Genomic DNA, 56,849 nt, shown 5'->3' with positions numbered 1-56,849 from the left:
GCGCTTTGCGCTTGCTGGTGCAGCAGCTGGCTGTGCGCTAACGCATTGAGTACTGCCGACAGCGCTGCAGCAGTGCTGTCTTCACCTTCGGCGTAGCCGTAGTAGTCTTTTGCGGCAACCTTGATCGCCATGTAGACCACGGCACGGGCATCACTGCCTTTGCCTAAGGCATGTTCGTCAAACTGTTGAATCACCACGCTTTGGCCGATGTGTTGCCCCAGCGCTTGGCTGAAGGCATCCAGCGGGCCATTGCCTTTGCCGTGTAGCAGCAGGTCTTGGCCGTCGCTGTGCAAGGTGGCTTGCAAGCCCTGTTGGTCATCCCAGCGCAGGTGCTTGATGCTGTGCGCATTGGTGGCGCCAAACGAGGCTTGTAAACAGGCGTGAATATGCTCGCCACGCAGCTCGCCGCCGGCGCGCTCGGCCGCTTGCTGCACCAGCGGGCTTAACGCCAGTTGCAGATAACGCGGCAGATGCAGGTCGTATTCACGCTGCAGAATAAACGCCGCGCCGCCTTTGCCCGACTGGCTGTTAACGCGAATCACCGCTTGGTAATCGCGGCCCAAGTCGGTGGGGTCGATCGGCAGGTAAGCTACTTGCCACAGCTCGTCGTCACTCTGGCGGCGCTGCAAGCACTTGTTAATGGCATCTTGGTGGCTGCCCGAGAAGGCGGTAAACACCAATTCGCCGACCCACGGATGACGCGGGTGCACCGGCAATTGGGTGCAGGCCTCGACGGTGCGGATAATCTCGTCGGCATCGGCCAAGTTCAGCTCAGGGTCAATGCCTTGGCTGTACAGATTCATCGCCATGGTGACCAAATCCATATTGCCGGTGCGCTCGCCATTGCCCAGCAAGGTGCCTTCAATGCGGTCGGCACCGGCCAACAGGGCCAGCTCAGCCGCCGCTACGGCGCAGCCACGGTCATTATGGGTATGGATGGAAATATCGATGTGCTCGCGGTAGCGAATGTGCCGGCAAACGTATTCCACCTGATCGGCGAACACGTTGGGCGTGGTCATTTCTACCGTGGCAGGCAAGTTGATAATGCAGCGCTGGCTGGCAGAGGGCTGCCACTCATCCAGCACGGCATTGCACACTTCAACCGCGTAATCCGGTTCGGTGCCGCTAAAGCTTTCTGGGCTGTATTGGAAAATCCACTCGGTAGCCGGGTTTTGTGCGGCGTATTCACGCACCCAGCGCGCGCCTTGCACGGCCATATCGCGGATGCCGGCTTTATCTTGCTGAAAGACTTGCTCGCGTTGCACCGTGCTGGTGGAGTTGTACACATGCACCACCGCACGCTTAACGCCATGCAGGGCTTCGTAGGTGCGGGCAATCAAATGCTCGCGGGCCTGGGTCAGCACCTGAATGGTTACGTCATCGGGGATGCGGTTCTGTTCGATCAGCTGGCGAACAAAATCAAAATCCGGCTGGCTGGCTGACGGAAAACCCACCTCGATTTCTTTGAAACCGAGCTTAACCAGCAGGTCGAACAGGCGTTGTTTTTGCGCCACGTCCATGGGCTCCAGCAGCGCCTGATTACCATCGCGTAGGTCAACGGCACACCAGATCGGCGCACGGCTGATACGTTGATTCGGCCACGTGCGGTCGCTCAACTGAATGGGATGGTAGCGGGGGTACTTGCAGGCATTGAACATGGCTAGGCTCTCGTGGTGGTGCGCTTTGCGGTTGGCCTTAAGCGGATGACAAGGCAGCGGATAGCTGCGGAGCATCAAGGTCGGGGCCGCTTGTGGCGGCCCCTAGTACCAAAGCGGTGTGAGCTTCGATGGGTTGAAAGTCTATGCTTTTGGCTGGGCTTTATTGTTGCGAATGTTGTTGGTGTTGGTGCTGCTGTTTTTTGTTTATTGCGTATTTTTTCTATTTTGTAAAATTTTATGCTTTTACATCTGTTGGCGGCTAAGCGCAGCGGCTTGTGCGACAATAACCGCGCTGTTTTTTGCGCAGGATGTTGTCGTGGATAACCCGGATATGATTTTTGATGCCAGCGGCTTGATGTGTCCTGAGCCGGTGATGCTGCTGCATGGCAAAGTGCGTGAGTTACCCGCTGGCGGTTTGCTGAAAGTGATCGCTACCGACCCGTCGACACGCCGGGACATTCCCAAGTTTTGTCATTTCCTCGGTTACGAGTTGCTTGAGCAGCGCGAGGATAAAGGCAGCTACCTGTATTGGATTCGTAAATCCGCTTCGGCTTAAAGGCCACGTTGGCACTGTCGTCCAGCCTCTCGACGACTATTCTCCACGGGGTAACCATCGCGAGGCATAAGCATGGCTCCTTTATCCGGGCAAGGCGTGTTGTGGTCGGTGCTGGCGTCGTGCCTGTTTGCCTTGATTCCCGCGTATGTGTTTTGGCTGGCGCCGTTAGACGGGCAAGCCATTTTGGCTTGGCGCGTGGTCGGAACATTGCCTGCGGTGTTGCTCTTGGTGGTGTGGTGCCAGCGAGTAGCTGAGCTGCTCGGCGAGCTACGCCGCGTGCTGCGCGAGCCCTGGCGCCTGCTGTTGATTGCGCTGGCAACCGCTTTGATGGCGGTGCAGTGGTGGCTGTTTTTGTGGGCGCCGCTACAGGGGCAAACGCTGGAAATGTCGCTGGGTTATTTCTTGTTGCCGCTGACCATGGTGCTGGCCGGGCGGGTGTTTTATGGCGAGCGCTTACGGCCTTTGCAGCGTATTGCGGTGTGGGTGGCCTTGGTTGGCGTAGTGCATGAACTCTGGCTGACGCAGGCGTTTTCTTGGGTGACCTTGCTGGTGGCCTTGGGTTATCCGCCGTATTTCATGCTGCGTCGCCACTTGCAGTTACAGCCTTTGGTGGGCCTGACCTTGGAAATGCTGTTGCTCATTCCGCTAGCACTGGCTTACTTGCTGTGGCTGCCGGATATGGCGCAGGTTTTGTTGAGTAAGCCTGCGTTGTGGCTCTTGCTACCAGGGTTGGGCGTGCTCAGTGCCGCCGCGTTTGTGCTTTACCTGAGCGCCAGCCGCTTACTGCCGTTTGGCCTGTTTGGCATCTTGAGTTATGTCGAGCCAGTGTTGCTGTTTTTGTTGGCGTGGCTGTGGTTGGGCGAGAGCCTGAGCTGGCAAAGCTTGTTGACCTACGGGCCGATTTGGTTAGCGGTGCTCATCAGTGTTGCCGACAGCTTGTTTGTGTTGCGCCGTCAGCGGCAGATCAATCCAGCAGCGCCCGTCTAAGCAGGCGGGCGCTGCTGATGTGCTTAGTGAGGGGTGACGAGGATTTTTCCCTCACGCTCACCCGCCGCCGCTGCGGCCACCGCGTCTTTGATCTGCTCCAGCGGGTAGCAGGCATGAATGCGGCTGACCAGCTTACCGCTGGCAATCAGCCCGGTTAGCTCGCCAAACACTTTCATCTGCTCGGCTTGGCTGGCCTTTTGGAACCACTGTGCCAACCAGAAGCCTTTTAAGGTCACATCGCGGAACACAAACGACGCTGGCGACACTTGGCAGGGCTCGCCACTCATCATGCCGTAGTTAACCAATACACCGCCTTGTGTGAGTGACGCTGCCAAATGGTCGGTAGCGGCACCACCCACGGCATCAATACCCAGCTTGATCGCTGCCTTGCCGGTGGCTTGGGCTACGCGCTTGGGCAGGTCTGGGCCATCGACCAACACCACGTCGGCGCCTTGCGCTTCTACCGCAGCCACAGCGCTGTCGCGGCGCACGACGTTGACGGTTTTCAGTCCTTTGATTTTCGCCAGTTGGATCAGGTAACCACCGACGGCAGAGTTCGCCGCGTTCTGGATCACCCAGTCGCCGGGCTGTAAGTCGACAAACTCATTGAGCATCAGTAGCGCGGTGGGCGGGTTGATGGTCATCATCGCCAGCTGTTTGGCATCGCCAGCGGGCAGGGGGATCAACTGCTTAGCCTCGGCCTGCAACTGGCTCACCCAAGTACCGGAACCCACCGGCAGCAGGACGGTTTGCCCGACTTTCAGGTGTGTTACTTCGCTGCCCAGCTCGGTCACTTCGCCGACCCCTTCGTTGCCGCCAATCGCCGGCAGCGGCGGCAGCATGCCGTATTGCCCGGTGAGGGTTAGCACATCAGAAGGGTTGATCGGGCTGGCCAAGACTTTGACCCGTGCCTGCGTGGCGCCTAAGGCTGGCAGTTGCAGGGGCACGGCGCTGATAACGTCTTGTGGTACGGGCCCGCGCTGTTGGTATTCGGCTTTCAACATGACAGTGATTCCTTGCAGTGAACAGCAAAGCACTGAGTGTAGGTGCAGACGGGCAAAGGCGGGCGGCAGGGTGATTATTTGTCTGGGTGATAATGTGTTTGTCACCCAAAGGGGTGAGTTCAGGCAAAAAAGATCTCAGAGAAATCAGATGCTTAGCCAAAGCGCAGGGATTTTGGTCATTATTTGGCCGATATAGCCGTTGTTGCGGCTGGCGCTTCGTGGAATATTGACCAAGCACTTGCTTGGTTAATAACAACAATACGGAGCGGATCATGTCTGATCAGCCTTTACTTCCCTTGCAGGCTTTTGCACAGCGTTTGGCGGAGATGCCTGAGCAGGTTTATCTCACCCAGCCGCACCCGGGGGGGCGCTTAGAAACCCTGACGTGGCGTCAGGTCGATGACCAAGTCAGGCGCGCTGCCGCCTGGCTAAACAGCTTGGCGCTGCCGCAGGGCAGCCGCATCGCCATCATCTCGAAAAACTGCGCGCACTGGCTGATCGCTGACTTGGCGATCTGGATGGCCGGGCATGTTTCGGTGCCGCTGTATCCCAACCTCACCGCCGACTCGGTGCGCCAAGTGTTGGAGCACGCTGAGGTGCAGCTGGCGTTTGTCGGCAAGCTGGATGCGTGGCCCAGCATGGCTCCGGGCGTGCCGGAAGGGGTGACCACAGTGGCCTTGCCGCTATGCCCGGAAGGCGCGTTCGACCGCACCTGGCAAGACCTGCAAAGCACGCCACCGTTCACCGGAGTGGCGCCGTGTCAGGCCGAGCACTTGGCTACGCTGATTTACACCTCCGGCACCACCGGCACGCCCAAAGGGGTGATGCATAACTTCGCCAACTTTGCCTTCACCGGCACGCACGCGGTGGCGTTGTTCGACGTGAATCCGGCGGATCGGGTGTTGTCGTATCTGCCCTTGTCGCACGTGGCTGAGCGGGTGTTTGTCGAGCTGGCGTCGCTGTATTCCGGCCAGCAAGTGTTTTTTGCCGAGAGCTTGGAAACCTTCCTAAGTGATTTGCAGCGCGCGCGGCCGACGGTGTTTTTCGGCGTGCCGCGGATCTGGACCAAGTTTCAGATGGGCGTGTTCGACAAGTTGCCGGCGCGCAAGCTCAATGTGCTGCTCAGCGTGCCTCTGCTGGGCGGTGTGCTGAAACGCAAAATTTTGGCCGGCCTTGGTCTGGACAGCGTGCGCTATGCGGTGTCTGGCGCCGCGCCATTACCCGAGCCGCTGCAACAGTGGTACGCCAAGCTGGGCCTGAATGTGATTGAGGCGTACGGTATGACCGAGAACTGCGGCTATTCGCATATCGGCCGCCCAGAAAGCCTGCAACAAGGCTGGATTGGCCCGGCTAACCCCGGCGTGACGGTACGCATCAGCGAGCTGGGTGAGGTGCAGGTACACAGTGGCGCCACCATGCTGGGCTACTACAAAGACCCCGAGCGCACGGCAGAAACCCTCACCGAGGACGGCTACCTGCGCACCGGCGACAAAGGCGAGCAGAACGCACAGGGCTGGCTACGGCTGACCGGGCGCATCAAAGACATCTTCAAAACCAGCAAAGGTAAATATGTCGCGCCAGCGCCAATCGAAAACCGCTTAGCCGCGCACGAGCGCTTAGAGCAAGTGTGCGTTGCTGGTGACAACCTGCCCTCGGCATTGGGCTTGTGCGTGCTGTCCGACAGCGGCCGCGAACAAGCGCGCAGCGAAGAGGGCCGCAAATCCCTTGCCCAGAGCCTTGAGCAACTGCTGCATGCCACCAACGCCCAGCTGGATAAACACGAACAACTGCATGCGCTGGTGGTGGTGGGCGATGCCTGGGCGGTAGAAAACGGCTTTCTCACCCCCACGTTAAAGATTAAACGCAACGTGGTGGAAGAGGCCTACCGCAAGCACTTCGAACACTGGATGGCGCAGCCGCACAAAGTGCAATGGCATATGCCGTGAGGTGGTGAGTCGCTCGGGTGGGCCTAGCGGCCAGCCTGCCGGGTTACGCCGTTGGCTAACCCGGCCTACAGGCTCTACGCAGCTAGCCAGCTGTTAGCGCGGCAACTCAATCTGTATCAACAACCCACCCCCTGAGTAGTTCGACAAACTCAGTGTGCCGCCGTGGGCGTGGATGATTTGTCGGGCGATGCCCAGGCCTAAGCCGTCACCGGGTTTGTTGCGGCTGGCGGGTAGGCGGAAGTAGGGCTCGAACACTTGGTCGCGGTAGGTGTGGGGAATGCCGGGGCCTTCGTCGCGCAGGGATAAATGCAGGCCGGTTTGCCCTTCGAGCAGGGTGATATGCACGTGCTCGCCGTATTTGATGCCGTTGTCGATCAGGTTGGTGAGACAGCGCTTAAGGGCGAACGGTTTGCCGGGGTACACGCCTTGGGCGAGGCAGCGCAGGCTCAAGCGGTGTGGCTCGGGCAGCTCGACCTGAATGTTTTGCAGCAGGGCGGAGATATCCACCGCTTCGGTGTTTTCGTGGATGTCGGTGTCTTTCATGCACTGCAAAGCGCCTTTGACCAGCAGCTCTAGCTCATCGAGGTTGCGCAGCAGGGCGTTGCGTTGGCTGTCATCGTCGATCAGTTCGGCGCGCAGGCGCAGGCGGGTGATGGGCGTTTTTAGGTCGTGCGAGATGCTCGAGAAGGTTTGCGCACGGTCGCGGATATAACGCTGCACTTGGCGCTGCATGGCGTTCAGCGCGCGAGCGGCTTCGCGGATTTCCCGTGGGCCGTCTTCGTTGAGCGGCGGTTGTTCGATCTCTTGCCCGAGCCGGCGGGCGTGGCGGGCCAGTTGTTTCAGCGGGCGGGTCAGTGAGCGGGCTAGGGCAATACTGGTCAGTAGCAGTAGCACCGTGAGCAGTGCCAAGAGCATCCATTCACGCGGCGGTAAATACGGGGTTTCCAGCGGCCAGAGCGGCATGGGCATGGCGGCGGCGAGATACAGCCATTCATCGTCTTGCAGGCGGATTTGCACCACTAAAATCGGCGGGTCGAGCGGCTCTAGGGTGAGGGAATACTCCACCCACGAAGGCGGTAAATCGCGCAGGCGCGTGGTGGGGTTAAGAATGCGCAGGTCGTCTTGGCTGGTGAAGTTGACGTGAATTTTTGGCTCGCTGCCAAGCTGTTGGCGCAGGGTGGCGAGCACGGTGTCTTGCACCAGTGCGCGGCGTTCCAGGCCTTTAAGGTCGTCCATGGCCAAGAACTCGCGGTTCAGCGAAACAAAAAAACGCGTGCCGCCCATGCTGCGCAGTTGGTTAAGGGTTAGGTGGCGGTATTCGCTGGGCAGCGAGGTAAAAAAACGCGCCGTGCTGGCTAGGCTCAGCGCCAGTGACTCGGTGCCTTCGCGCAGTAGGCGCTCGTCGCGTTCGGCGGCTTGGCTGCGCCATAGGCCGGTGAGCACCAGTTCGGCGAGCAGAATGCTGCCGAGCAGCACCAAGGCCATGCGCCCCCACAGGCTGTCGGGCAGGTAGCGCTCAACTGGCCGCATGCACATCACACGCGAGCAGATAGCCTTTGTTGCGCAGGGTGCGAATTAACTGCCCGCCGCCGTCGATGCCACCTAAGCGCTGGCGTAAGCGGCTGACTTGGATATCCACACTGCGGTCATAAGGCGCGCAGTCGCGGCCATGCAGGGCTTGGCTGATGTCGTCGCGGCTGAGCACGTGATTTGCTTTGCTCAAGAACAAATGCAGCAGGGCAAATTCCGCGCCGGACAAACTCAGGTGCTGGCCGCTGTGGTGTTTGAGTTGGTGGCTGACTACATCGAGCGTCCAATCGGCAAACTTCAGCTGCCGTTGTGCCGCCCCAAGGCTGCCTTGGCTGCGCCGCAGCAGGGCGCGGATCCGGGCCAGTAACTCGCGGGGGCTAAAGGGTTTGCCCAGATAGTCATCGGCACCGAGTTCTAGGCCGATCACGCGGTCGGCTTCGTCGGCGCTGGCGGTGAGCATTATGATCGGTACGGCGCTGTGTTCGCGCACTTTGCGGCACAGGCTAAAGCCATCTTCGCCGGGTAGCATGACATCCAGAATCAGCAGCCCCACGGCCTCGCGGCGCAGGGTCGGGAGCAGGCTTACGCCATCGGCTAGGGTGGTCACGCGATAACCGCCGCGCTGCAAGTGTTCGGCGAGCAGTTCGCGGATTTCTTCGTCGTCATCGACCACCAGGATGTGCACAGGCTGGGCAGAATCCATGGTTTTTTTATTGTTGTTGTCGAGTGAACAGTGTGGCGAGCCAAGGCAGGGCGCTCAAGGCTCGCTCTGTATCAGAGTGGATACGTTAGTGGTCTTTCGGATAGTCGTGGCCGCCCCAACCACTGGCGCCGGGCAGAATCAGGTTGAGCACGATGGCTGCTAGGGCGCACAGGCTGATGCCTTTAAGTGTCCACTCGCCATCCACGCCAAACACCATGCCGCCGATGCCAAACACTAAGGTGACGGAGACAATCACTAAGTTACGCGCTTCGGACAAGTCCACCTGATGACGAATCAGGGTGTTCATGCCCACCGCGGCAATGGTGCCGAACAACAAACACAGAATCCCGCCCATCACCGGTACCGGAATGCTTTGCAGCAGCGCGCCGAACTTGCCGATAAAGGCTAAGGCAATGGCGATGCCGGCGGCCCAGAGCATGATTTTTGGGTTGAAGTTACGGGTCAGCATCACCGCGCCAGTCACTTCGGAATAGGTGGTGTTTGGCGGCCCGCCGAGCAGCGCGGCGGCCGAGGTAGCCACGCCATCACCCAGCAAGGTGCGGTGCAGGCCAGGCTTTTGCAGGTAATTGCGCCCGGTAACATTGCCGATTGCCAGCACATCGCCGACGTGTTCAATAGCGGGTGCAATGGCCACGGGCAGCATGAACAGAATCGCGCCCCAGTGCAGCTCGGGGGCAACAAAGTTCGGCACTGCTAACCAGGGGGCTTGGGCGGCTGCGGATAAATCCAACACGCCGAAGAAGGCCGACAGCACGAGGCCCACGGTAATGCCGCAGAGAATCGGGATCAAACGCAGAATGCCCTTGGCCGCGACGGCCACCACTAAGGTGGTTAGCAACGCGGGCATGCTGATCGCCAGCGCGGTGGTGTAGGGCACCAGTTGCGCGCTGGCATCGCCGGTTTTGCCCATCGCCAAGTTGACCGCCACCGGCGCTAAGGCCAAGCCAATCACCATGATTACCGGGGCGATGACTACCGGCGGCAGGATGTGGTCGAGAAAGCCGGTGCCCTTGATGCGCACCAGTGCCGAGAGCAGCACGTAAACCATACCGGCGGCGAGTAAGCCGCCGAGGGTGGCCGGCAAGCCAAAGTCCGCTTTAGCGGCCATGATCGGTGCGATAAAGGCAAACGAGGAGGCGAGGAAGATCGGTACTTGCCCGCCGGTGATGAAGTAAAACAGCACAGTGCCGAGGCCGGCGGTAAACAGCGCGACGTTCGGGTCCATGCCGGTAATCAGCGGCATCAGTACCAGTGCGCCAAAGGCGACAAACAGCATCTGCGCGCCGGTTAGGGCTTGCTTCCACAGCGGGTCGCGGGGCAGTTCGTGGTTCATGCTTAAACGTCCTTCTGCTGGGTGCCGAAGATGCGGTCACCGGCATCGCCAAGGCCCGGCAAAATGTAGCCGTGCTCGTTCAGGCGCTGGTCAACAGAGGCGGTGAAAATCTGTACATCAGGGTGCGCGGCTTCCACTTTGGCGATGCCTTCGGGCGCGGCGACCAGCACCAGCGCGCGGATTTCTTTACAGCCGGCTTTTTTCAGCAGATCCAGTGTGGCGATCATCGAGCCGCCGGTGGCCAGCATAGGGTCGATGACCAGTGCCATGCGCTGATCCAGCTCGCCTACTAACTTCTCAAGATAGGTGTGGGCTTCGAGGGTTTCTTCGTTACGAGCCAAGCCCACCACGCTGACTTTGGCACTCGGCAGCAGGCTCAGTACGCCATCGAGCATGCCTAAACCGGCACGCAGAATCGGCACCACGGTGACTTTCTTGCCGGCGATACGCTCGGCTTTGATCGGCCCGCACCAGCCAGCCACGGTGTAATCCTCAAGAGGCAGGTCTTGGGTGGCTTCGTAGGTCAGCAGGGTGCCGACTTCTTGGGCTAGCTCACGAAAACTTTTCGTTGATAAGTCGCCACGGCGCATCAGGCCGAGTTTATGGCGGACGAGGGGGTGGCGAATCTCACGAACAGGCATGCAAAACTCCAACAAGCGGCAGGCAAACGGCCAAAGGCTATCTGATCATCGCGGCAGATGACACCTAAACTGCGACATCTTGTTGCGATCGGCTTGCTGCTGCGCTGATCTGCCGCTAGCCTTGGCGGTTTTTTCCGGCCCCATGCCGCTAATTTTGGAGGACACCTATGTCTGCCGATCTCGCCCACATTCGTCAGGTGATGGAAGAAGCTGACTGCCTGTTTGATGAAGCCACCGTAGAAGCGGCGATTAGCCAAATGGCGGCCAAGATCAATGCCGAACTGGCCGAGCGTAACCCTGTGGTGTTCTGTGTGATGAACGGCGGCTTGATTATCTCGGGCAAGCTGGTCTCGCAGCTGAACTTCCCGCTGGAGTTGTCGTATTTGCACGCCACCCGTTACCGCAACGAAACCACTGGCGGCGAATTGTTTTGGAAGGCCAAACCGGAGATTTCTTTTATCGACCGCGAAGTGCTGATCATCGACGACATCCTCGACGAAGGGCACACCTTGGCGGCGATTATCGAGTTCTGCAAACACGCTGGCGCCAGTGCCGTGCACACCGCAGTGCTGGTCGATAAACAGCACGACCGCAAAGCCCGCCCAGATCTGAAGGCCGACTACGTGGGTCTGGAGTGCGAAGACCGCTACATCTTCGGTTACGGCATGGATTACAAAGGCTACTGGCGTAACGCCGCGGGCATCTTCGCCCTGAAAGGTCACTGATGCCGGTGCAGCTGCTTGAGCCGGCCTTGCTCGCTGAGCTACAAGCGCAGGCAGCGAGCAACCCGCGCGGCCGCCAACACCACAACCTGCATGCGATGGACGAGCCGTGCCATCGCCTGTTGGTGGTGCTCACTAGCGACACCTACATAGCCCCGCATGCGCACTTTTCTGCCAGCAAAGCCGAAACCCTACTGGCCCTGCGTGGCCGGGTAGGGTTGACCCTGTGGAGTGCCGATGGCCAAGTGCAGCAACGTGTGCTGCTAAGCCCTGAAGGCACCTTGGGTGTGGATGTGCCGCCAGAGCAGTTTCACTCGTTGATTGCGCTCGATGCGCAGTGCCTGATTTTTGAATGCAAAGCCGGGCCTTATGTGCCGCTGGCAGAACACGAGTTTGCCCACTGGGCGCCGCGTGAAGGCGAGGCCGGCGTGGGCGAGTTTTTGGCTGCCGAGTGCGCAGCCTTTGCCGAGGTATTAGATGCGTAAGTGGTTGCTGCTATGTGCGTTGGTTGTCAGTGGCGCCGCTTGGGCGGTTGAGCCCATGCACGGGCAGTTTTTGCCCGACGATAAAGACGCTTTACGCAGCGGCGAGCCGCTGGAGCAGCAATTGCTACAAGTCACCCACTACCATGTGGCGACCTCGATTCAGCGTCCCTCGGATGTGCAGCCGATTCCCATCACGGCGCACACTCTATTGCTGCTCAAAGGGCAGCCGCTTAATCGCGGTGCCAGCGTGATGCAGGTGCGCATTAGCTTTGACGGCGAAGGCAAAAGCCTGAAGAAGCCGGCGTTTAACGCCGCAACGCGCACACTGAGCTTGCAGTACCCCGCCAGCCAGTACGCCGTGCTGCTCGACCTGCTGCGCCACGAGCGTTTGTATGTGCAGTTTATTCGTTACGCCAATGGGCATATCTGGGCCGATTTGCACACCGGCATGGTCAAGGCACGCTGACTTTGCGTTCCGCGCTGTGCGGGATAAACTTGCCGCCCCCAATACCCCTCAACGAGCGGAGGCCCTATGGCTAAAGAGAAGCGCCAAATCATCGGCGAGCCGATGACCGATGACCAAGTGAAAGTGTTCTTGGATGTACAGGCGCCGGCCGATGGTACTTCGCGTGATCTGCATGTGCTGGTCACCGCTTACCGTGGTCTGCGTGAGCACGACTTCGAGCGTTTTCTGGGTTACTTCAAAGCCGCCGGTTTGGACCTGAATGCCACCGATCTGCAAGGCCGCGACTTTGTTGCCCTTATTGCCGATCAGCGTAATGCCGAGGCGTATATCGAGGCGATTAATAGCGCCCGCGCTTAACGCGCTGCTGGCTGAATGAAGTCCAGCGGATAAAAAATGCCGGTCAAATGACCGGCATTTTTGTGTGTAGGGCTAACGTATTAGCCGCGACGGCGGAACAACGGCTGTGGCTGATCCACGGCGCTTTGATACACCTCGCTGAAGTCCTTCAGGCTGCCTAAGGCATCTTCCGCGTCGCGGTCGGCGCGCACCGCAAAGCTGTTAAAGCCGCAGCGCAGGTAGAAGAACAACTGATCGCGCAGCACATCGCCAATCGCGCGCAGCTCGCCGGTGTAGCCGAAGCGTTCACGCAGCAGGCGAGCGTTGGAGTAGTTGCGGCCATCGGCAAAGCTGGGGAAGTTCAGCGCGATGAGCTGGAAGTTGGCCAGATCATCGGCGATGTCTTCGGCTTGCTCGTCGCTGTCCAGCCAGATACCGAGCTTGCCATCGCGCGCTTTCAGCGCATGGGCGTGCTCGGCCCACAGCTTAAAGGGCACGATCAGGTTGTCGCTGTTGGGCAGGGCGTCGAGGGTGGTGTCTTTATCCAGCAGGTGCCAGTTATCCAGCACCACCGCGCCGTCTTTAATGATTCGCTGCATATACGCGCTCCTTGAAGGGGGCCATGCCGATGCGGCGGAAGGTGTCGATAAAGCGCTCGTCGGCGTGACGCTGCTCAACGAACACGTTAATGATTTTGCTGATCACATCAGGCATGTCGTCTTGGGCGAACGAGGGGCCGAGGATCTGGCCCAAGCTCGCGTCACGGCTGGCAGAGCCGCCGAGCGAGACCTGATAGAACTCTTCGCCTTTCTTATCCACGCCCAGAATGCCGATATGGCCAACATGGTGATGACCACAGGCGTTCATGCAGCCGGAGATGTTCAGGTCGATGTCGCCCAGATCGAACAGGTAGTCCAGATCATCGAAGCGACGCTGAATGGCCTCGGCCACCGGAATCGACTTGGCGTTGGCCAGCGAGCAGAAATCGCCGCCCGGACAGCAGATGATGTCGGTCAGCAGGCCAATGTTCGGTGTGGCAAAGCCCAGTTCGCGCAGCTCGTTCCAAAGGGCCAGCAGTTGCGTTTGCTCAACATCGGCGAGAATCAGGTTTTGCTCGTGGCTGGAACGCACTTCTCCAAAGCTGAAGCGGTCGGCCAGCTCGGCCACGGCATCCAGTTGCTTGTCGGTGATATCGCCCGGCGCGTAGCCAGTGGCTTTCAGCGACAGCGTCACAGCGGCGTAGCCCGGCTTTTTGTGGCCGTTCACGTTGCGCGCCATCCAGCGGGCAAAGCCGGGGTGCTCGGCTTGCTGCTCGGCCAGCAGGGCGCTTTGATCTTGCAGGGCTTGGTAAGCTGGATCGACGAAATGATCCGCCACGCGGTGCACTTCATCGACGGTCAGGGTGCTGGGGCCATCTTTGAGGTGTGCCCACTCGGCGTTGACCTTCTCGGCAAACACTGCCGGCGTCAGCGCTTTGACCAGAATCTTGATGCGCGCCTTGTACTTGTTGTCCCGGCGGCCATAGCGGTTGTACACACGCAGGATGGCTTCTAGGTAAGTCAGCAGATGCTGCCAAGGCAGGTATTCATTAATAAAGGCACCGACGATCGGCGTACGGCCCAAGCCGCCACCGACCAGCACGCGGAAGCCCAGTTCGCCGGCGGCGTTTTGTACCGGCTCCAGACCAATGTCGTGTACTTCGATCGCCGCGCGGTCGCTCTGCGCACCGTTGATGGCAATCTTGAACTTACGCGGCAGGTAGGCAAATTCCGGGTGGAAAGTAGCCCACTGACGAACGATTTCACACCACGGACGCGGGTCGATCACTTCGTCTGGTGCAACACCAGCAAACTGGTCGGTGGTGACGTTACGAATACAGTTGCCGCTGGTTTGGATGGCGTGCATCTGCACTTCAGCCAGCTCGGCGAGAATGTCCGGCACTTCTTCCAGTGCTGGCCAGTTGAACTGCACGTTCTGACGGGTACTGATGTGCGCGTAGCCTTTGTCATACTGGCGGGCAATGTGCGCCATTTTGCGCAGTTGGCGCGACGACATCAGACCGTACGGCACACAGACACGCAGCATGGGCGCGTAACGTTGAACGTACAGGCCGTTTTGCAGGCGCAGCGGGCGGAATTCTTCCTCGCTGAGCTCGCCGGCTAGGTAGCGGCGGGTCTGATCGCGGTACTGCTTGACGCGGTCCTCGATGATCCGTTGATCGTACTCGTCGTAAACGTACATTTAGGGTCCTGTCTCGGGCTAATCAAAGACTGCGCCCACGGCGGCGCACTCCCTTTTAGAGTGGGTGGGGAAGATAGCAGGTCATGTTTATGCGCAAAAGTAATGTTTGCTCATATATTGATAAGTTTTTGATCTAAAAAGAGGGGCTTCCATAACCCCGGTTGGCGTTTCGTGCTGTGGTTGTCTTTACTGAAGTGTGCCAGAGCTTGGCGAAACCCTTGTTGTGAACGGATCAATGGTGCAGAGAGCAAAATGGGGGGACTATGAGCGACATGAGTGATAGCGACAGCCGCGCCGATGCATGGGCTGCTGTGGCGCTGATTCTCTTGGTGGTGGCTACGGCTGTTTTTTGGGTCAGTAGCCAGTAACCTACAGGCCCGCCGGATGAACGCTTTGGCAGTCACCGGCGGGTTTTCATTAAAGATGCCGTTAAGCCAAGTAGTTGCGCAGATATGATGTGGCGTAGAGCTTTCTTACTGGTGGTACTGCTATTGCCCGGCTGGGCAATGGCCAGCGCACCGCGAGTGACCTTTCTTAATCCGGGCTATAGCAATGAGCTGTTCTGGCTGAGTGTCAGCGAGTTCATGCAGGCGGCGGCTGATGACTTAGACATGCAGCTGACGGTGCTTTACGCCGAACGCGATCATCAGCGCATGGTGCAGCAAGCGCGCGAGGTGCTGAACAGTGCCGAGCCGCCAGACTACTTGGTGGTCGTCAACGAAACATTCGTGGGCCCGGAGTTGCTGCGCTTAACCCAAGGCAAGCCGGTTAAGCTGTTTATGCTGCTGAACAACCTTACGCTGGCGCAGCAGGCGCAGACGGGGCGGCCTCGGGAAAAACATCCGCAATGGATCGGTGCACTTGTGCCGGACAACATCGCTGCCGGCCGCCTGATGGCCCAGCGTTTGATCGAGCAAGCCCGTCGCCAAGGCTTTACTGAGCCCTTACAGCTGTTGGCGCTGGCCGGCGATAACGTGACGCCGGCCGCCCTAGAGCGCGAGCAAGGTTTGCGTGAAGCGCTGGCGAGTGAACCCAATGTGCAATTGCAGCAGCTGGTGTATGCCCGCTGGCGGCGGGATAAAGCGCTGAGTAAAAGCCTGTTTTTGCTCAAGCGTTATCCGCAAGCGCAGCTGATTTGGGCTGCCAATGACCAGATGGCTTTTGGCGCCTTAGATGCGTTACGCAGCCAGGAAAAAGTGCCGGGGCAAGATGTACTGGTTGCGGCGCTGAATAATTCTGATGCGGCTTTTAATGCGCGCATCAATAACGAATTTGCCGTGCTGATGGCTGGGCACTTCACCGCCGGCGGTTGGGCGATGGTGCTGCTCTACGATTATGCCAATGGCCATGACTTTGCCCCGCGCGCAGGTGTTGAGCTGCGCTACCCCTTATTTGAAGAAGTTACCCCGGCGATGGCTAAGCAACTGCGTGGTCATTTAAACGCAGCGGACTACGCCCAGTTGAACTTTAAAGCGCTCAGCGCGACCCATAACCCTAGCCTTAAGCGCTATGACTTTGGCCTTAAGCATCTGTTGAGCAATCCATAACAAGAAAAAGGTTGGCAGTTATGACGATTAAGCGTGCGGCACCGTGGGTGCTGTTTTTTGCCTTTGTGGCGCTGGCGATGGTGTTTCATCAGGGCGAGCCGCTGTTTGTCAGTCAAGGTGCTTATCCGCTGGGCAAGCCGCTGCTGTGGCTGATATTTTTTGGTTTTGTTGGCTACTCGTATTACTGCAGCACGCAAGAAAATATCTTCAAAACCATTAAACGGATCTTTCCGCTGCACTGGGCGCGACAGATCGGCCTAGACCTCTATCTTGGCCTGATCTTGATGATGTTCATCATCTATTTAAACGAGGGCTCGTTGCTGGTGTTGGCGCTTTGGTTGGTGCCGATTGTGTTATTCGCCAACCTCGCCACGCTGCTGTATGTGGCGCTGAATTACGACAGCTTAGTCGCGCGCTTTATCGGCGTTTAGACGCCGGCAAAGTGCAGCACAAGTTGCACCACAGCAAACAGCACTAAGACAAAAACGCCGGTAAACAAAAGGCCAATCAGAATAAATTGGCTGGGTTTGCCGTGGCGAAAGTCGCGCTGCCGGGCTTTATCACTCTGCACGCCAAACGCGGCAGCCAGCACGCTGAGTAGTACCTGCCAGAAGCTCAGTGGCTCGTCATCCTGCGGCATGTTGTGCTCCTTTATAAACGTATGCTGGCCCAGTGGCGGCGCTGCCAGAGCGCACTGAACACGGCTGAGGCGACCACGCGCTGAGCAATTTGCATGCACCAAATAGCCAGCAGGCCGCCGCCTAGCAGCGGGCCTACTAAGTAGGCGCTAGGGAGAAAGAATAGCCATTGATTGGCTAACGTGACGGCCATGACGGTGCGACTCGCACCGGCCCCCAGCAGCGCTTGTGTGAGCACTATAGCTGTGGCATCCAATGCCATGCCGAGGCCGGTTAAGCGTAGCGGCAGCTCGCCAAGCTCAAGCAGCGCTTGCTCGTGAATAAACAAACCGAGCACAAACTGGGGCGCTAGCCAAAACGGCGTGCCGAGGAGGAATAAGCCCAGTGCCGCCACGCGCACCACTTCCCAGCCCCAGCGATGGGCTTCTTCGGGCTTGTCTTGACCAAGGCTTTGGCTGACCAGCGTGGTGGCCGCCATACCCATGCCCACGCCGGGCAGAATCAAAAACAGCGCGAGGTTAATCAGCACATGCGCCACCGCGAGCTCCGCAGTGCCGACCTGCGCGATGATCCAGAACAGGGTGGTAATCCCCAGGGCAAAGAAGAATTGCTGCAGCGAGTTGGCCATCGACAGGCGCAGTAAGGGGCGCAAACCTTGCGCGATATTCAGGCGGGTAAGAAATCCTTCCCCACGCGCTACACGCCAGGTTTGTACGAGGTAAATCAGGCTGCCCAACCACAGAGCCAGTGAAGTGCCTAACCCCGTACCGGCAGCGCCCATCTGCGGCAGGCCGAACAGGCCGTGAATCAGGCAATAACTGAGCGGCACGTTGATCACATGCATGATGATCAGCGTGCGCATATACACGCCGGATTGGTGCGTGCCGTTCCAATAACCACGAAAAGAGAAGTTGGCGCCTACCGCTACCACCGCCAAGCAGCGCCAGACAAAGTATTCGCTGCCGACCTCTTGTACGGCAGCGTCTTCGCTGAGCAAGGCAATAATCGGTTCGGCCAGCCACCAGCACAGCAAGGTGATCGGTATGCCGAGTGCGAATGACAGCAAGAGCCCGGCATTCAGCGGCGCCGCTTGCTGGTCGAGTTTGCCTTCACCACGGCGGCGCGCCACCAAAGCTTGTACGCCAGCGCCTAAACCCATCACCAGCGACACCGCGACAAAGTTGGCGTAGCTACCCACGCCCACGCCGGCCAGCGCGGTGGCGCCCAGTTCACCAACCATCGCGGCATCAACCAAGTTCAGCAGGCTCTGACTCAACATGCCGCCAATAATTGGCAGGCCCAGCAAAAGGATTTGTCTTAAACGTTGACGCTCGACCATGCCTGCTCGCCATACCCGCCTGAGTGAGGGGCTAGGGTAAGCCGCGTCGAGGGCTTGGGTAAACCGTTGGGTTTATTAAATCGCCGATTGCCGTAGTGGCCGAATGCGCTCGGGCTTATCCGCGCGGGCGCGCAGTTGGCCGCAGCCGCCATCCACATCTTGGCCGGCGCTGTTGCGCACTTTGGTGAGTACGCCACGGCTGTGCAGATAGCGCACGATTTGCACGATGCGCTCGCCGCTGGGGCGCTGGTAGTCGTCGTCGGGCAGGCTGTTGTAGGGGATCAGGTTAAGTACTGCGTACTTGCCTTTGAACAGTTCGAGCAACCGATCGATTTCCGCTTGGCTGTCGTTAATCCCGGCCAGCAGGGTGTATTGGTACTGAATCGGATAGCCAGTGGCGCGCGCGTACTCTTCGCCAAGGGCCATCAGCTCAGCAGGGTCATAGGCCGGTGCGCGCGGCAATAGCTGAGCGCGCAAAGCGGCATCGGTGGTGTGTAACGACAGCGCCAACGCCGGTTTAACGGCTTGTTGCGGTAGGCGCTCAAACACACGCGGGTCACCGACGGTGGAGAACACTAAGTTTTTGTGGCCAATACCGCCTTCGGTGCCGAGTAGGTTGATGGCTTCGAGCACGTTGTCGAGGTTATGCGCCGGTTCGCCCATGCCCATAAACACGACCTTTTTCACGCTGCGTTCGCGCCGCGCCAGTGCCACTTGGGCGACGATTTCGGCGCTGCCTACTTGGCGAATCAGACCGCTCTTGCCGGTCATGCAGAACACGCAACCCACTGCGCAGCCCACTTGGGTGGATACGCACAAGCCATCGCGCGGTAGCAGCACGCTTTCCACAAGCTGCCCATCGTGCAGCTTAACCAGCAAGCGTGCCGAGCCATCGGCGCCGGGGTGGCGTTCGCTGATGCTGGCCAGTTGCTCAAGCTGGGTGGCTATTGCTGGCAGTCCCTCACGCACACGCAAGGGTAAAAAGTTTTCGGCTTTTTGATGGCGCGTGCCGGTGTCCAGCGCTTTGCCGTTAAGCCAAGCACGGGTGATCCGTCCTTGGTGGACAGGCAGGGCGCCTAGCTGCGCGAGGGTCTGGTGTAAGTCGGCAATACGCATGGGGCGCGGATGCTATCACCTGTGCTCAACGGCAGCGATAACCGCAGGGCAGGGCGGAGAAAAAAAGAACCCGCCGGTGGTAAGGCGGCGGGCGGGAAAGAACCTGACAGGGACCTATCAGGCTGCGTTGCAATGCGGGTGTTTTTCCAAGTAATGCACCAGTGCCAGTTGTTGCGGGCGGCTCATTGACAGACCCAGCTTAGTGCGGCGCCAGAGGATGTCGTCGGCACTGACTGCCCATTCGGCACGGCACAGGTAATCGACCTCGCGGCTGTAAAGCCCGGCGCCAATGTGTTGGCCTAGGTCTTCGAGGTATTGCACGCCATCGAGCCACTGCCATACACGGCTGCCGTAAGTGGTGGCCCAACGCTGCGCTAAGCTCGGCGTCAGCCAAGAGAAACGCTGCTGCAGTTGCTGGATAAGCTCAGCAGCATCGCTAATGTTTTCGCCACCGGGCAGTGGGGCAAAAGCAGTCCACTCGCCGCGCTGATGCGGGAAGAACGGCTTCAGCTGTGCCAGCGCGCTTTCGGCCAAGCGTCGATAGGTGGTCAGCTTGCCGCCAAACACCGATAACAGCGGCGCTTCACCGGGGTTAACCGCCAGCGACAAGGTGTAATCGCGGGTGATGGCGGAAGGCTCGTCCGACTCGTCATCGCACAAGGGGCGCACGCCGGAGAAGGTCGACAACACGTCTTCGCGGTTGATCTGCTGCTTGAAGTGCGCGTTGCTGATGCGCAGCAGGTAGTCGATTTCTTCTTCGCTGATGGCAACCTCAGCGGGGTCGCCACGGTATTCCACGTCGGTGGTGCCGATCATGCTGAAACGATCCAGATACGGAATGACGAACACGATGCGCTGGTCTTCGTTCTGCAGAATGTAGGCCTGCTCAGTGCCTTCTAGGCGCGGCACTATGATGTGGCTGCCTTTGATCAGGCGGATGCCGTAGGGCGAGCGTTGTTTCAAGTCTTCGCGAATAAAACGCGCCACCCACGGGCCGGCGGCGTTGACCAGTGCGCGGGCACTCACCGCTTGTTCGCTGCCGTCGGCATTTTGCAGGGTGGCTTTCCACAGGCCTTTTTCGCGCTTGGCGCTCAGGCAGCGGGTGCGGGTGCGCACATCGGCGCCTAGTTCGCGCGCTTGCATGGCGTTGAGTACCACCAAGCGGGCGTCATCTACCCAACAGTCGGAATATTCAAAAGCGCGCTTAATCGAACTCTGGAGCGGGTTGTCGGCACTTAAGCGCACGCCATTGGAGCCCGGTAACTTTTTGCGCTTGCCCAAGTGGTCGTACAGAAACAGGCCTGCGCGAATCATCCAAGCAGGGCGCAGATGCGGGCGGTGGGGCAGCAAGAAGCGCATGGGTTTGACGATATGCGGCGCTTTGCCCAGCAGCACTTCGCGCTCGGCCAGGGCTTCACGCACCAAGCGGAACTCGTAATGCTCTAAGTAGCGCAGGCCGCCGTGAATCAACTTGCTGCTGGCTGAAGAGGTGTGCTGCGCCAAGTCATGCTGCTCACAGAGCAACACTTTTAGGCCGCGTCCGGCGGCGTCGGCGGCAATGCCGACACCATTAATGCCACCACCAACAATCAGCAGGTCGTAAACCGGCTGGTCTTCGGCTGTTTGTGCGGGAGTGAACATGGGCATGCGGCGCATCCTTCCTGATTTCAGGCCTGACTTCTGGTGAGTCTTTTACAGGGTTTTGGTTGAGAAAAAGGTGAGTTTGTTTTCGTTTCCGAAAATAGAGTAGCGCAAAAAGATCAAGCTGGAACACTGTTTGATGATTTTTCTGCTAAACGGCCACGGCAAAGCGCACAGGCGTGCTGTAGCGCGCCTGTGGTGGAAGGAGAGTCAGCTCATTAAGGGCGAGGGGCTTTTAAACCAAATGCAGGGCGATTTTGTGCTGCTTAAGCTGCTGGCTGATGGTTTTGCTCGGCGCGGCGTCGGTGAACAGGGCGTCCACTACGCTCAGCGGGCCTAAGCGCACCACGGCATTGCGGCCAAATTTGCTCGAGTCGGCAGCCAGCCAGACTTGCCGTGCGTTGTCGATAATGGCTTGCGAAACGCGCACTTCTTGATAGTCGAAGTCGAGCAAGCTGCCGTCTTCGTCGATACCGCTAATACCGACAATGGCGTAATCGGCGCGAAACTGACGGATAAAGTCTTCGGTTGGCTGGCCTACCACGCCACCGTCGGCGCGCACTGTGCCGCCGGCGACCAGCACCTCGAAGTCACTCTTGCTGCTGAGCAGGCTGGCGACATGCAGGTTGTTGGTGATGATCTTTAAGCCCTTGTGGTTTTGCAGGGCGCGGGCGATCGCTTCGTTGGTGGTGCCGATGTTAATAAACAGCGAGGCATGATCGGGGATCTGCTCGGCAACAGCTTCGGCAATGCGGCGTTTTTCTTCGCGCATTTGCGTGGCGCGCATGGCGTATGCGGTGTTTTGCGTGCTGGAGTCGCTCGCCGCGCCACCATGAAAGCGCCGCAGCAGGCCCTTTTCCGCCAATTGGTTGATATCGCGACGGATGGTTTGCGGCGTTACGGCAAAAGCTTGCACTAGCTCATCAATGCTGACGTAGCCGCGTTCACGAACCTGCTCAAGGATGTCGCGCTGGCGGGGGGCGAGGTGCATAAGGTCTCCGCTGGTCTTGCCCGATGGCGGGCGGGTCGATAAGCTGCCTGCGATTTTCGCAAACGAACATAGATAAGAACAGAGCGCATCCATGACGCCGGCCCTAAAGCTACTTGAGAAACAGCGCGTTGCCCACCGTGCCATGCCTTATGAGCATGACCCTAAGGCGCCGTCATACGGCCTAGAGGCCGCCGACAAATTAGGCCTTGAACCAGCCCACGTGTTTAAAACCTTGTTGGCCGATGCCGAAGGCGAGCTGCTGGTTGCCGTCGTGCCGGTGAGCGGTACCTTAGACTTAAAAGCTTTGGCCGCAGCCGCTAAGGTTAAGAAAGTGCAGATGGCCGATGTCAAACTGGCCGAAAAAACCACCGGTTATCGCGTTGGCGGCATCAGCCCGCTGGGGCAGAAAAAACGCCTGCGCACTTTTATTGACAGCAGCGCGCAATACTTGGCGCAGATATACGTGAGCGGCGGTAAGCGCGGCTTAGATGTGGCGTTAGCGCCTGCGGATTTGCAGCGCTTAACTCAAGCTGAGTGGGCCGATATTGGCCGTGGCGATTAAGCGCCTGCGAATAAACACCACTGCGAATAAACACAACAAAGGGCAGCGTGGGCCATGCGCCACAGCTAGCCAAGACCTCATCAGGAGCATGTTATGGGCCGTTATTTGCTTGCCATCGATCAGGGCACCACGTCTAGCCGCGCGATAGTGTTTAGTCCGCAAGGTTTACCTGTGGCCAGGGCGCAACAGGAGTTTAAGCAGTACTTTCCGCAGGATGGCTGGGTAGAGCATGACGGCGAAGAAGTCTGGCTCACCACGTTAAAAGTCTGCCGCGAAGCACTGGCCAATGCCGGTATTGGCGCCGAGCAAGTGGCGGCTATCGGCATCACCAACCAACGCGAAACCACCTTGGTGTGGGATGCGCAAAGCGGCAAGCTGATTCACCCGGCAATTGTTTGGCAAGACCGTCGCACCGCCGACTACTGCGCCGAGCTAAAAGCCGCCGGCCACGAAAGCCGTGTGAGTGACAAGACCGGCTTGCTGATTGATCCGTACTTCTCGGCCACCAAGCTGCGCTGGATTTTGCACACTGTGCCCGGTGCTCGTGAGCGCGCCGAAAAAGGCGAACTGCGCTTTGGCACCGTGGATAGCTTTTTGCTGTGGCGCTTAACCGGCGGCAAGTCGCATAAAACCGATGCCACCAATGCCTCGCGTACATTGCTGTTTAACATCCATGAGCAGTGCTGGGATGACGAACTGCTGAAACTGTTTGAGATTCCCGCCAGCCTGTTACCACAGGTAGAAGATTGCGCCGCCGACTTCGGCGTGTGTGATGCCGAGTTGCTTGGCGCACCCATTCCTGTGCTCGGCATGGCGGGTGATCAACAAGCGGCACTGCTTGGCCAAGCCTGTTTTGCCCCCGGCATGGTGAAAAGCACCTACGGCACCGGCTGTTTTATGGTGATGAACACCGGTAGCACGCCGGTACGCTCGCAAAACCGCCTACTCACCACCGTGGGTTACCGCCTAAACGGCCAAGTCACCTATGCCGTGGAGGGCAGCATTTTTGTCGCGGGTGCCGCCGTGCAATGGCTGCGCGATGGTATTCAGCTGATTAGCCATGCCAAAGACACCGAAGCCATGGCCGAGGCGACCGGCGAAAATTGCGGCGTGTATCTGGTGCCCGCTTTCACCGGCCTTGGCGCACCGTATTGGGACCCGAAAGCGCGTGGCGCCATTTTTGGCCTAACCCGCGATACCGGCATCAAAGAAATCGTCACCGCGGGTTTGCAGTCGGTGTGCTACCAAACCCGCGACTTACTGGAAGCGATGAAAGCGGACGGCAGTGCGGCGCCCAGTGCCCTGCGGGTCGATGGCGGCATGGTGGTGAATAACTGGGTGATGCAGTTCTTGACCGACATCTTAGGCGTTAGCGTAGAGCGCCCAGAGGTCACCGAAACCACGGCGCTGGGTGTGGCCTATATGGCCGGGCTTAAGGCTGGTATTTACGCCAGTCTCGACGAGATTGCCACCCAGTGGCACTGCCAGCGCAGTTTCCAGCCGCAGCTGGCCGAAGCCCGTCGCGACGATCTTTACGCCGGCTGGCAAGACGCTGTGCGGCGTGTGCGTAGCGACAGTTAATCGGCACGCTTAACGCGCAGTGGTGGTGCTAAATCCGCCATCGTTGCGGCGTTTTTGGCGTGTAATCAAAAGTTTGATTGTGATCAAGCCGCGCATGCGCTATCAAAAACAAACAGTTGTTTGATTTCGAGTGCCGCATGCGCCAGTCCATCTTCTTTACTCATGCCAATGGTTTTCCCACGGCGACCTACAGCAAGCTGCTGACGCCGCTCAGCGCAGTGCATGATGTTCACTCGCTGCCGATGCACGGGCACGATGCGCGCTTTCCGGTGGATGAAAACTGGGCCAGCCTAGTGGATGAGCTGCTGTTTCATCTGTGCCAGCAGCCTGAGCCGGTGTGGGGGGTAGGTCACTCGCTGGGCGGTGTACTGCACTTGCATGCCGCGCTGCGCGAGCCCGAACGCTATCGGGGCTTGGTGATGCTGGACTCGCCGCTACTGGGCACCATTGATCAATGGGTGATTCGGGCCGCTAAGCGCATGGGCTTTATAGATCGCATTACCCCGGCGGGGCGTACCTTAGGGCGTAAAGCGGTGTTCGACGATGCTGCTAATGCGCGGGATTATTTCGCGGGTAAAACCTTGTTCCGCCACTTCGATCCGCAGTGTTTAAGTGACTATGTCGATCACGGCTTTGTCGCCGACCAGCAAGGCCTGCGCTTGTCGTTCGACCCTGACAAGGAAATCGCTATTTTCCGCCATGTGCCGCATACCCAGCCGGCGCCGCTCAATAGCCTGCAAGTGCCGCTGACGGTGGTGCGCGGCCGGCAAAGCCGGGTGGTCATGCCACATCACTTGCGTGCTGCTAAAGGCCTTAAGCGCGGTGCGGTGCGGAGCATGCCAGGCGGGCATATGTTCCCGCTGGAGCAGCCGCTGGCCACCGCCGAGTTAATTCTGCAAGAAATGCATCGCCATACCGTGGAGGTTGCCCATGCCGGCTGAGCAGTTACGTCTGGACTTGGGCCACTTAACCCTCGCGGCGCAAGCCTGGGGCAATCCTGAGCTACCGCCAATCTTGCTGCTGCATGGCTGGTTGGATAACTCGGCGACTTTTGTGCATGTCGCGCCGCAGCTCGCTGCGGCAGGTTACTACGTGGTGGCGCTGGACTTGCCCGGGCACGGTTTGTCGGATCATCGCGCCGTCGGCTGCGGTTATTGGCTGTGGGATTACGTCAGCGATGTGTTGCTAGCGGCCGACCGTTTGGGCTTTACCCAGTTCACTTTGGCTGGGCATTCCATGGGCGGCATCATCGGCGTGTTGTTAAGCGCCAGTTTGCCTGAGCGTGTGCAGCGTTTGCTGCTGATCGACGGGCTGTTGCCATACACCGCCGAGGCCGACGAAGCACCACAAAAACTGGCCGACTTCCTCCGCGCGCAAGAGGCCTTAGGCGGCAAACGTAAGCCGGTGTACCCGGAGCGCGAGCTGGCTGTGAAGGCGCGTATGCAAGGGGTGGGCTCGATCACCTATGAGGCTGCCGAGCACCTCTGTGAGCGTGGTCTAGAGGCAGTAGAAGGCGGCTTTACTTGGCGTAGCGATGCGCGCTTAACCTTGCCGTCGCCGCTGCGCTTAAGCCGCGCGCATGCCTTGGCGTTTGTGCAGCGCATTGAGGCGCCCACGCTGTTGTTGTTGGCCGAGCAAGGCATGTTGCTCACGCCGTTAAAACAGCAGCTAGAAACTGTGTTAGCCGGTACGCACATCGAGCATCACAACTTGCCCGGCGGCCATCATTTGCATTTAGACAGCGCCGAAGGTGGTCAGTTGGTGGTCGAGCAAATGCTCAAATTTCTTGCGAAAAACGAGTCATTGCCTTGACTTGTCTTAGGCTGCGCGCCAGCCTCAGGGCACTGTTCTTGTTCTGAGGTTGGCATGATTGAGCTCTACACCGCAGCAACCCCCAATGGCCATAAAGTCTCTATCGCGCTAGAAGAGTTGGGCCTTGAGTACCGCGTCCACCCGCTGGACTTTAACAAGAAAGAACAAAAAGCCCCGGACTACCTGAAGATCAACCCCAATGGCCGTATTCCGGCGATTATTGATCGCGATGCCGGCGATTTTGCTGTGTTTGAGTCCGGTGCCATCTTGCTCTATCTGGCGGAAAAAACCGGCCAGCTGCTGCCGGCAGATGTCCAAGGGCGCTCGCAGGTTATCCAGTGGCTGATGTTCCAAATGGGCGGGGTTGGCCCTATGCAAGGCCAAGCCAATGTGTTCTTCCGTTATTTTGACGAGAAGATTCCCTCGGCGATTGCGCGCTACCAAAACGAAACCCGGCGCTTGTACGAAGTGCTCGATAGCCGTCTGCAACGCGTGGATTTCTTGGCCGGTGATTACAGCATTGCCGATATCGCCACCTACCCGTGGGTGCGTGTGCATGAATGGGCCGGGGTGAGTGTCGATGGTTTAACTGGCCTGCAAGCGTGGATGCAACGCATGGCCGAGCGCCCAGCGGTGCAGCGCGGTTTAGCCGTGCCGGAACGCGCTAAAGAAAGCGAAAAACTGGTGCAAACGGCGCAATCCATGCTGACCCGCTAAGGAGCTTTCATGAGCTTTATCCGTGGCCTAGTGGCCGCTGTGTGTGCCGGTTTAATGCCGCTGCTGGCCTTGGCAGAGACGCCGCTGGTGCAGGGCTTTGCGCCGTTTCCGCGGGCTGACTTACGTGCCCATAGCCCCGCTGCGCCGGCCGATTACACTGTGTATTTAAGTGCCCCGCAGCGCATCAGTGGGCAGTTACGGGCCGATCGCACCGTACAAGCCGAAGGCACCTTGCAGCGGTTAAGTTGGCAGATTCCCACCGGGCATAGCGCCGATGAGGCGTTTTTGCATGCTGAGCAACAGTGGCTCGATCAGGGCTATAGCTTGCTGTACGCCTGCAAAGGGCGCCGCTGTGGCGCGAGCAACCTGATTGCTAATAGCGTGCTGGATAACGCACGGCTCTACGGGCCGGATGACGGCCAGCGCTTTGCGGTGCTGCGTGGCAGCCTCGATGGCCGTGATCGCGTCTTGGTGCTGTACAGCATCACGCGTGGCAATCGCCGTGTGTATCTGCATATGGATGAGTTCTTCCCCGCACAGCCGCTGGGCGTGCTGGCGCCGGATGCCGGCACCTTGCTGCTGCAATTAAAAGAGCTGGGCAGCGTGAACTTGGCGCAGTGGCCGGCTGAGCCGCAACAACCGTGGCTAGGCGCCCTGCAAAACACCTTGCGCCGCGATTTTGTTTTGCGCTTAACCGTGCAAGGGCCGGGTGCGCAAGCTTGGTATGACGCTTTGCTGGCCGAAGGCGTAAGCCCTACGCGCCTTGAGCTGGATGAGGCCGGCGCGCCGACCTTGATGCTGCGTAGGAGCGGGCAATGAATTGTGTGTTTTGTGCCATTGCCGCCGGAGAGTTACCGGCAGAGCTGCTGTATGAGGATGAGCACTGCTTGGTGCTAATGGATATTTACCCGCTGCGGCCGGGACATGTGTTAGTGGTCAGCCGCGAGCATTATCCCTACCTGCACTTGGCGCCTGAAGCGGTGCGTGAGGCGATGTTCACGCTTTCGCAACGGGTGATGCAGGCGCAGCGTAAGCTCGGCTGGGGGCAGCAGGGGATTAACTGGTTGCTCAATGACGGCCCGGCGGCCAATCAGCATGTACCGCATTGCCACATGCACCAGATTGCCCGCGAGCCGGGCGACACCTTAGCGCTACTCTGGCGCACCGTGGTGCGCTTTGTGCCTTTGGGGCGTGCCAAGGTGATGGCCGATGTGCGCCTGCGTGCAGCGCAGCTGCGTGAGGCGTTAAACGGCTAAAACGTGAGTGGCTAAAACAACAAGGCGCCCTAGGGCGCCTTGTTGTTTTATGGCTGGCGATTATTCACCTTGCTCGTTGGTGTCAGGTTGCTGCGGGCCAAGGTCGCCGGTTAGCGGCTGCGTGTCGGCAGTGGGCTCTTGGCGCGGGGCGCCGTTGCGTTCGTGACGATACACGCTGACGGCTTCATACACCGCGCGACGCAAGCGGTTAATGCCACCCAGCGGGCGGTGCTCTTCAATGCTGTGCCACGGGGTAAACGACAGGTTGTCGCAGAACAGGTTCTGCTCTGGGGTATCGAAGTCCTGCGGCTCGATCTTCAAATGCGCCACGGTGACAAACGGCGAGTCTTCTTCACGCCACTCGATGCTGGTGTCTTCCAGCGGCATGTATTTCTCGGCGTCTTGCAGTTGCACCTGAATGGCAAAACAGGCCGGTACGCGGTCGACGCTTAACTGCTGATACATGGCCGAGCGTAAGAAGTTCGGCAGGTTTTGGTTCAGTGTTGGTTGCGCATAGTCAGGGCACTGCTCCGGTGCCGGTACCGTGCGGTATTTGCTGTTGTGCGGACCGTATTTAAACGGTGCGATGGAGAAGTACTGCGCGCTAAAGGGCGACTCCGGCGGCGGCGCAAGGGTTTGTAAACCAATCAACAGATGGCGGAATTGCCAGGTGCGTGGGTCCCAGCTGGGGAAGAAGGCTTGCACCTTTTTGCCTTCGGCCTGCGCGGCAAAGTTGCTTTGGTATTCCGCCACGTCGCTGACAAAAAACAGCGGCTGGTTGAACATCACCAAGTCTTGCGTTTGTGCATCGGCTTCGCTGGGCAGCAGCTTTTTGCCTTCGACGTTCATCAGCTTGATAGCCATGCCGCGCGCGTCGCGCATGCTGTCAAATTGCGGGTAGGCGTTGCCGTTAGAAAAACGCACCCACGCCGGATACTGCTGGCCGGGCTTAGCAAACACGCCGTGCTGTAAGTTTTCCGGCAAGTCTTCACGCACGCTGACATCGGCCCGCACACAGCCGTGCGCTTTGGCGTGTGCGTCGCGCATGATGCGGGTGTTGTCTTTGTGGGTTTCCACAATGGTGATGGCATCGGCGATGATTTTTTGCGTCATCGCCGCTTCGCCTACAGGGATTTCTTCTTCGGTCGATACTGGGCCCTGCCACGCGATGCGGTAATACAGCTCAGCTACGCCCCAGCCGAGTAAGCCAAGGGCAACCAGCAATAACAGCAGCTTGAAGACAAAGCGCAGCAGTTTGGTGAATAAACGCTTGAGCATGATCAGTTGGCCTCTTGGCGTGAAATCAGTGCGTCACAGTCTGGGCCGGGCGTCCAGGGCTTGGCGGGAACAGGGGTGAGTTGTTGCTCTAAATCGCTGTGGCCGAGCACCTTGAGGTACTCGATCAGCGCCCAGCGTTCTACCGGGCTCAAGTAGCGGCCAATCACGCCACCTTGGCGGCAACCGTCGCGGAACTCGTGGCCGCGGTTACTGTTGCCGCTGATCGCGGTATCCAGCACAAAGCTGCCCTCGAAGGCCTCGGTGCGGTAGCCGACTTGCTTGGGGTCGAACTCTAAATTGCCAATGTGGAATTTAGTGTCGCGCTCGGAAACCGGCGACAGTAGCTGGAACAGGTTAGGCACCGAGCCATTGTGCAAGAACGGCGGCGTCGCCCAGATGCCATCCAGCGGGCGGGCCTTGTAGCCGCGCAGCTCGCGCACGCCAATCGGCAGACCAAAGCCATCCATGCGGGCTTTATCGGCACCTTTAATGCCGGCATCGCGGTAGGCGCGGTCTTCCACATAAGCGGTCAGATAGGCCAAGCCTTTGGCCGATGACACCGAAGCCAGATCGACATCCCCCAGCGTGCCATCGCCGACTAAGCGCACGTCCTGATCGCTGAGTTGGCCGCGTGTCCAGCCTAGGCGGCGCACATCAAAGCGGTGATCGGCAATGTTGTCGGCGGTGTTAGGGTCGGTGCCGATGATGCGGGTGGGTACTACGCGAAGCTTCCATTCTGGGTCGCGGCTGGGGGCTAAGCGTTTGTCCACCGGCTGCGGGCGTGGTGCATGGCAGTAAGCGCAGTTTTCTTCAAACAGCGCACGGCCCTTACTGGCCATTTTGAAATCGATGGCGCCGAACAGCGCTTCTGGCCAGCGCGGCGGCTTTAAGGTTTTTAGGGTTTCTTCGATGGCGTACATATCATGCACGCGCACGCTGGAGGCATAGCGCTCGTTGATCGGCACCGGTTGGCCGCTATCGCTAAACAGCGTGAGGCTGGCGCCTACCCCTAAGGCCTCGCCAATATTGCGTGCCATGGGCTGCATGGCCGAGCCGTTCCACTGCACCCAGTCGAACTTCCAGATGTCCCACAGGTGCGGGTAATTCACCGGCGCATTGGCGATGTGGTAGTTCTTCGCATCGATACGGTCGCCAAACACGGTGTTGGCGATGCGGCCAAAGGCATCGGTACGCCCGGGGCCTTCTTCGGTGGGGTACAAACCGCGGCGCCAGTCGTTGATGGCGGTGTCGCTGAAGGCATCCAATACCTGTTTAAAGTCCCGACGTAGGCGCTTGTAGGCCTTGTTGTTGGCGCTGTTGTCACCCAATACTTTTGCCGCAAAACGCTTGAACTTGCTTGGGTTGTAATAGGTCAGCGCCATGCTGGCGCCGAGCGCTTGACCGAAGCTGCCGCCCTTCAGGGTAGGCACTGTCGAGGCCAAGGCGTGCATACCTGCGCCGCCATCAATGCGCACGGCCGTGCCTTGGTAGCGCAGTTCGCCGGTATGGCAGGCCGCGCAGGTGATATCCACATACCAGATGCCGCTGTCGGTATCTTGGTGACGAGCCAACCCCACGGGCAAGTTGCCGGGGTTGCTGTCACTGGGTTGCTGCGCTGGGTCAAACAGCAGGCCGTAGCGACCGAGGTTATCGGCGGCAATAAAGGCGTTTTGGTTGAATGGTTGCTCTAGCGCGACCAACCAGTCGTAGCGCAAACCTTTGAGCGTGGTGCCTTGCGGGGTGTAGTAATACAGCTGTCGGGCTTGTTCATCCCACTGTTCAAGGTAAATCACCTCGTCAGGGGTTTGATAAGCCGGTACGTGTGGATTCTTGATGTAATGCACCAGCACGGCCACTGCGACGCCGAGCAGCACTAAGAGCAGCACGATTAAACGAAGAAAAAGGCGCATGAGACTTCCGTGTTTGATTGTTTTGTAATCGGCACAGGGTAGGCATAGCTAAGCAGGCTGACAAGCAGGGCGCTTGTTTCATATAACCAAACACGCGGTTTAGTGGCTATTTAATTGCAAATTTTGTTGCAATTAGGTGTCCGCAGCTAGCTTAGCTTGATGGCGCGGCTTAGCCCGCGCACTGGTGTACGGTTATGGCTGCGCTTTAGGCGTAAAAAGCAACAAGCCGGCACTAGGCCGGCTTGTTGGTGAAGCGTTGGACTGACTTAAGCTTGTGGCTTAGCCGTTTCCTCTGCCTCGGTGGCGTCTTGTTCAGCTGCCGGAGCTTCTGTTGCAGACGCCTCGTTGGCAGCGGCTGCGCTTTCCACGGCAGGCGAGGCAACAGGTGCTTCGTCAGCGGCGACTGCCGTTTCTGCTGCGGTTTCAGCGGGCTCGCTAGCCTCTGGGCTGGCTGCTTCAGCTTGTGCTTGCGGCGCAGGCGCAGCAGCGGCTTCAGCGGCCAGTTTGGCTTGACGCTCGGCCTCTAAACGACGGCGGCGACGTTCGCGCGGGTCGTTGGCGGCACGGCCACCGGCTTCGGTAGCCGCAGCGTCAGCATCCGCAGCAGGTGCGCTGGTTGGTTGCTCGGCCTCGCTGGCTTCAGCGGCTTTGGGCGCTTCGCTCGGCGTTTCTGCTGCTGGTTCAGCCGCAGGTGCCGCAACGGCAACGGCAGGCTCAGTAGTCACTTGCGCAGCAACTTGCGGTGCTGCATCGCTAACAGCCTCAACCGTGGCTTCAACCGCTTCAGCGGCGACGGCGGCCACAGGTGCGGCGGCTTCGTTGTTGTCCGCTTGCGCTTCGCGTGGCTTGCGCTCACGACGCTCGCGGCGTTCACGCGGGGCGCGCTCAGGCTGCTGCTGGTTGTTGCTAGCTTGTGCGTCAGCGTCAGCCTTGGTCGCGACGTTCGCTTCGGCAGTGGTTTCTGCCTTGGCAGGCGCGGCAGCTTCGCTGTTGTCCGCTGGCGCGTCTTGCTGGTCGTCTTCTTGACCTTCGTCTAAGCCGGCATCACGCATACGCTCACGACGGTTGCTGCGACGACGCTGACCACGCGAACGGCGGCGCGGGCGCTGCTGCTCGTTGTTGTCATCGTTGTTGTCGTCAGCGTCTTGCGCGTTGTTTTGCGTATCGTCTGCAGCTTGCTCGGCACGCTCGTTGTCTTGCTCGGCCTTGGCCTGCTCGGCACGACGCTCGGCACGTTCAGCGCGCTCGGCTTCACGACGGGCGCGTTGCTCGGCCCGACGTTGCTCGTTGCGCTCGCGACGGGCTTGACGCTCGGCTTCGCTCACTTCGTCATTGGCCGGCTTGCTTTCGCGCGGTTCGCTGTCGTTACGCTCGCTGCGTTCGCCACGCTTACGGTTACGACCACCGCGCTCGTCACGGTTGCGACGGTTGTTGCGGCCTTCGCGGCGACGCTCGTTACGGTTGTCTTTGCTCGGCTTTTGCTCTTCTGGCTCGGCCTTGGGCTCTTCTTCGCGGGCGAACAGGCCGACCAGCGACTTGATCAAACCTTTGAACAGGCTGGGCTGCTCAGCCACTGCCGGCGCAGCAGGTGCTTCTTCTTCGCTGGCCTGTGCCGGTGGAGCAGTGCGGGTTGGGGCCAAGCTCTTCACAGCAGCTTCTTGACGCACCAGTGTGCGGGTCGCTGCAGCCGGGGCTTCGTGATGGTGCTCGTGCTCAACGTCAGCCATTTCGTAGCTGAGCTGGTTGGTTTGCACTTCTGGGCTGTCATCACGCAGGCGCTGCACTTCGAAGTGCGGCGTTTCTAGGTGATCGCTCGGCAGAATCACGATGCGAACTTTGGTGCGCAGCTCGGTGCGGGTGATCGCGTTGCGCTTCTCGTTGAGCAAGAAGGCCGCCACTTGCGTCGGCACGTGGGCGCGTACTTCGGCGGTGCGTTCTTTCAGCGCTTCTTCTTCGATCAGGCGCAGGATTGCCAGCGACAGCGATTCCACATCGCGGATGGTGCCCTGACCGTTACAGCGTGGGCACACCACACCGCTGGTTTCACGCAGCGACGGACGCAGACGCTGGCGAGACATCTCCAGCAGACCAAAGCGTGAGATGCGACCGATCTGTACGCGAGCGCGGTCGGCTTCCAGCGCTTCACGCACTTTGTCTTCCACGGCGCGCTGGTTTTTCGCCGGCGTCATGTCGATAAAGTCGATCACGATCAGGCCGCCGATATCGCGCAGGCGCAGTTGGCGAGCGATTTCTTCGGCTGCTTCCAGGTTGGTTTGCAGCGCAGTTTCTTCGATGTCGCCGCCTTTGGTGGCGCGCGCCGAGTTGATGTCGATAGACACCAAGGCTTCAGTCGGGTCGATCACCAGCGAGCCGCCAGACGGCAGCTTCACTTCACGCGAGAAAGCCGATTCGATCTGGCTCTCGATCTGGAAGCGGTTAAACAGCGGCACGCTGTCTTGGTACAGCTTGATCTTGTTCTGGTAGTTGGGCATCACCTGCTGCACGAAGGCCAAGGCTTCTTCGTAAGCAGCGTGGGTGTCGACCAGCACTTCGCCGATGTCCTGACGCAGGTAGTCGCGGATGGCGCGGATGATCACGTTGCTTTCCTGATAGATCAGGAAAGGCGCGGCGCGTTGGGTCGAGGCTTCGCTGATCGCTTGCCAGAGTTGGATCAGGTAGTCCAAATCCCACTGCAGCTCTTCGGTCGAGCGACCAAGACCGGCGGTGCGTACGATCAGGCCCATGTCGGCGGGGGTGTTCAGGCCGTTCAGCGCTTCACGCAGTTCGTTGCGCTCTTCGCCTTCGATACGGCGCGAGATGCCACCGGCACGCGGGTTGTTGGGCATCAGCACCATGTAGCGGCCGGCCAGCGAGATGAAGGTGGTCAGGGCAGCGCCCTTGTTGCCACGTTCTTCTTTCTCGACTTGGACGATAACTTCTTGGCCTTCGCTCAGCAGCTCTTTGATGTTGCGGCTGTTTTCAGCGCCCTTCTTGAAGTATTCGCGGGAGATTTCTTTCAGCGGCAGGAAGCCGTGACGTTCTGAGCCGTAATCGACGAAGGCAGCCTCAAGGCTGGGCTCGACGCGGGTGATGCGGCCTTTATAAATGTTGGCCTTTTTTTGTTCGCGCGCACCCGACTCGATGTCGAGGTCGAACAAGCGCTGGCCATCTACCAGTGCAACACGCAACTCTTCAGGCTGAGTCGCGTTAATGAGCATTCTTTTCATGCGTTACCGTTAGGTTTCCGGGCTCACGGAAACCGCGACGGCACACACGATCCTTACGGTCGCGTGTCAGGCCGTAGAGCAGCCTAGGCTGCTCGTTTTGTCGTGCCGCGTTTAATGCTGCGGCGACTTACGTTCCTGATTCTCTGTAAATCAATCAGTACAGAAGCACTCAGTCAGGGGGAGGAATCAGCGGGCCAGCGGGACGGAGTAACTCACGTCGTCAACGCTTGAGTGCTACGCAAAGGCCAGCTGTGCATCTCCACCTGCACGAAACCCTGGAGAATCGGGTGCCACTCACGGTTTATTGGAGCGGTTAACAATCGCAGGTTAAACCTGCGCGCTTTTCATTACTTTTGGGGGCTTGGGTAGCGGGTATCTCGGCAGTTGCCGGCTTTCCTGCGGATCGAAGCCACGACCCTGTGTTTCGTCGCGGGTTGAAACGAGCGGCAATCAATACTGCCGTGCAAAACCTGCGGATGCCCACTTTTGGCGGGTGCCGGCAGCTTAGCAGCTAATAGGAAGTGCTTCAATTACAAGAAAAAAGTATCATGCCGCGATGAATTCAAAGCCGCAAAACACGCAGTCGGTGCAGATGCTTCAGGTCCCTGAAGAACTGGCCGGCCAGCGTATCGACAATTATCTGCGTACCCAGCTTAAAGGTGCGCCGAAAACCCTGATTTATCGCATTCTCCGTAAGGGCGAGGTGCGGGTGAATAAAGGCCGCGTTAAGCCCGAATATCGCCTGCAAGCCGGTGACGTGGTGCGTGTGCCGCCCATGCGCTTGCCCGAGCCTAACGACCCGCCCGTGGTCGCCCAGCCTTTGCTGGAGCGCCTTGAGCAAGCCATCGTCTATGAAGACAAAGGCCTGCTGGTGGTCAATAAGCCCGCCGGCATTGCCGTGCACGGTGGCAGCGGCTTGAGCTTCGGGGTGATCGAAGCCTTCCGTCAGCTGCGCCCCGATGCCAAAGAGCTGGAGCTGGTGCATCGCCTCGATCGCGATACCTCGGGCCTGCTGATGATCGCCAAGAAGCGCAGCATGTTGCGTCACTTGCACGCGGCGCTGCGTGCCGAGGGCGGGGTAGATAAACGCTACTGGGCTTTAGTGCGTGGCTCGTGGCCGAGCAGTGCGCGCAAGGTGCATGCGCCGCTACTGAAGAACACCTTGCGTTCCGGCGAGCGCATGGTTGAGGTCAATCCCGAAGGTAAAGAAGCGCTGACCCTGTTCCGCATGCTGCGCCGTTTTGGTCGCTACGCCACGTTGGTGGAAGCCAGCCCGATTACCGGGCGTACTCACCAGATTCGTGTGCACGCCAAACACGCCGGTTGCCCGATTGCCGGTGATGCGAAATACGGTGAAGAAAACTTCGATAAAGAAATTCGCGACTTGGGTGGCAAGCGCCTGTTCTTGCACGCTGTGTCATTGAATATCACCTTGCCCGATGGCACTGAGCTGAAGCTCGAAGCGCCCGTGGATGAGATGTGGGATGCGGTGATGGGGCAGCTCAAGGATGACTGAGCCGATTAAACTCCTGATGCTCGACTGGGATGGAACCTTGGTGGATTCCATCGGGCGCATTGTTGAGTCCATGCAGGTAGCCGCGCGCCATGTGGGCATTGCGCCGCAGAATGACGCGGCGATTCGCGGCATTATCGGCCTAGGCCTGCCTGAGGCAATCCGTGAACTGCACCCGGAACTGCTTGGCGATAGTCGCTATGCGCCGTTTAAAGACGCCTACAGCGATCATTACATGGCGCTTGAAGCCTCGCCGTCGGCTTTTTTTAACGGTGCGTTTGAGATGCTGGAGCAGCTGCGCGAGCAGGGCGTGCTGCTCACCGTGGCGACCGGCAAAAGCCGCCGTGGCTTGGATCGCGTGCTGAGCAATAAAGGCCTGACGGATTACTTTGTGGCCACGCGCTGCGCCGATGAAACCGCGAGCAAGCCAGACCCCTTAATGCTGCATGAGCTAATGGCCTATTGCGGCGTTAAGCCTGAGCACGCGGCGATGGTTGGCGATTCGGTATTTGACCTGCGCATGGGGAAAAACGCCGGGGTGCGCACCTTTGCTGCCGCTTACGGGGCCATGCCGGCGCCGGTGTTGTTGGCTGAACAGCCCGATGGCCTCTTGCAGCAATTTACCGAGATTGGCAATTTCTTCACTCACCACTCCACTGAGACCGAAAAGGCTAGTGAACATGCACTCTGATGAATGGAATGAGCAGCCCAACCGCAGCTCAGGCGCAAAGGATGACGGCAAGGCTTGGCAGCTGTTGGAAAAAGTCGCTTTAGCGGGCTTGCAAGAGCAAAAGCGCGCGCGCCGCTGGGGCATTTTCTTTAAGTTTTTGACCTTCGCCTATTTGTTCATCGCGATTGCGCTGTTTTCGCCGATGGCGGGGCTTAAAGGCGGCTCGGCAAAAACCGGTCCGCACACGGCAGTGATTGAAGTGCGCGGCATGATCGCCGATCAGGAAGAGGCCAGCGCCGACAATATTATTGGCGGCCTGCGCGCGGCCTTTGAGGATGAAAACACCAAAGGCGTGGTGTTGCGCATCAATAGCCCCGGTGGTAGTCCTGTGCAGTCCGGTTATGTGTTTGATGAGATTTTGCGCCTGCGCGAAAAACACCCGGATATCAAGGTTTACGCAGTAATTACCGACCTAGGCGCCTCCGGGGCTTATTACATTGCCAGTGCGGCGGATGAGATTTATGCCGACAAGGCCAGCTTGGTGGGCTCCATTGGCGTGACCGCGGCCAGCTTTGGCTTTGTCGAGGCGATGGGCAAGGTCGGTGTTGAGCGCCGCGTGTACACCTCGGGCGAGCACAAGGCCTTCTTGGATCCGTTCCAGCCGCAAAAAGACAGCGAAACCGAGTTCTGGCAAAGTGTGCTGAAAACCACCCATCAGCAATTTATTGCCAGCGTGAAGAAGGGCCGTGGCGAGCGCTTGAAAGCCGACGAGCATCCTGAGCTGTTCTCAGGTTTAGTGTGGTCGGGCGAGCAAGCCTTAGAGCTGGGCTTAATCGATAAGTTCGGTGGCACCAGTTATGTGGCGCGCGAAGTGATTGGCGAAGAAAACATCGTCGACTTCACCCCGCAGGAAACCCCGTTTGACCGTTTCGCCAAACGCTTAGGTGCCAGCGTGGCTGAGCATCTGGCGATGTGGATGGGTGTTAATGGGGCAGCGCCTGCCTTACGCTAAATCGTCACCCTAAGGAAACGCTGATTTAATGCCTGCACGGTCCAATCACTGTGTTGTGCAGTGCTTGCAACCTCGTCTACCAGGTGGTATGCCTCAGTTGCTGTGCTCCGTACGCCTTGTGCTTGAATCGTTCGACGATTAAATCAGCGCTTTTATAACAGCTTAAAAAGAACAGCCTGACGTTGCTTGTTGGCGTCAGGCTTTTTTCTGTGCGAGTGCCGTCGAAAGCTAAAATTTAGGCAATAAAAAACCCGCTTCTAAGAAGCGGGTTTTTCAATATGGTCGGAGTGACTGGAATCGAACCAGCGACCTTCTCGTCCCGAACGAGACGCGCTACCAGGCTGCGCTACACTCCGTTTGTGTGCGCGCATTTTACAGAAAAAGTAATAGCGCACAAGGGGTTAGGGTGGTTTTTTTAGGGCGCAGAATGGCCTTTGCCGTGCTGGCGAAAATCGCCTGGGGTGTGCCCCGTCCAGCCTTTAAAGCTGCGGTGAAACGAGCGCGGTTCGCTAAAACCAAGGTAGTGGGCGATGTCCTGAATGGCCAAGTCAGTGTGCAATAAATAGTGCTCGGCGAGCTCTTGGCGCAGCTGATCGAGAATCACCTGATAGCTGGTGTCGGCCGCCTGCAAGTGACGCTGTAAGGTGCGCACGGTCATGTTAAAGCGCTCGGCGACTTTCTCTTTGCGCGGCACGCCGTCTTTTAATAACAGGCGCAGGGTGTTCTTCACGCGCACCGGCAGGGGCTCTTCGTCATCTAAGTCGGCCATCAGGCTGAGTGCGTGTTCTTCTAGCGTGCGCAGCAGGTTGGCGTCGGCTTGGCGTAGCGGCGCTTTGAGGTATTCCTGCGGAATCAACAAACCACTTTTCGGTTGGTTAAACAGCACGGGGCAGCCAAATACGGCTTGATAGTCTTGTTCGCTAGCACCATCGGGCAGGGCGTGCTCCAGCCACACGGCTTGCGGCGAGCGCTGCATGTCGGCAATCCACTGGGCATACAGCAGCCAACTGGCCATCACGTTATCAATCATGTGCCGGCGCACCAGCGGGTGTTGGTGGCGGCACTGCCAGTACAGCAAGATGGCGTCGCCGTGTGGCTCGATATGGCTAGTGCCCATATCGCCGACCAGCTTTTCGTACGGCGCGATACGCTCGATGGCTTGGCCTAAATTGGCGCAGTTCATGGTGATGTAGCCCAGCACGCTCCACGAGCCCGGCTGCACAAAGTGCGCGCTGTGCAGGCCAAACAGCGGGTCTTTGCCTTGCTCGAGCAAGTCGAGCAGCAGCTTCTCTAGGGCTTCACCGCTGATGCGCTGGCCGTTGTCACTGAGTATTTGCGGGTCGATACCGGCACGCAAAAGCGCCGCTTGGCTGTCGAGCCCTAAGTGCTCGGCTTGGCGTAAGTATTTGTGAACGGCAGGAACCGAGGTGTAGCCCAGTGATTGCATGTGCGGTGTCATTTGTCGTTATTGGTGACCAGTGCTGTCGTGATAGGACAGTGACGGTTTTTTAGCGCGACTTAGTATAAGCAGCAGATTTTTTTAATTTAAGGAGTTGCCATGCGCCGTTGGAATGGTTGGGGTGATGAAGCTAACGATATGCCGTTGCCAGAGCACGGCCAGCAGTTTGTCGCCGAGCGCATTGGCGCCGGCCAGCATTTGCCCGATGCCAGTTTGGCGCAGGTGCTTGAGCAGGTGCCGGCCAGTCGCCTAGTCGCGCACCCGCTGGTGGTGCTGGATGCCGAAGACCGCGTGCGCCATGCCCGCGGGCAGAGCCTGCCGGACTGGCTGGCGGTGCGCGAAGGGCGCTTTGGCGTGTTCCCCGATGGCGTGGCTTACCCGCAAAGCGCTGAGGATATCCGCGCGCTGCTGGCCTATGCACAAGAGCACGATGTGATTGTGATTCCCTACGGCGGTGGCACTTCGGTAGCCGGGCACATCAACCCGGATGAAAGCGCCAAGCCGGTACTGACCGTATCGCTGGAGCGCATGACCCAGCTCACCGATTTAGATACCGAAAGCCAGCTGGCCACTTTCGGCCCCGGCGTCAATGGCCCGCAAGTCGAAGCGCAGCTGCGCGCCAAGGGTTACACCTTGGGGCATTTCCCGCAGTCGTGGGAGTTGTCGACCTTGGGCGGCTGGGTGGCCAGTCGCTCCAGCGGTCAGCAGTCGCTGCGCTATGGGCGCATCGAGCAGCTGTTTGCCGGTGGCACCTTAGAAACCTTTGCCGGTCCGCTGGAAATCCCCACCATTCCCGCCTCCTCAGCGGGGCCGGATCTGCGCGAAGTGGTGCTTGGCAGTGAAGGGCGCTTCGGGATTATCTCCGAGGTTAAAGTGCGGGTAACGCCCTTGGCCGAGCAAGAAAACTTCTACGCGGTGTTTTTGCCCAGCTGGCAGCAGGCCTTAGGCGCCATTCGTGCGCTGACCCAAGCCAAAGTGCCGCTGTCGATGCTGCGCCTGTCCAACGCCATTGAGACAGAAACCCAGCTGGCGTTGGCCGGCCACCCGGCCGAAATCGGCTTGCTGGAGAAATACCTCAAGCTGCGCGGCGCAGGTGAAGGCAAGTGCATGCTGATGTTCGGCTTAACTGGCAATCGCACGCAAAACGCGGCGTCGTACAAGCAGGTTAAGCGTCTGTGTAAGCCGTATCGGGGCGTGTTTACCGGCACCATTCTGGGCCGCAAGTGGGCGGAAAAGCGTTTCCGCCTGCCGTATCTGCGTGAAACCCTGTGGCAGGCCGGTTACGTGGTGGACACCCTAGAAACCGCCACCGACTGGTGCAATGTCGATAGCCTGCTGAACAAGATCGAAACCAGCCTGCGCGACGCGTTGAAAGATGAAGGCGAACGCGTGCATGTGTTTACTCATCTGTCGCACGTGTATGGTCAAGGCTCGAGCATTTACACCTCGTACGTGTACCGCCCCGGCGGCGACTACGCCACCGCGTTGGCGCGTTGGAAGAAACTCAAGTACGCCACCAGTGAACTGATCGTGCGCAACCGCGGCACCATCAGCCATCAGCACGGCGTCGGTGCTGACCACGCGCCGTATTTGCCGATTGAGAAGGGCCCGCTGGGCATCGCCACGCTCAAGGCGCTGGCCAAGCACTTCGACCCCGAGCAGCGCCTGAATCCCGGCAAACTGTTGCAGGATTGAACATGCCGCACACCGTCTGGAATGCCGCTTGGCGCGATCGTACGCTGAGCGAGCTGGAGCAGCCTGAGTGGGACTTGATCGTCGTCGGTGGCGGGATCACCGGTGCGGGCATTCTGCGTGAGGCCGCACGGCGCGGCTGGCGCTGCTTGTTGCTGGAGCAGCGCGACTTCGCCTGGGGCACCTCTAGCCGCTCGTCCAAAATGGTTCACGGCGGGCTGCGCTATATCGCCAAGGGCCAACTGGGCCTGACCCGCGACTCGGTGCGCGAGCGCCAGCGCTTGCTCAGCGAGGCGCCGGGGCTGATCGAGCCATTGCCGTTCTTGTTTGCCCATTACCAAGGCAGCTTTCCCGGCCCACGGGTGTTTGGCGGCTTGCTCAGCGTGTATGACGCGCTGGCCGGGCAGCGCCTGCACCGCTTTCATCCGCCGCAAGCGCTGAGCTTTTTGGCCCCGCAGCTGAATACTCAGGCGCTGCAAGGCGCTACCGAGTTTCAGGATGCCGTCACCGACGATGCCCGGCTGGTGATGCGTGTGCTCAGCGAGGCGCGCGCCGAAGGCGGCGTGGCGCTCAACGCCATGCAGGTCAAAGAGCTACAGCGCACTGCTGGTGGTGAGAGAGGCGAGCGTGTTACCGGTTTAAGCGTGGAAGACCGCGAAAGCGGCCGCCTATTCACCCTGCGCAGCAAAGCCGTGGCGCTGGCCACCGGCGCGTGGGCCGATGAGCTGCGGAATCGCCAAGGCAGCGCCGAACATATTCGCCCGCTGCGCGGCAGCCATCTGGTTGTGCCAGCGTGGCGTTTGCCGGTGGCGCATGCCTTTAGCTTTATGCACCGCGCAGATAAGCGCCCGGTGTTCGTCTTCCCGTGGGAAGGGGTGACGGTGGTGGGCACCACCGATTTGGATCACCGCAGCCCGTTGGATAGCGATGCGGCAATCAGCCAAAGTGAAGTCGACTATTTATTAGCTGCCTGCGCGCAGCAATTCCCCGCTGCGCAGATTGGCGCAGCCGACATCACCGCTACGTGGGCCGGGGTGCGCCCGGTGGTGAGTGACGAGGCCACGCCGAGCAAAAAACCTTCCGACGAAACCCGCGAGCATGCCCTGTGGGTAGAGCCCGGCTGCGTGACGCTGTCTGGCGGCAAGCTGACCACCTTCCGTCTGTTGGCGTTGGAGGTGCTCAGCGCCTGTGCGCCGATGGTGGGTAAAACCGTGGCCGACCACGGCAGCCGCGTATTTGCGGCAACGCCAATGCCTGAACTGCCGCTCAGCCCGCAGGCCAGCCAGCGTTTGCACGGCCGCTATGGGCGCGATTGCTCAGCGCTGGCGGAGCTTATCACCAGCCTTGGCACCGCCCGCGTGGCCCATACGCAAACCCTGTGGGCGGAGCTGGTGTGGGCCGCCGGACATGAGCTGGTGCTGCACTTGGATGACTTGTTACTGCGCCGCACGCGCTTGGGCCTGTTGTTGCCCGAAGGTGGCCTGCCGCTGATGGCGAGCATTCGTGAGCGCTGCCAAGCGGTGCTCGGCTGGGATGACACCCGCTGGGACGCCGAAGTCGCCGCCTACCAAACCCTCTGGCGCCGCTGCTACAGCGTGCCCGCCCGCCACACACCGGCTTAAGGATGCTTATGCAGCGCGATGCAACCCTTCTGGCAATCGACAATGGCACGCAAAGCGTGCGCGCCTTGTTGTTCGACCTGCACGGCAACTTGCTCGGCAAAGGCAAGGTGGAGATCGAGCCATATTTCTCCGCACAGCCCAATTGGGCTGAGCAGCACCCGGACTACTATTGGCAAACCTTAGGGCAGGCCTGCCAGCAGTTGTGGGATAGCGTCGATATCGACCGCAGCACGCTCAAAGGCGTGGCGCTCACCACCCAGCGCGGCACCTTGGTCAATCTTGACGCACAGGGCCAGCCGCTGCGCCCAGCTACTGTGTGGATGGATCAACGCCATGCCGAGGTAAACGGGTCGATTCGCGGCCCGTGGGGTTGGCTGATTCGTTTGGCCGGGCTGTCTGACACCATCAACGCTTTTCGCGCTCAAGCACCGGCTAACTGGGTGGCGCAAAACCAGCCCGATGTGTGGGGTAACACCGACAAATACCTGCTGCTATCTAGCTACCTGAGCTACCGCCTGACCGGCGAATATGTGGACTCCGTCGGCTGCTGCGTGGGCTATCTGCCGTTCGACTTCAAACGCCTGAACTGGGCGAAAGATTCCGATTGGAAATGGCAAGCGCTGCCGGTTAAGCGCAGCCACTTGCCACGCCTGCACAAGCCCGGCGAAGTGCTGGGGCTGATCAGCGCAGAGGCCAGCGCGCATACCGGCATCCCCGAGGGCTTGCCATTGGTAGCGGCGGCGTCGGACAAAGCTTGCGAAGTGCTCGGCGCCGGCGGCATCGAACCGTCGATTGGCTGTCTGTCGTATGGCACCACCGCGACGATCAACACCACCACCAAACGCTACCTAGAAACCATCCCCTTTATGCCGCCGTACCCAGCGGCGCTGCCGGATCACTACAACACCGAGGTGATGATCTATCGCGGCTTTTGGATGGTCAGTTGGTTTAAGCGCGAATTTGGCCTGCGCGAGCAGCAAAAAGCCAAAGAGCTGGGCGTGGCGCCGGAGCAGTTGTTCGACACCTTAGTCAACTCGGTGCCGCCGGGCTCGATGGGCTTGATGTTGCAGCCGTATTGGTCGCCGGGTGTGCGTGAGCCGGGGCCAGAGGCCAAAGGCGCAATTATCGGCTTTGGCGATGTGCACACCCGTGCGCATGTCTATCGCGCCATTCTCGAAGGCTTGGCCTACGCCCTGCGGCAAGGCAAAGAGAAAATCGAGAAGCGCTCTGGCACGCCGATTACCCGCTTGCGGGTATCTGGCGGCGGTTCGCAGAGTGATGCGGCCATGCAGCTAACGGCGGATATCTTCGGTATTCCTGCCGAGCGCCCGCATATTTATGAAACCTCGGGCTTAGGTGCTGCTATCGACTGCGCCGTCGGGCTTGGTTTGCACGCCGACTACCCCAGCGCGATTAAAGCCATGACGCGGGTGGGCGATGTGTTCCAGCCTAATCCGCAGGCCAGCAAAACCTACGACCGCCTGTATAAAGAGGTGTATCTGCGCATGTATAAGCAGCTCAAGCCGCTGTATATGAGCATTCGCGATATCACCGGCTACCCGCGTTAGCCGACTTAATACTCAAGAAAGCCCTTCATCCGCCGATTTGCACGCTTAATAAAGGTTGCGACTACACTTTGTGGTAGTCCTTGGAGGGTGAAGTATGTCAGGCGTTCTGCATAACGTTGATCAGCGTACCCGTTTGGTGGGTGAAAACCGGCTGGAAATCCTTATGTTCCAGCTCAGTGGCCGCCAGCTGTTTGCCATCAACGTGTTCAAAGTGCAGGAAGTCCTGCAAATGCCCAAGCTGACCCAGATGCCGCAGCGCCACCGCTGCGTCGTGGGCGTGGTGCATTTGCGCGGGCATACCATCCCGGTGATCGATCTGTCGCAGGCCATTGGCATGCGCCCGATCGAGCCACAGCCCACCAGCACCATTATCGTCACCGAGTACAACCGCTCGGTGCAGGCGTTCTTGATTGGTGGGGTTGATCGCATCATCAACCTCACTTGGGACACCGTCATGCCGCCGCCCGACGGCGCAGGGCGCAATCACTACCTGACGGCGATCACCAAAGTCGAAGACAAGCTGGTGGAGATCATCGACGTCGAGAAGGTGTTGGCCGAGATCATGCCGTACAACACCAAAGTTTCCAGCGAGCGTCTGCAAGACCCCACCTTAACCGCTGCACAAGGCCGCGAAGTGCTGCTGGTGGATGACTCCAGCACCGCGCTGATGCAAATGCGCGACACCCTCCGCCAGCTGAACTTAAAGATTCATGCCGTCAGCGATGGCCTAAAAGCCTTGCAGCTGCTCAAACAATGGGCCGATGCCGGCGAAGATGTGCCGCGCAAGTTGCTGATGATCATCACCGATGCGGAAATGCCGGAGATGGACGGCTATCGTCTGACCACCGAAATTCGCAGCGACCCGCGCTTGGCTGACTTGTACGTGGTGCTGCATACCTCGCTGTCGGGCAACTTCAACTTGGCCATGGTGCAGAAGGTCGGCTGTAACGATTTCTTATCGAAATTCCAGCCCGACAAACTGGTGGATGCCGTGAGCAAGCGGCTGTCCAGTGTGGATTCCGTCGGCTGATTTTTGTCGCTTACAACGGGTTGAGCTTCACCTAGGGTAAGGGTTAGCCTGCGTTCATCGTCTTATTTGCGAGTGTGCTCTGGTGCGCTATTTGGCTGCGATCCTCTTTGCCCTGTGCCTGTCTACCAATGTGGTGGCACAGGCGTTGGCGGCTGTGGGTCAGTGCCAAATGCCCGGCAGCATGCAAGCGGCCATGCAGGCGATGCCGGCGCAGCACGCCGGGCACCACATGGCGCCACTCGCAGCGCAAGACAACGCACATGCTTGCTGCGACATGGCAGAGCCGCCGCCAAGCAGCACGCACAACCCCGATGACAGCTGCCCTATGGGGTTAGATTGCCAGCCAGTGCACAGTGTTTTAGTGCTGGAGCCGCTCAACCTGATGGTGCCGAGTTCACAAGCGCTGGTGAGTTCTTTCCTGCCGTACTGGCCAGCAGCGCCTGCGGCCAGCTTATTACGCCCCCCACAAGCCTGAACCCTGCGACCTAACAGGGGAATGCCGAGTTAACTCAGCATTCAAGCGCGGCCTTGCCGCACTTTTCAGGATGTTTGCACCATGCAACCTATTGATTTACCCAAACCGGTGCGTGCACTGGCCGTGCTGCTGTGCGCTATGGCCGTGCTGCCAGCGCAGGCACTGACTCTTGAGCAAGCTTTAAGCCAAGCGCAGCAGGCGCCGTTATTAAAGGCCAGCGCTGCCGGTGTGCAGGCAGCGGAACAAGCGCGGATACCCGCCGCCGCTTTGCCCGACCCGCAACTGCGCTTGGGCCTGCAAAACGTACCGATTGAAAGCGATGATCGGCTGCGTTTAAACCGCGAGCCGATGACCATGCAAATGGTTGGCTTAATGCAAGAAATGCCCAGCCGTGCCAAGCGCGAGGCATGGCAGCAACAGGCCGATGCCGCGTTGGGCAGTGCGCACGCCGCGGCGCATTACCAAGCGCAATCAATTGCCGCGCAAACCGCCGCAGCGTGGCTGCGCAGTTGGGCCAGCACGCAGCGTTTGGCGTTGTTTCCGGCGCTGATTAAAGAGAACCAGCTGCTCGATAAGGCCGTGCAAGCGCGCTTGGCCTCGGGGCAGGGCGTTAGCGCCGAGCGTTTAGTGCCACGCCAGCAATTAGCACTGCTGCAAGAGCAGCAAGATGCCTTGCAGGCGCAACTGCGGCAAAACCAAGCACAACTGAGCCGCTGGCTTGGCCAGCCCGCTAGTCGCTTAACGGGCGACTGGCCCAGCTGGCCGGTGGCGCGGCAAACCTATCGCCAAGCACTACTCAGCCACCCGGCGCTGCAATCGGCGGGGGCGCAAACCCGCGAAGCCGAAGCCAATGTGGCCTTAGCCGTGGCAGAGAAAACCCCAGACTGGAGCTGGGAAGTCGCCTACCAAAACCGTGATCCGGCATTTGGCGACATGGTTAGCCTGCAGGTGTCGATGGATTTGCCGCTCTTTATCGGCAGCCGCCAAGGCCCACGCATTGCCGCCGAGCAAGCGCGGCTCAGCCAAACCCAAGCGCAGCGTGACGACCTGCGCCTGCAACTACAGGCCGAGTTAGAGCAAGGCCTCGCCGAGCTGGAGCGCCTGCAATTGGCCGTGCGCCGTAGCGAGCAAACCATGCTGCCGCTGGCCGCCCAGCGCGCCAAGCTGGCGCTGGCCGATTATCGCGGCGGGCAGGGCAGCTTAAGTGAGGTGATAGCCGCGCGTAGCGAGCATATCGAGGCGCAGCTGCGTGATATCGACCTGCGTGAACAACGCGCACTGGCTAACGCCGCGCTGTTTTTTGCCTTCGACCCCAGCCAACAGACTGCTATGGAGGGCCAGCCATGAGCCTCAATCGTATCGCCCTGGCACTGCTCGCCAGTTTCATGGCTAGCGCCGCGCTGGCCGCTGATCCGCATGCCGCTCACGGCAACTCAGCGGCCACTAAGGCCGAGCGCGAAGTGCTGTATTGGTACGACCCTATGTACCCGCAGCAAAAGTTCGACAAACCCGGCAAGTCGCCGTTTATGGATATGGACTTAGTGCCGCGTTACGCCGATGAAGGCGGCGACGGCGCCAGCGTGCGTATCGACCCGAGCATCACCCAGAACCTCGGTATGCGCTTGGCGACTGTCGAGCGCATGGCGCTCGGCGGCGAGCTGGATGTGGTCGGCACCCTGCAATTCAACGCCCGTGATTTAGCCGTGGTGCAGGCGCGCGCCGAAGGTTTTGTCGAACGCATCTACCCTCATGCACCGGAAGACGTGATCGCCGCTGGCGAGCCGTTGGTGGACTTGTTAGTGCCGGCCTGGAGCGCCCCGCAGCAGGAGTATTTAGCCCTGCGTGGCTTAGGCGAGGCCGAATTACTCAGTGCTGCCCGGCAGCGTTTGCGCTTGGCCGGTTTGCCTGCCGAGATGATTGCCCAGCTGGAGAAAACCGGCCGCCTGCAAAGTGTATGGACCGTGCGCAGCCCTTTGGCCGGGGTAATTGAAACCTTAGAGGTGCGCGAAGGCATGACCTTAAGCGCCGGGCAAACCCTAGCGCGAATTAACGCGCTGGCCAGCGTGTGGCTGGAAGTCGCTGTGCCCGAGGCCGAGGCCAGCACTTTAGCCAGCGGCCAAGCGGTGACCGCACGCCTAGCGGCACTGCCGGGCCGCGTGTTGGAAGGCAAGATTGCCGCCGTGCTGCCACAAGCCAACCAAGACAGCCGCACCGTACGCGTGCGCGTGGAGCTGGCCAACCCCGAACGACAACTGCGCCCGGGCATGACCGCACAAGTGCGTTTGCGCCGTGACGAAGGTGAGGCGTTGGCAATCCCCAGCGAGGCGGTGATCCGCACTGGACGGCGCACCTTAGTGATGCTTGCCGAAGACGATGGTCGCTTCCGCCCATTGGAGGTCAAGCTTGGCCGCGAAACTCGCCAAGGCGTCGAAGTGCTGGCCGGGCTCAAGGCTGGACAGCGCGTGGTGCGTTCGGGGCAATTCCTGATCGACTCGGAGGCCAGCCTGCGCGGTATTTTGGCCCAGTCGCTGGAGGAATCCGCCAGTCATGGGCAAACCCTGCACGAGGCCGAGGCGAGCATTCTGGCCATTGAAGAGAACAGCCTGCTACTCGATCACGGCCCGTTTGAAAGCTTGAATATGCCGGGCATGATCATGGGCTTTCCGCTGGCCGACTCCGCGCTGAAACAAGGCCTGCAGGTGGGCGACAAAGTACGCGTGGGGGTGAGCCTAGGTGATGCCGGGCCAACCCTGATGCAGATCGACAAGCTCAGCCAAGACCCGCACGCAGAGCATGAAAACCGGCAGGTGCAGCCATGATTGCCGCGCTGATTCGCTGGTCGGTGCATAACCGCCTGCTGGTGCTGCTGGCGACCATTTTTGCCTGCGTGTGGGGCGTGTGGTCGGTGCAAAACACCGGCATCGACGCGCTGCCGGATTTATCCGACACGCAGGTGATCATCCGCACCTCGTACCCCGGTCAGGCGCCGCAGTTAGTGGAAAACCAAGTCACCTATCCGCTGGCCTCGACCATGTTGTCGGTGCCGGGGGCGCGCACGGTGCGCGGGTTTTCCTTCTTCGGCGACAGCTTTGTCTATGTGCTGTTTGAAGACGGCACTGACTTGTACTGGGCGCGCTCGCGGGTGCTGGAGTACCTCAACCAAGTGCAAGGGCGCCTGCCGGAGGGCGTGCAGCCGAGCCTGGGCCCAGACGCCACCGGGGTGGGTTGGATTTACCAATACGCGCTGGTGGATCGCAGCGGTAAGCACGATCTGGCGCAGCTACGCGCCTTGCAGGATTGGTTCTTGCGCTACGAGCTGATCAGCCTGGAAAACGTAGCCGAAGTGGCCAGCATTGGCGGCATGGTGCGTCAGTATCAGGTACTGCTCGACCCGATCCGCATGGCTAGCCGTGGGGTGAGTCAGCAGCAAGTCGCCGAAGCGATCAACAACGCTAACCAAGAGGCTGGCGGCAGTGTGCTGGAGCTGGGCGAGGCCGAGTTTATGGTGCGCGCCTCGGGTTACTTGCAAAGCGTGGAGGACTTCCGTGCTATTCCGCTACGGCTCGACAGCAACGGCGTGCCGCTGACCTTGGCCGATGTGGCGCATATTCAGTTAGGCCCGGAGATGCGCCGTGGCATTGGCGAGTTGAACGGCGAGGGCGAGGCGGTGGGCGGTGTGGTGATTTTGCGCAGCGGCAAAAACGCCCGCAGCACCTTGGCCGCCGTGCAAGCCAAGGTGGCCGAGCTGCAAAGCAGCCTGCCCGAGGGTGTGGAAATCGTCACCACTTACGACCGCAGCGGTTTGATCGACCGCGCGGTGGCCAACCTCAAGAGCAAGCTGCTCGAAGAGTTTCTGATGGTGGCGCTGATTTGCGCGCTGTTCTTGTGGCACTTGCGCTCGTCGTTGGTGGCGATTATCTCGCTGCCGGTTGGCGTGCTAGTGGCGTTTATCGTCATGCAGGCGCAGGGCATTAACGCCAACATCATGTCGCTCGGCGGCATCGCGATTGCCGTGGGCGCCATGGTGGATGCCGCGGTGGTGATGATCGAGAACGCGCACAAAAAGCTCGAAGCCTGGCAGCACGCCCATCCCGGCGAGGTACTGAAAGGCGAAGCGCACTGGCGAGTGATTATGCAAGCGGCGGAAGAAGTCGGCCCGGCGCTGTTTTTCAGCCTGTTGATCATTACCCTGTCGTTCGTGCCGGTGTTTACCCTTGAGGCGCAAGAGGGCCGCTTGTTTGCCCCGTTGGCCTACACCAAAACCTACGCCATGGCGGCGTCGGCGGCGCTGGCGGTGACCTTGATCCCGGTGCTGATGGGTTTCTGGATTCGCGGCAAAATTCCTAGCGAAACCGCCAACCCGCTTAATCGTGGCTTGATTCGTGTGTATCAGCCGCTGCTCGACAAGGTGCTGGCCTGGCCGAAAACCACCTTAGTGGTGGCGGCCTTGTTGCTGGCGACCACCGCCTGGCCGCTGTCTAAACTCGGTGGCGAGTTTTTGCCGCCGCTGGATGAAGGCGACTTGCTGTACATGCCCAGTGCTTTGCCGGGGCTGTCGGCGCAAAAGGCCGCGCAGCTGTTGCAGCAAACCGACCGCTTGATCAAAACCGTGCCTGAGGTGCACCGCGTGTTTGGCAAGGCCGGGCGCGCTGAGAGTGCCACCGACCCGGCGCCACTGGAGATGTTTGAAACCATTATCCAGTTTAAGCCGCGTGAGCAGTGGCGCGCGGGCATGACGCCGGAAAAACTGGTGGAAGAACTCGACCGCGCCGTGCAAGTGCCGGGCTTGGCTAACCTGTGGATTGCGCCGATTCGTAACCGCATCGACATGTTAGCTACCGGCATCAAGAGCCCGATTGGGGTGAAGGTGGCCGGCGATCATCTGGATCAGATCGATAAGGTCAGCGCGCAGGTGGAGAAAATCGCCCGCACAGTGCCGGGGGTAAGCTCGGCCTTGGCCGAACGCTTAACCGGCGGCCGCTACTTGGATGTGCGTATCGATCGCGCTCGCGCCGCGCAATACGGGCTGAACATTGCTGATGTGCAGGCGATTGTCAGCGGTGCTATCGGCGGGCAGAACATCGGCGAAACCGTCGAGGGGCTGGCGCGCTTTCCGATCAGTCTGCGTTATGGCCGCGAGTGGCGCGACTCGCCTGCGGCGCTGAAAGAGTTGCCGATCTTCACCCCCGGCGGCGCGCAAATCACCTTAGGTACAGTGGCCGATGTACTGATCACCGATGGCCCGCCGATGCTGAAAAGCGAGAACGCGCGCTTGTCGGGCTGGGTGTATATCGATGTGCGCGGGCGCGACTTAGTGTCGGTGGTTAACGACTTGCGCGCGCAAGTGGCTGAGCAGGTCGAATTGCCCGCAGGCGTCAGCGTGGCGTTCTCGGGGCAGTTCGAGTTTATCGAGCGGGCCAATGCGCGGCTAAAGCTGGTGGTGCCGGCCACGCTGATGATCATCTTCGTGCTCTTGTACTTAACCTTTAGCCGCGTCGGCGAGGCCGTGTTGATTATGGCCAGCCTGCCGTTCGCGCTGATTGGCGGCATCTGGTTTATCTACTTGGCCGGCTACAACCTGTCGGTGGCTACCGGGGTGGGCTTTATTGCCTTGGCCGGGGTGGCTGCTGAGTTTGGCGTGATCATGCTGTTGTACCTGCGCAATGCTTGGCACGACCACCAGAGCCTCGGTCACACCGGACCAGATGGCTTACTGGCGGCTATTCGTGAGGGCGCGGTGCAGCGCATTCGCCCCAAGGCTATGACAGTGGCAACCATCGTCGCGGGCTTGGCGCCGATCTTCTGGGGCTCGGGCACCGGCAGCGAAATCATGAGCCGCATTGCCGCACCTATGCTCGGCGGCATGCTCAGCGCGCCCTTGTTATCCCTGTTCGTTTTACCGGCGGCTTACCGCCTATGGCATGGCCGCGAGGCCCAACGGAGCGTTGAATCCGTCAGCGCCCCGCAGCAAGAGCAACCCTAAGGAGAAACACCATGAAAACAATCGTATTGGCTTTAGTGATGGGTACAGCTTTACCGTTGCACGCTTTAGCAGAAGCAGCGCACCACAGTACCGAGGCGGTTACGGCCCCCGCCGTGCAGGAAGCTGCCAGCCAGGCTGCGGGGATGAAAGAGGGCATGAAAGCGGGCATGCAAGACAAGATGGCCAACATGCACGAGGGCATGGGTGACATGGCCGATATGCATAACAACATGCACGGCGAAGGTCATGGCATGGTCAATGGCATGCAAGATAAAAAAATGTCCATGGAGCATGGCGATATGGGCATGGCCGGCGAAGGCGAGGGCGTGATTAAGGCGCTGCTGCCTGACCGTCAGCAAGTGGTGATCGACCATGAGCCGGTGGCTAGCCACAACTGGCCGAAGATGACCATGGGCTTTGCCGTCACCGATGCCAAGTTGCTCGAGGGCTTAAGCGTGGGCGACAAGGTGAGCTTTAAGTTCACCGCCAAGGGCATGAATGGCGTGATCAGTGCGATCACTAAACAGTAAACCTAACGCCTAGACGCCAACAAAAAGCCCCTGCCGCATGTGCGCGCAGGGGCTTTTTGTTGGGCTAGCGGTTTACTCGAGCGCAGGTACGTTTTGCCGCTCGCGGGCCAGATAGGTGTATAGCGCCGGCAACACGAACAAGGTGAACAAGGTGCCAATGGTCATCCCCGTGGCAATCACCAAGCCGATATTAAAGCGGCTGGCCGCGCCGGCACCTTCGGCGAAGATCAGCGGCAGCACGCCGAGCACCATAGCGGCGGTGGTCATCAGCACCGGGCGCAGGCGAATAGACGCGGCTTCTTCAACCGCTTCACGCAGGCTCAGGCCGCGCTCGTCACGCAGTTGGTTGGCGAACTCGACAATCAAGATGCCGTGCTTACTGATCAAGCCAATCAGAGTGACGAGGCCCACTTGGGTGTAGATGTTCAGCGTGGCGTAGCCCAAGAAGATCGGCACCAGCGCGCCGCAGATGGATAACGGCACGGTAATCAGCACCACCAACGGATCGCGGAAACTTTCAAACTGCGCTGCCAGCACCAAGAAGATAATCGCCAGTGCCAAGGCAAAGGTCATGTACAGCGCAGTGCCTTCTTGGGCGTATTGCCGCGACTGGCCAGCCACGTCGTAGGTAAAGCCCTGCGGCGCTTCTTCGTCGGCAATTTGCTGCAAGGTTTCCAGCGCTTCGCCCATGCTGACCATAGGCACACCCTGAATCAGCGCCGAGTTCAGCTGCTGGAACTGGGTGAGCTGAGTTGGCCGTGCGCGATCACGAATGCTGATCACCGTGGCCAGTGGCACCATCTGCCCACTGCTGCTTTTCACGTGGTATTGATTCAGCCAGCCGGCGTTATCACGGAAACGCTGTTCCACTTGGGCGATCACCTTGTAGCTGCGCCCGTCCACGGTAAAGCGGTTGATCTCGCCTTCGCCAAGCAAGGTGCTTAGGGTGCTACCGATGTCTTGCATGGCCACGCCCATTTGCGCGGCTTTTTCGCGGTCGACTTCAATCACGATCTCGGGCTTATCGAACGCCAAGTCGATATCTAAGAAGGCGAACTTGCCGCTGGCCACCGCGCGCTCTTTGATGCGCTGGGTGACTTGCAAAAGCGACTCGTAATCGTTCGGCGTGTTGATGATGAACTGCACCGGCAAACCTTCACCGCTGCCCGGCAGGCTAGGGCGGTTAAAGGTGAAAATCTTGATGCCGGGGATCTTGTTCAGCTCGGCCTGTACCAGCGGGAGAAGCTCTTGCTGGGTGCGTGTGCGCTCGTTCCAAGGCTTGAGCAACATGCCGCCGATGGCGCTTTGCACACCGTTGGTGCCGTTAATCTGGAAGGCCGAGTAGTACTCGGGAAACTGCTTAAACACCGCAGTGAACTGATCGGTATAGCGGGTTAGGTATTCCAAGTTAGCGGTTTGCGGCGCGCTGGCGATGACGAACACCACGCCTTGGTCTTCACTGGGGGCCAGTTCGCTTTTGCTGAACTTAAACAGCGCCGGAATCACCAAAATCAGCACGCCAGCCACCAGCAGCACCACGCTGCGGGTGTCTAGCGAGTTGTGTAAGGCGCGTTGATAAACCCGCTTGAGGTGCTCAAACAGCTGGTCCAACTTATGCGCTAAACCGCTGGGGTTTTCTTCATGGCGCAGCAGCTTGGCGCACATCATCGGCGACAACGTCAGCGCCACAATGCCGGAAATCACCACAGCACCGGCCAAGGTAAAGGCGAATTCTTTAAACAGCGCGCCGGTTAAGCCGCTGAGCAAGCCAATCGGTGCATACACGGCGGCTAGGGTGATGGTCATCGAAATCACCGGAACGGCAATCTCGCGAGCCCCTTCGATGGCGGCTTGGAAGGGCGTTTTGCCTTCTTCGATATGCCGGTGAATGTTTTCCACCACCACAATCGCGTCATCCACTACCAGGCCAATGGCCAACACCATAGCCAGCAAGGTGAGCAGGTTGATCGAGTAGCCCATCATCTGCATGAAGAACAGCACGCCGATCATCGACAGCGGAATGGTGATCACCGGAATCAGCACCGAACGCCACGCACCGAGGAATAAGAACACCACCACGATGACGATCAGCACGGCTTCAAACAGGGTCTTCACCACCTCGTCGATGGAGGCCTGAATAAACAGCGTGGCGTCGTAGCCGATATCCAGTTTCAGCGCTGGCGGTAACTGCCGTTCCAGCTGCGGGAGTAGCTCACGTACCTGTTTGATCACTTCCAGCGGGTTGGCGGTGGGGGTGCCTTTAATGCCGATATACACCGCCGGCACGCCACCGAAGAAACTCACCGAGTCATAGCTGGCTGAGTCCAGCTCTACCCGCGCCACATCACCGAGTAGCACGCGGCTGTCGCCTTGGGTTTTCAGCGGAATAGCGGCAAACGAGCGGGCGTCTTTGAGTTCGGTCTGCGCGTTAACGCTGGAAACGACTAATTCGCCCTTGGTCTCGCCGGCGGCAGACAAGAAGTTATAGGCGCGAACCTTTTCGTTGATGTCCTTCGCCGTTACGCCATAAGCGGCCATCTTCGCTGGGTCGAGCCATAAGCGCATGGCAAAGGTGCGGTTGCCGAGAATCTGCGCTTCGGCAATCCCCGGCAGGGTGGCCAGTTTGGGCTGCACCACGCGCGACAGGTAATCGGTAATCTGCGGGTTGCTGAGTTCATCGCTGGAGAAGCTGATGTACATCAACGCCGAAGAGTCAGCGGCTTTTTTGGTGATTACAGGGTCGTCGGCTTCGCTGGGCAGCTGGTTTTTAACCTCGGCGGCCTTGGCCATCACCTCGGTAAACAGCTGGTTGGTGTCTACCCCTAGGCGAGCATAGATGTTGATGGTCGAAACATTCTGCCGACTGCTGGAGGTCATGTAGTCGATGCCTTCGGCACCGGCCAGCACCTGCTGCAGCGGCTGGGTGATATAGCCCTGAATCGTCTCGGTGTTGGCCCCGGCGTAGGTGGTGGTCACCGTGATCAGGGCGTTTTCCATCTTCGGGTATTGGCGAATCGACAACGAGCTAAAGGCCTGAAAGCCCAAGAGCACGATCAACAGGCTAATCACCGTGGCCAGCACAGGGCGCTGGATAAACGGGTCGGTAAAGCGCATGGGCACTCCTTACTCGGCGTGGGCGGCAACGTCATCCACGAGGGTGACGTGACTGCCGTTATCGAGTTTCAGTTGCCCAGCGGTGACCACAGTTTCGCCACCTTGCAGGCCTTTTTCGATCACCGCCACGCCGTCGCGGCGCTCACCCACGGTGACATACAGCCGCTCTACGGTCAGTTGCTCGGGGTTTTCGGCGTTTTTGCTCACCACATACACCGAGTCGCCGTACAGGCTGTAGGTGATTGCGGTTTCCGGCACCACAACCACTTGGCCTTGCTGGGCGAGCAGTAAGTTCAGGCGGGCAAACATGCCCGGCAGCAGTTGGCCGCTGGGGTTGTCAATGGCGGCGCGCACTTGCAGGTTACGGGTGCTGTCTTCCACTTTCGGGTTGATGGCCACCACATGGCCAATAAAGTCTTTATCAGGGTAGGCCGGCACTTGCGCGTGCAGCGTTTGCCCAAGGCTGAGTTTGGGGAAGTCTTGCTCGGGCAAGAAGAAGTCCACATACAGCACGCTCAAGTCTTGTAGGGTGGCAATGCTGGTGCCGGGGGATAAAAACTGGCCGAGGTCTACTTTGCGAATACCTACTTGGCCATCAAACGGGGCCAGAATGGCTTTTTTCGCCAGCGTGGCTTGCAGCTGGGCAACATTGGCTTTGGCTTGTTCTAAACGGGCTTGCAGGGCGTCGAACTCGGAGCGTGAAATGGTCTGGCGCTTGACCAGATTTTGCCCGCGGGTGAATTCCAGCTGCGCTAGTTTCAGCTCTGCTTGCGCGGTGGCGAGGCTGGCGCGCTCCACGGCGTCATCCAGCTGCACGATGAGTTGGCCTTTCTTCAAGGCTTGGCCAGATTCAAAGTTCAGCTGACTGATGGTGCCGTTCACTTCGCTAGACACTTCCACGCCTTGCGCGGCGGTCAGCGTGCCAATGGCCGGCAGCCGGTATTGCCAGTCTTTGGCTGTGGCTGCGCTGGCGCTGACACTGATCGGCGGTTTCGGCGTGGCGAGCTTGGCCATCATGCCGCTGATGCTTTGGTATTTGAGAAACGCCAACCCGCCAACAACAGCGAGTAAAGCAACAAAAGTAATCAGCAAGCGCCGCGTGAGCATGGGGGTATGTCCTTATGTAGGCCTGCAATAAACAATGCACGGTGCCAGCCGCTGAATGACTGGTCAAATTTACGTCGTCAAAAAATATTGCAAGAAGTGTCTAGAAGCTTGGGCAGCGCTGCTGCAATCCGGCAATCACTGCGCAACCACTGCGTAACTAAGGCTAACTGCGAGTTGTGCAGCGGTTAAGTGAGCTTCTCTCTAGTCAAGTAAAGCGGCCACCGAGGGTGGCCGCTTAGCGTATAGCACTTGATTAAAACAGCCTCGGCTTGGCTTAGCCAGCACTGAGGCGATGGGTGAGTTGCTGCAATTGTTGCGAAAGGCGCGACAGGCCAAGGCTCGATTCGTGGGTATCTTCGACGTGGCCCATATTGCTCTGCCCGATGGCGGTGATTTCCTCAAGGCTGCGGGCAATTTCTTCCGCCACGCTGGTTTGCTCATGGGCAGCGGTGCTGATCTGTCGGTTCATGTCCAAAATTGCGCCAATCGCTTGGCTGATCTGCTTGAGTTGCTGCCCGGCTTGATTGACTTGGGTAACGCCTTCGGTGGTGCGGGTCTGGCCGCTTTCAATCGCTTTCACCGCATTTACCGCGCCGTTTTGTACGGACTCAATGATTTGCTGAATTTCCGCGGTGGACTCCGCCGTGCGCTGGGCGAGGGTGCGCACTTCATCGGCAACCACAGCAAAGCCACGGCCCGCTTCGCCAGCACGGGCCGCTTCGATCGCGGCGTTAAGTGCTAACAAGTTGGTTTGCTCGGCAATCCCGCGAATGACTTCCAGCACCTTGCCTACGCGTTCGCTGTCGCTCTCGAGGGCGCTAACCACTTGC

The 56,849-nt window shown here is 59.4% G+C and carries 48 protein-coding genes and 1 tRNA gene (2 of these 49 only partly in view); 28 read left to right on the top strand and 21 right to left on the bottom strand.

The window, feature by feature from the left end; translation table 11 throughout:
- Positions 1-1,658, bottom strand: partial view of a 2-isopropylmalate synthase gene (gene leuA, locus BMX80_RS07565; protein WP_074867059.1) — the 5' portion only. Its footprint begins 4 nt before the window's first position; the window shows 1,658 of its 1,662 coding nt (coding positions 1-1,658); its start codon is at positions 1,656-1,658; its stop codon lies off the left edge, out of view.
- Between the two features lie 316 nt (positions 1,659-1,974).
- On the opposite strand from leuA, the gene tusA reads away from it, so the two are divergent.
- Together tusA and rarD are read left to right on the top strand one after the other, a co-directional pair.
- Positions 1,975-2,214, top strand: a complete 240-nt coding sequence (gene tusA / locus BMX80_RS17940) for a sulfurtransferase TusA (RefSeq protein WP_074867057.1) — start codon at positions 1,975-1,977, stop codon at positions 2,212-2,214.
- 72 nt (positions 2,215-2,286) lie between these two features.
- A complete protein-coding gene (rarD, locus tag BMX80_RS07555; RefSeq protein WP_074866956.1) occupies positions 2,287-3,201 on the top strand; it encodes an EamA family transporter RarD in 915 nt (304 codons plus the stop codon).
- Positions 3,202-3,224: 23 nt separating this feature from the next.
- On the opposite strand, the gene BMX80_RS07550 is transcribed toward rarD, so the two are convergent.
- Entirely contained in the window at positions 3,225-4,205 is a 981-nt protein-coding gene (locus BMX80_RS07550) for a zinc-dependent alcohol dehydrogenase family protein (RefSeq protein ID WP_074866953.1), read from the bottom strand.
- A gap of 272 nt (positions 4,206-4,477) precedes the next feature.
- On the opposite strand from BMX80_RS07550, the gene BMX80_RS07545 reads away from it, so the two are divergent.
- Positions 4,478-6,151, top strand: coding sequence for an AMP-binding protein (locus BMX80_RS07545; protein WP_074866951.1), 1,674 nt, complete (start codon positions 4,478-4,480; stop codon positions 6,149-6,151).
- Between the two features lie 93 nt (positions 6,152-6,244).
- Here BMX80_RS07545 and BMX80_RS07540 read toward each other — a convergent pair whose 3' ends face one another.
- The 4 genes from BMX80_RS07540 to upp form a co-directional block, all read right to left on the bottom strand.
- On the bottom strand, positions 6,245-7,681 hold the full coding sequence (locus BMX80_RS07540; RefSeq protein WP_235821617.1) for an ATP-binding protein: 1,437 nt from the start codon (positions 7,679-7,681) through the stop codon (positions 6,245-6,247).
- Positions 7,668-8,384 (bottom strand): response regulator, encoded by a 717-nt coding sequence (locus tag BMX80_RS07535; RefSeq protein WP_074866946.1) that lies wholly within the window; start codon positions 8,382-8,384, stop codon positions 7,668-7,670. The genes BMX80_RS07540 and BMX80_RS07535 overlap by 14 nt, the downstream gene beginning before the upstream one ends.
- An 85-nt stretch (positions 8,385-8,469) precedes the next feature.
- A complete protein-coding gene (locus tag BMX80_RS07530) occupies positions 8,470-9,738 on the bottom strand; it encodes a uracil-xanthine permease family protein (RefSeq protein WP_074866945.1) in 1,269 nt (422 codons plus the stop codon).
- A gap of 2 nt (positions 9,739-9,740) precedes the next feature.
- Entirely contained in the window at positions 9,741-10,379 is a 639-nt protein-coding gene (gene upp, locus BMX80_RS07525; RefSeq protein ID WP_071870392.1) for a uracil phosphoribosyltransferase, read from the bottom strand.
- Positions 10,380-10,546: 167 nt separating this feature from the next.
- On the opposite strand from upp, the gene BMX80_RS07520 reads away from it, so the two are divergent.
- The 4 genes from BMX80_RS07520 (at position 10,547) to BMX80_RS07505 (ending at position 12,409) form a co-directional block, all read left to right on the top strand.
- Entirely contained in the window at positions 10,547-11,104 is a 558-nt protein-coding gene (locus BMX80_RS07520) for a hypoxanthine-guanine phosphoribosyltransferase (RefSeq protein ID WP_071870391.1), read from the top strand.
- Complete coding sequence (locus BMX80_RS07515) at positions 11,104-11,586, top strand: WbuC family cupin fold metalloprotein (RefSeq protein ID WP_074866944.1); 483 nt, start codon at positions 11,104-11,106, stop codon at positions 11,584-11,586. The genes BMX80_RS07520 and BMX80_RS07515 overlap by 1 nt, the downstream gene beginning before the upstream one ends.
- Positions 11,579-12,052, top strand: coding sequence for a hypothetical protein (locus tag BMX80_RS07510; RefSeq protein ID WP_074866942.1), 474 nt, complete (start codon positions 11,579-11,581; stop codon positions 12,050-12,052). The genes BMX80_RS07515 and BMX80_RS07510 overlap by 8 nt, the downstream gene beginning before the upstream one ends.
- A gap of 66 nt (positions 12,053-12,118) precedes the next feature.
- Entirely contained in the window at positions 12,119-12,409 is a 291-nt protein-coding gene (locus BMX80_RS07505; protein WP_071870388.1) for a PA4642 family protein, read from the top strand.
- Between the two features lie 80 nt (positions 12,410-12,489).
- Here BMX80_RS07505 and BMX80_RS07500 read toward each other — a convergent pair whose 3' ends face one another.
- Both BMX80_RS07500 and BMX80_RS07495 read right to left on the bottom strand, forming a co-directional pair.
- A complete protein-coding gene (locus BMX80_RS07500; RefSeq protein WP_074866940.1) occupies positions 12,490-12,987 on the bottom strand; it encodes a DUF934 domain-containing protein in 498 nt (165 codons plus the stop codon).
- A complete protein-coding gene (locus tag BMX80_RS07495) occupies positions 12,971-14,629 on the bottom strand; it encodes a nitrite/sulfite reductase (protein ID WP_074866938.1) in 1,659 nt (552 codons plus the stop codon). The genes BMX80_RS07500 and BMX80_RS07495 overlap by 17 nt, the downstream gene beginning before the upstream one ends.
- A gap of 452 nt (positions 14,630-15,081) precedes the next feature.
- Here BMX80_RS07495 and BMX80_RS07490 point away from each other — a divergent pair, with 452 nt between their 5' ends.
- Together BMX80_RS07490 and BMX80_RS07485 are read left to right on the top strand one after the other, a co-directional pair.
- Entirely contained in the window at positions 15,082-16,176 is a 1,095-nt protein-coding gene (locus BMX80_RS07490; protein WP_074866936.1) for an ABC transporter substrate-binding protein, read from the top strand.
- A gap of 20 nt (positions 16,177-16,196) precedes the next feature.
- Positions 16,197-16,607, top strand: a complete 411-nt coding sequence (locus tag BMX80_RS07485) for a hypothetical protein (protein ID WP_074866935.1) — start codon at positions 16,197-16,199, stop codon at positions 16,605-16,607.
- On the opposite strand, the gene BMX80_RS07480 is transcribed toward BMX80_RS07485, so the two are convergent.
- The 5 genes from BMX80_RS07480 to BMX80_RS07460 all read right to left on the bottom strand — a co-directional run bounded on the left by BMX80_RS07480 (position 16,604) and on the right by BMX80_RS07460 (position 21,901).
- Positions 16,604-16,816: a DUF2970 domain-containing protein gene (locus BMX80_RS07480; RefSeq protein WP_071870385.1), complete on the bottom strand. Its 213-nt coding sequence runs from the start codon at positions 16,814-16,816 to the stop codon at positions 16,604-16,606. The genes BMX80_RS07485 and BMX80_RS07480 overlap by 4 nt on opposite strands.
- An 11-nt stretch (positions 16,817-16,827) precedes the next feature.
- A complete protein-coding gene (locus BMX80_RS07475) occupies positions 16,828-18,153 on the bottom strand; it encodes an MATE family efflux transporter (RefSeq protein WP_074866933.1) in 1,326 nt (441 codons plus the stop codon).
- A 75-nt stretch (positions 18,154-18,228) separates the two neighbouring features.
- A complete protein-coding gene (locus BMX80_RS07470; RefSeq protein WP_074866932.1) occupies positions 18,229-19,269 on the bottom strand; it encodes an RNA methyltransferase in 1,041 nt (346 codons plus the stop codon).
- Positions 19,270-19,386: 117 nt separating this feature from the next.
- Complete coding sequence (glpD, locus tag BMX80_RS07465) at positions 19,387-20,910, bottom strand: glycerol-3-phosphate dehydrogenase (protein WP_139214043.1); 1,524 nt, start codon at positions 20,908-20,910, stop codon at positions 19,387-19,389.
- 235 nt (positions 20,911-21,145) lie between these two features.
- The gene (locus tag BMX80_RS07460) at positions 21,146-21,901 is read right to left on the bottom strand and encodes a DeoR/GlpR family DNA-binding transcription regulator (RefSeq protein WP_071870381.1); all 756 of its coding nucleotides are present in this window, start codon (positions 21,899-21,901) and stop codon (positions 21,146-21,148) included.
- A gap of 91 nt (positions 21,902-21,992) precedes the next feature.
- Between BMX80_RS07460 and ybaK the strand changes: the two genes are divergently transcribed.
- The 7 genes from ybaK (at position 21,993) to BMX80_RS07425 (ending at position 27,829) form a co-directional block, all read left to right on the top strand.
- Positions 21,993-22,463 carry a Cys-tRNA(Pro) deacylase gene (gene ybaK, locus BMX80_RS07455; protein ID WP_074866928.1) on the top strand — a complete coding sequence of 157 codons (471 nt, stop codon included), beginning with the start codon at positions 21,993-21,995 and terminating at the stop codon, positions 22,461-22,463.
- Positions 22,464-22,556: 93 nt separating this feature from the next.
- Positions 22,557-24,044 carry a glycerol kinase GlpK gene (gene glpK / locus BMX80_RS07450; RefSeq protein ID WP_074866927.1) on the top strand — a complete coding sequence of 496 codons (1,488 nt, stop codon included), beginning with the start codon at positions 22,557-22,559 and terminating at the stop codon, positions 24,042-24,044.
- A 137-nt stretch (positions 24,045-24,181) separates the two neighbouring features.
- Positions 24,182-24,985: an alpha/beta fold hydrolase gene (locus tag BMX80_RS07445; protein WP_074866924.1), complete on the top strand. Its 804-nt coding sequence runs from the start codon at positions 24,182-24,184 to the stop codon at positions 24,983-24,985.
- Positions 24,969-25,856 (top strand): alpha/beta fold hydrolase, encoded by an 888-nt coding sequence (locus BMX80_RS07440; RefSeq protein ID WP_083394273.1) that lies wholly within the window; start codon positions 24,969-24,971, stop codon positions 25,854-25,856. Before BMX80_RS07445 ends, BMX80_RS07440 begins: the two co-directional genes overlap by 17 nt.
- A 54-nt stretch (positions 25,857-25,910) precedes the next feature.
- Entirely contained in the window at positions 25,911-26,573 is a 663-nt protein-coding gene (locus BMX80_RS07435; protein WP_074866921.1) for a glutathione S-transferase family protein, read from the top strand.
- A gap of 9 nt (positions 26,574-26,582) precedes the next feature.
- Positions 26,583-27,392 (top strand): DUF4892 domain-containing protein, encoded by an 810-nt coding sequence (locus BMX80_RS07430; protein ID WP_074866919.1) that lies wholly within the window; start codon positions 26,583-26,585, stop codon positions 27,390-27,392.
- The gene (locus BMX80_RS07425; RefSeq protein ID WP_074866917.1) at positions 27,389-27,829 is read left to right on the top strand and encodes an HIT family protein; all 441 of its coding nucleotides are present in this window, start codon (positions 27,389-27,391) and stop codon (positions 27,827-27,829) included. Before BMX80_RS07430 ends, BMX80_RS07425 begins: the two co-directional genes overlap by 4 nt.
- A 60-nt stretch (positions 27,830-27,889) precedes the next feature.
- Here BMX80_RS07425 and BMX80_RS07420 read toward each other — a convergent pair whose 3' ends face one another.
- From BMX80_RS07420 to rne, 3 genes are all read right to left on the bottom strand, one after another.
- Positions 27,890-29,107: a catalase family protein gene (locus BMX80_RS07420; RefSeq protein ID WP_074866915.1), complete on the bottom strand. Its 1,218-nt coding sequence runs from the start codon at positions 29,105-29,107 to the stop codon at positions 27,890-27,892.
- A 2-nt stretch (positions 29,108-29,109) separates the two neighbouring features.
- Complete coding sequence (locus tag BMX80_RS07415; RefSeq protein ID WP_074866913.1) at positions 29,110-31,017, bottom strand: di-heme-cytochrome C peroxidase; 1,908 nt, start codon at positions 31,015-31,017, stop codon at positions 29,110-29,112.
- Positions 31,018-31,283: 266 nt separating this feature from the next.
- The gene (gene rne / locus BMX80_RS07410; protein ID WP_074866911.1) at positions 31,284-34,244 is read right to left on the bottom strand and encodes a ribonuclease E; all 2,961 of its coding nucleotides are present in this window, start codon (positions 34,242-34,244) and stop codon (positions 31,284-31,286) included.
- Between the two features lie 556 nt (positions 34,245-34,800).
- Here rne and rluC point away from each other — a divergent pair.
- The 3 genes from rluC to BMX80_RS07395 are packed head-to-tail and all read left to right on the top strand — an operon-like array spanning position 34,801 to position 37,439.
- On the top strand, positions 34,801-35,760 hold the full coding sequence (gene rluC / locus BMX80_RS07405; protein ID WP_074866908.1) for a 23S rRNA pseudouridine(955/2504/2580) synthase RluC: 960 nt from the start codon (positions 34,801-34,803) through the stop codon (positions 35,758-35,760).
- Positions 35,753-36,448: an HAD-IA family hydrolase gene (locus BMX80_RS07400; protein ID WP_074866905.1), complete on the top strand. Its 696-nt coding sequence runs from the start codon at positions 35,753-35,755 to the stop codon at positions 36,446-36,448. The genes rluC and BMX80_RS07400 overlap by 8 nt, the downstream gene beginning before the upstream one ends.
- On the top strand, positions 36,438-37,439 hold the full coding sequence (locus BMX80_RS07395) for a S49 family peptidase (protein WP_074866902.1): 1,002 nt from the start codon (positions 36,438-36,440) through the stop codon (positions 37,437-37,439). Before BMX80_RS07400 ends, BMX80_RS07395 begins: the two co-directional genes overlap by 11 nt.
- 279 nt (positions 37,440-37,718) lie before the next feature.
- Here the strand turns inward: BMX80_RS07395 and BMX80_RS07390 are convergent.
- A tRNA-Pro gene (locus BMX80_RS07390) sits at positions 37,719-37,795 on the bottom strand.
- 59 nt (positions 37,796-37,854) lie between these two features.
- Positions 37,855-38,886, bottom strand: coding sequence for an AraC family transcriptional regulator GliR (gliR, locus tag BMX80_RS07385; RefSeq protein ID WP_074866899.1), 1,032 nt, complete (start codon positions 38,884-38,886; stop codon positions 37,855-37,857).
- A gap of 111 nt (positions 38,887-38,997) precedes the next feature.
- On the opposite strand from gliR, the gene BMX80_RS07380 reads away from it, so the two are divergent.
- From BMX80_RS07380 to BMX80_RS07340, 9 genes are all read left to right on the top strand, one after another.
- On the top strand, positions 38,998-40,593 hold the full coding sequence (locus BMX80_RS07380; protein ID WP_074866896.1) for an FAD-binding oxidoreductase: 1,596 nt from the start codon (positions 38,998-39,000) through the stop codon (positions 40,591-40,593).
- Positions 40,594-40,595: 2 nt separating this feature from the next.
- The gene (locus BMX80_RS07375; RefSeq protein ID WP_074866894.1) at positions 40,596-42,212 is read left to right on the top strand and encodes a glycerol-3-phosphate dehydrogenase/oxidase; all 1,617 of its coding nucleotides are present in this window, start codon (positions 40,596-40,598) and stop codon (positions 42,210-42,212) included.
- Between the two features lie 8 nt (positions 42,213-42,220).
- Entirely contained in the window at positions 42,221-43,780 is a 1,560-nt protein-coding gene (locus BMX80_RS07370) for an FGGY-family carbohydrate kinase (RefSeq protein WP_074866891.1), read from the top strand.
- A gap of 94 nt (positions 43,781-43,874) precedes the next feature.
- On the top strand, positions 43,875-44,810 hold the full coding sequence (locus tag BMX80_RS07365; protein ID WP_071870361.1) for a chemotaxis protein CheV: 936 nt from the start codon (positions 43,875-43,877) through the stop codon (positions 44,808-44,810).
- A gap of 91 nt (positions 44,811-44,901) precedes the next feature.
- Entirely contained in the window at positions 44,902-45,285 is a 384-nt protein-coding gene (locus tag BMX80_RS07360; RefSeq protein ID WP_139214041.1) for a hypothetical protein, read from the top strand.
- Positions 45,286-45,366: 81 nt separating this feature from the next.
- Entirely contained in the window at positions 45,367-46,632 is a 1,266-nt protein-coding gene (locus BMX80_RS07355) for a TolC family protein (RefSeq protein WP_074866884.1), read from the top strand.
- Positions 46,629-48,104: an efflux RND transporter periplasmic adaptor subunit gene (locus BMX80_RS07350; protein ID WP_074866881.1), complete on the top strand. Its 1,476-nt coding sequence runs from the start codon at positions 46,629-46,631 to the stop codon at positions 48,102-48,104. The genes BMX80_RS07355 and BMX80_RS07350 overlap by 4 nt, the downstream gene beginning before the upstream one ends.
- A complete protein-coding gene (locus tag BMX80_RS07345) occupies positions 48,101-51,268 on the top strand; it encodes an efflux RND transporter permease subunit (protein WP_074866878.1) in 3,168 nt (1,055 codons plus the stop codon). The genes BMX80_RS07350 and BMX80_RS07345 overlap by 4 nt, the downstream gene beginning before the upstream one ends.
- A gap of 11 nt (positions 51,269-51,279) precedes the next feature.
- Complete coding sequence (locus BMX80_RS07340; protein ID WP_083394272.1) at positions 51,280-51,798, top strand: copper-binding protein; 519 nt, start codon at positions 51,280-51,282, stop codon at positions 51,796-51,798.
- Between the two features lie 72 nt (positions 51,799-51,870).
- On the opposite strand, the gene BMX80_RS07335 is transcribed toward BMX80_RS07340, so the two are convergent.
- From BMX80_RS07335 to BMX80_RS07325, 3 genes are all read right to left on the bottom strand, one after another.
- Positions 51,871-54,912, bottom strand: a complete 3,042-nt coding sequence (locus BMX80_RS07335) for a multidrug efflux RND transporter permease subunit (RefSeq protein WP_074866875.1) — start codon at positions 54,910-54,912, stop codon at positions 51,871-51,873.
- A gap of 9 nt (positions 54,913-54,921) precedes the next feature.
- The gene (locus BMX80_RS07330) at positions 54,922-56,019 is read right to left on the bottom strand and encodes an efflux RND transporter periplasmic adaptor subunit (RefSeq protein ID WP_074866872.1); all 1,098 of its coding nucleotides are present in this window, start codon (positions 56,017-56,019) and stop codon (positions 54,922-54,924) included.
- A 274-nt stretch (positions 56,020-56,293) separates the two neighbouring features.
- On the bottom strand, positions 56,294-56,849 hold the end of the coding sequence (locus BMX80_RS07325; RefSeq protein ID WP_074866870.1) for a methyl-accepting chemotaxis protein. Its footprint extends 1,067 nt past the window's final position; only the last 556 of its 1,623 coding nucleotides appear in the window; its start codon lies beyond the right edge, outside the window — the gene reads right to left on this strand; its stop codon occupies positions 56,294-56,296.

It is taken from the genome of Atopomonas hussainii, from assembly GCF_900109735.1.
Classification (GTDB): domain Bacteria; phylum Pseudomonadota; class Gammaproteobacteria; order Pseudomonadales; family Pseudomonadaceae; genus Atopomonas; species Atopomonas hussainii.
This window is presented reverse-complemented; position numbering and strand designations above follow the sequence as displayed.

What these genes read in the sequence shown, in the direction of transcription:
- rarD (WP_074866956.1), top strand. Translation starts at nt 2,287, where the DNA reads ATGGCTCCTTTATCCGGGCAAGGCGTGTTGTGGTCGGTGCTGGCGTCG.
- BMX80_RS07550 (WP_074866953.1), bottom strand. Translation starts at nt 4,205, where the DNA reads ATGTTGAAAGCCGAATACCAACAGCGCGGGCCCGTACCACAAGACGTT.
- BMX80_RS07545 (WP_074866951.1), top strand. Translation starts at nt 4,478, where the DNA reads ATGTCTGATCAGCCTTTACTTCCCTTGCAGGCTTTTGCACAGCGTTTG.
- BMX80_RS07540 (WP_235821617.1), bottom strand. Translation starts at nt 7,681, where the DNA reads ATGCGGCCAGTTGAGCGCTACCTGCCCGACAGCCTGTGGGGGCGCATG.
- BMX80_RS07535 (WP_074866946.1), bottom strand. Translation starts at nt 8,384, where the DNA reads ATGGATTCTGCCCAGCCTGTGCACATCCTGGTGGTCGATGACGACGAA.
- BMX80_RS07530 (WP_074866945.1), bottom strand. Translation starts at nt 9,738, where the DNA reads ATGAACCACGAACTGCCCCGCGACCCGCTGTGGAAGCAAGCCCTAACC.
- upp (WP_071870392.1), bottom strand. Translation starts at nt 10,379, where the DNA reads ATGCCTGTTCGTGAGATTCGCCACCCCCTCGTCCGCCATAAACTCGGC.
- BMX80_RS07520 (WP_071870391.1), top strand. Translation starts at nt 10,547, where the DNA reads ATGTCTGCCGATCTCGCCCACATTCGTCAGGTGATGGAAGAAGCTGAC.
- BMX80_RS07515 (WP_074866944.1), top strand. Translation starts at nt 11,104, where the DNA reads ATGCCGGTGCAGCTGCTTGAGCCGGCCTTGCTCGCTGAGCTACAAGCG.
- BMX80_RS07510 (WP_074866942.1), top strand. Translation starts at nt 11,579, where the DNA reads ATGCGTAAGTGGTTGCTGCTATGTGCGTTGGTTGTCAGTGGCGCCGCT.
- BMX80_RS07505 (WP_071870388.1), top strand. Translation starts at nt 12,119, where the DNA reads ATGGCTAAAGAGAAGCGCCAAATCATCGGCGAGCCGATGACCGATGAC.
- BMX80_RS07500 (WP_074866940.1), bottom strand. Translation starts at nt 12,987, where the DNA reads ATGCAGCGAATCATTAAAGACGGCGCGGTGGTGCTGGATAACTGGCAC.
- BMX80_RS07495 (WP_074866938.1), bottom strand. Translation starts at nt 14,629, where the DNA reads ATGTACGTTTACGACGAGTACGATCAACGGATCATCGAGGACCGCGTC.
- BMX80_RS07490 (WP_074866936.1), top strand. Translation starts at nt 15,082, where the DNA reads ATGATGTGGCGTAGAGCTTTCTTACTGGTGGTACTGCTATTGCCCGGC.
- BMX80_RS07485 (WP_074866935.1), top strand. Translation starts at nt 16,197, where the DNA reads ATGACGATTAAGCGTGCGGCACCGTGGGTGCTGTTTTTTGCCTTTGTG.
- BMX80_RS07480 (WP_071870385.1), bottom strand. Translation starts at nt 16,816, where the DNA reads ATGCCGCAGGATGACGAGCCACTGAGCTTCTGGCAGGTACTACTCAGC.
- BMX80_RS07475 (WP_074866933.1), bottom strand. Translation starts at nt 18,153, where the DNA reads ATGGTCGAGCGTCAACGTTTAAGACAAATCCTTTTGCTGGGCCTGCCA.
- BMX80_RS07470 (WP_074866932.1), bottom strand. Translation starts at nt 19,269, where the DNA reads ATGCGTATTGCCGACTTACACCAGACCCTCGCGCAGCTAGGCGCCCTG.
- glpD (WP_139214043.1), bottom strand. Translation starts at nt 20,910, where the DNA reads ATGTTCACTCCCGCACAAACAGCCGAAGACCAGCCGGTTTACGACCTG.
- BMX80_RS07460 (WP_071870381.1), bottom strand. Translation starts at nt 21,901, where the DNA reads ATGCACCTCGCCCCCCGCCAGCGCGACATCCTTGAGCAGGTTCGTGAA.
- ybaK (WP_074866928.1), top strand. Translation starts at nt 21,993, where the DNA reads ATGACGCCGGCCCTAAAGCTACTTGAGAAACAGCGCGTTGCCCACCGT.
- glpK (WP_074866927.1), top strand. Translation starts at nt 22,557, where the DNA reads ATGGGCCGTTATTTGCTTGCCATCGATCAGGGCACCACGTCTAGCCGC.
- BMX80_RS07445 (WP_074866924.1), top strand. Translation starts at nt 24,182, where the DNA reads ATGCGCCAGTCCATCTTCTTTACTCATGCCAATGGTTTTCCCACGGCG.
- BMX80_RS07435 (WP_074866921.1), top strand. Translation starts at nt 25,911, where the DNA reads ATGATTGAGCTCTACACCGCAGCAACCCCCAATGGCCATAAAGTCTCT.
- BMX80_RS07430 (WP_074866919.1), top strand. Translation starts at nt 26,583, where the DNA reads ATGAGCTTTATCCGTGGCCTAGTGGCCGCTGTGTGTGCCGGTTTAATG.
- BMX80_RS07425 (WP_074866917.1), top strand. Translation starts at nt 27,389, where the DNA reads ATGAATTGTGTGTTTTGTGCCATTGCCGCCGGAGAGTTACCGGCAGAG.
- BMX80_RS07420 (WP_074866915.1), bottom strand. Translation starts at nt 29,107, where the DNA reads ATGCTCAAGCGTTTATTCACCAAACTGCTGCGCTTTGTCTTCAAGCTG.
- BMX80_RS07415 (WP_074866913.1), bottom strand. Translation starts at nt 31,017, where the DNA reads ATGCGCCTTTTTCTTCGTTTAATCGTGCTGCTCTTAGTGCTGCTCGGC.
- rne (WP_074866911.1), bottom strand. Translation starts at nt 34,244, where the DNA reads ATGAAAAGAATGCTCATTAACGCGACTCAGCCTGAAGAGTTGCGTGTT.
- rluC (WP_074866908.1), top strand. Translation starts at nt 34,801, where the DNA reads ATGAATTCAAAGCCGCAAAACACGCAGTCGGTGCAGATGCTTCAGGTC.
- BMX80_RS07400 (WP_074866905.1), top strand. Translation starts at nt 35,753, where the DNA reads ATGACTGAGCCGATTAAACTCCTGATGCTCGACTGGGATGGAACCTTG.
- BMX80_RS07395 (WP_074866902.1), top strand. Translation starts at nt 36,438, where the DNA reads ATGCACTCTGATGAATGGAATGAGCAGCCCAACCGCAGCTCAGGCGCA.
- gliR (WP_074866899.1), bottom strand. Translation starts at nt 38,886, where the DNA reads ATGCAATCACTGGGCTACACCTCGGTTCCTGCCGTTCACAAATACTTA.
- BMX80_RS07380 (WP_074866896.1), top strand. Translation starts at nt 38,998, where the DNA reads ATGCGCCGTTGGAATGGTTGGGGTGATGAAGCTAACGATATGCCGTTG.
- BMX80_RS07375 (WP_074866894.1), top strand. Translation starts at nt 40,596, where the DNA reads ATGCCGCACACCGTCTGGAATGCCGCTTGGCGCGATCGTACGCTGAGC.
- BMX80_RS07370 (WP_074866891.1), top strand. Translation starts at nt 42,221, where the DNA reads ATGCAGCGCGATGCAACCCTTCTGGCAATCGACAATGGCACGCAAAGC.
- BMX80_RS07365 (WP_071870361.1), top strand. Translation starts at nt 43,875, where the DNA reads ATGTCAGGCGTTCTGCATAACGTTGATCAGCGTACCCGTTTGGTGGGT.
- BMX80_RS07355 (WP_074866884.1), top strand. Translation starts at nt 45,367, where the DNA reads ATGCAACCTATTGATTTACCCAAACCGGTGCGTGCACTGGCCGTGCTG.
- BMX80_RS07350 (WP_074866881.1), top strand. Translation starts at nt 46,629, where the DNA reads ATGAGCCTCAATCGTATCGCCCTGGCACTGCTCGCCAGTTTCATGGCT.
- BMX80_RS07345 (WP_074866878.1), top strand. Translation starts at nt 48,101, where the DNA reads ATGATTGCCGCGCTGATTCGCTGGTCGGTGCATAACCGCCTGCTGGTG.
- BMX80_RS07340 (WP_083394272.1), top strand. Translation starts at nt 51,280, where the DNA reads ATGAAAACAATCGTATTGGCTTTAGTGATGGGTACAGCTTTACCGTTG.
- BMX80_RS07335 (WP_074866875.1), bottom strand. Translation starts at nt 54,912, where the DNA reads ATGCGCTTTACCGACCCGTTTATCCAGCGCCCTGTGCTGGCCACGGTG.
- BMX80_RS07330 (WP_074866872.1), bottom strand. Translation starts at nt 56,019, where the DNA reads ATGCTCACGCGGCGCTTGCTGATTACTTTTGTTGCTTTACTCGCTGTT.